Here is a 53,014-nt window from a genome sequence, read left to right on the forward strand (position 1 = left end):
ACACGGAGGTGGCCAGCACGGTCCGTACCCCGTCCGCGGTGCGGGCCCGGGACAGGCGCGGCCAGACGGTGGCGAGCGCGCCCAGCCGGTACGGCGCGGTCGGGCGGCCGCTGTCCAACGCGTCCAGCAGCTCGCGGGTGTTGGCGATCTCGAACCCGGACGCGAGCAGCCGTACGGCGACGGCCCCGGCCCGCGGCTGCCATCCGGCGAGCACCCTCAGCTGCCACACGAGGGCGTCCAGGACGGCCCGTTGGGCCTCCTCGGTCCCGGCCTGCGGGTCGAGTCCGCGCCGGTAGGGGGTGCCCGCGAGGGCCCGTACGGCCTCGGCCGGGGTCGGGGACCCGGCCAGGCTCCGCGCCGCGCCGGGTCCCAGGCGGGCAGCGGCCATGGCCCTGGCCCGGGTCACTCCGGCGACCCATCGCGCGCCCATGGCGTCTCCCTGTTCGGACCGGTCTGTGCGCTGTCTGCGAGCGTGTCGAGTTCCCGTGTCACCTGTGCCACCAGGCGGGCCGCCAGACCGGGGGTGCGGGCGCGTGCCCGGGCGCGCAGCTCCGCCACGGCGGCCTCGGCGCGGACGCCGGCGCGGGCGGCTTCGGCCTCGGCCTCGGCGCCGAGCCGTGCGGCGGTCTCGCGCCTGAGGCGCGGGGCCCGCTCCCGGGCCGTTCGTACAGTCTCCTCGGCCCGCTGGGCGGCGGCGCGGCGGCGCCGGTCGGCCTCCTGTGCGGCCGCGCGGCGGATCCGTTCCGCCTCGGCCGCCGTGTCGTCCAGGGCGGTGAGCGGGGGCTCCAGTTCGGCCGCGAGTGCGGCGGTGCGGTCGGCGGGTACGGCCCCGCCGACGGCCGGGCCGGGGGAACCGGCGGGCCGGAAGCGCGCCAGGAAATGGCGGAACCCAGGCATACGGACCTCCTGGACCGACCGCGTTGACCGGCGTCGATGTCCTGTGGTCTGACTCCACGCTAGGCGCCGGTCCACCGTCCCCCACAGGGCCGTTGCGTCCCACGGAAGGGGCCGGGCGGCCCTGTGCGCGTGGGCGCGTCGGCGCGATCGTGAGGGTGGAACGAAGTCCGCGCATTCCAGGGAGGCTGTCATGAACGACCGTGGGACTCGGGCAGCGTTGTCGTCGGGGACCGAGGCCCGCCGCGCGGTGCCGAGGCACTCCCCGGTGCCGACCGAGGGGTTCCGCCAGGACGCGATGATCCGTTACCTCCAGGCCATGGCCTCCCACGAGGCGCAGGAGGCGGCGGCCGACGCCGCCGAGGACGCGGACCGGCAGTCCGCCGCCCCGGGCACGGTCGTGCGGCCCGCCAAGGACACGGTGCTGCGGGTGCGGGACGTCATGAAGCGGTCCGCGGAGGGGATCTCCCCCGAGACCCCGTTCGAGGACATCGCGCGTGAGCTGGCCCGCCAGGAGACCGGGGCGGCCCCCGTGGTGGACGAGGAACAGCACGTCGTGGGTGTGGTCGCCGAGTCCGACCTGCTCGCCCGTGCCGCCGCGCTGGCCGACCCGGACGGCGCGCCCGGCGGGTTCGGGCTGCTGCACGGCCGCCGTCGGCGCATCGAGCGGGAGGGCACCACGGCGGGCGCGCTGATGACGGAGCCGGCGATCACCGTCCAGCCGTGGACCTCGGTGATCGACGCGGCGCGTACGGCCTCCCGGTCCAGGGTCCGGCAGATCTTCGTGACGGACCACCACAACCGGCTGCTGGGCGTGGTCAGCCGCAGTGAGCTGCTGGAGGCACTGGTGCGGGACGAGGACTAGCAAGTCCGTGCGGAGGGCGGCCCGATCGCGGGCCGCCCTCCGCACGTGTACGGATGTGTGCGTGCGTACAGACGTGTGCGCGACCGGGTCGGTCCGGCCGCGCACACGGGTGCGGCGTGGCGCACGACGGCGCTCAGGCGTGCCGCACCGGGATGGTCCGGCTGCCGGCCTTCTCCTCCGGCACCGGAACCGTGATCGTCAGGACACCGTCCTTGTAGTCCGCGGTGGCCTCGTCGCCCTTGGCGCCGGCGGGCAGCCGGACGGACCGGGCGAAGGTGCCGTAGCGGAACTCGGTGCGGTGCTTGTCCTTGGTCTCCTCGGTGCGCTCGGCGCGCAGCGTGAGCACGCCTTCCGTGACGGTGATCTCGACGTCCTTCGCCGGGTCGATGCCGGGAAGCTCGGCCCGCAGCACGTACGTGCCGTCCGTCAGGCGCTCCTCGATGCGGATGCCGTGCGCCCCGGCGACGGGGTGGGTCAGCGGGAATCCGCCCTCGACCCAGCCGAACAGGTCGGGGAACGCAGGCCAGCCGGGCAACCGCTCGATCATGCCGCTCATGTCACCCTCCTTTCGCTCTTCCCAACTCCAGCGTCCCGTCCGGGTACCTGACGGCGCCTGGGCCGAACGGGCAAGCGCGGGACCGGACGGTCCCTGTCACTCGCCGGTCCGGTCGCCCTTTGGTCCTGCGGCTCCCCGCTCAGCCTTTGGTCCTGCGGCTCCCCGCTCAGCCTTTGGTCCTGCGGCTCCACTGCGGACCCACCGCGGACCACTCGCGTTCCCAGTCCCGAAGCCGCCGCCGGTCCAGCCGTATCCGCACCAGCCGGGCGCCGCCCACGGCCGTGCCCGCGGCGAGCAGCCCGGCCGAGGCGCCCAGCAGCGCCGACTCGAACCGGGCCTGGGAGGGGGTGGGCGGCGCGGCGACCATCTCGCCCTTCCCGTTCGTCCAGACGGTGGCGGAGGAACCGGCGCGGCGGCCCGGCTGGGCCTTCGCCAGCCCCGTGCGGGTGTCGCCGTCGGACTCGGTCCAGCGGACCTTCGCCCACACCGAGCCGTCGGTGAGCCCTTCGGTGCCGGGCCGCTCGGGCGCGTCCTCGACGAGCACGGCGGCGACCGGTTCGGCCCGCGCGCGCCGTTCGGCGAGGCCGTCGGCCACGGCGTCCGCGGTCATCCGGGCGGCGCACAGGGCGCCGACGAGGGCGAGGACCCAGCCGATGACGATGATCCATGCCTCAAGGCGGTCGACGGGGCGGCGCAGGGGGTTGCGCCGCCAGCGCCACCACCACACCTTCCGCGGGCGGCGGGTTCTCCGCGTGGTCGACATGGTCGACACCCCCTTGCCGGACGGACTCACGGAGCCTGTCGGTCCCGCGCGGTCCGGTCGTCGGCGAGGTCGGGTTCCTGGGCCGGGCGATGGCGCGGGCCCAGCAGCCGGCAGTCCACCGCGACGACTCCCTCGACGGCGCGCGCCATCCGCACCGCGACGGGTACGAGTTCGGTGTTGCGCACCCGGCCGCTCAGCCGCACGACGCCCGACTCGACGTCCACCCGCACCTCCTCCGGTGTCTCGGGGAAGAGAAGCGCCACCACGTCGGTGCGCACCTCGCGGGCGATGGACGCGTCGTCCCGCAGGAACACCTTCAGCAGGTCGGAGCGGCTCACGATGCCCTGGAGCACCCCGTCCTCGTCGACCACGGGGAGCCGGTGCACGCCGTAGCGGGCCATGGTCCGGGCGGTCCGGGCCAGGGAGTCGCAGGGGTCCGCGGTGACGGCGGGTGCCGTCATCAGCTCACCGGCCGTGCGGGCCTCGGCCTTGGCCAGGCCGGCGGGGCGGGACCGGAGCGGGTCGCCGCCGTGGAACTCCTCCTTCAGCAGCAGGTCCCGCTCGGAGACGACGCCCAGGACCCGCTGCCGGTCGTCGACCACGGGCACGCCGCTGACGCGCCACCGGCGCATGGCTTTCACGATGTCCTTGAACGCGGCCCCGCGTCGCACGGCCACGACCTTGCGGGTCATCACGTCGCTGACGATGCTCGGGCTGCCGTCCATGGTGGCCTCCGGACTCAGCCCCGGCTTCCGCTGCCGTAGGGCGCGTAGAGGTCGAGGAGGCGGGTGCGGGCGGCCTGCAGCCGCCGGGTGGCGACCGATCCGGCCCACAGCGCCATCGCGTGTCCCATCGCCGGGTCCTCGGCGCACATCCGGCGCACCTCCTCGGCGTCGAACTCCAGGGCGCGCACCGGCCCGGCGGTCTGCGCGCCGAACCGCCGGCGGTACGGCGGGAACAGCCAGGACCAGCCGAGCAGGTCGCCGGCGCCGAGGGTGTCCGCCTCGACGGGCCGGTGGCCCGGTACGCGCATGTCGAGGCTCACGATGCCGGACTGGAGGATCCAGAAGCGGTCGGCGCGGCCGCCCTCGTGGAAGAGCCGGATGTCCGCGGGGAAGCGCACCTCGCGGGCCACGTCCAGGAGCCGGCCCCGGTACTCCGCGGCAAGTGTCTTGGTCGGCCGGGGTGTCGTCGCGGTAGTCATGGTGGGCCTCCTGGTGCTCCGCCGGGCCGACGGTGAGCCGGACATGCGTCTGCTGTCTTCAGGCTCGGTCATCGGCGCGGTGACGACATGAGCCGAGCGGCCCTAGTCGGGGGTCCCAAAGGGCACGCGTGGTTGTGCCGGCGCCCCGTCCCTGGGACCTTCGGCCTCTGCCGTGTCTCCCGCCGTTGCGGAAGAGTCGGGTGAGGACCCACAGGAGGATGCATGTCCACTGTCTCCGCTCCACGCCGCAACAGCCCGACGTCACGGGGCGATGCCGCCGCGTCCGTCTCGGGCCTGACGAAGACCTTCGGCCGGACCCGTGCCCTGGACGGGCTGGATCTGATCGTCGCCGAGGGCGAGGTGCACGGCTTCCTCGGTCCCAACGGGGCGGGGAAGACCACGACGATCCGGGTGCTGCTGGGCCTGCTGCGCGCGGACTTCGGTGAGGTACGGCTGCTGGGCGGCGACCCGTGGCGGGACGCCGTGGCGCTGCACCGCCGGCTGGCCTACGTACCGGGCGACGTGAGTCTGTGGCCCAAGCTGACGGGCGGCGAGATCATCGACGTCTACGCGCGGCTGCGCGGCGACCTCGACCCGGTGCGGCGCGACGCGTTGCTGGAACGGTTCGAGCTGGACCCGACGAAGAAGGCGCGCACCTACTCCAAGGGCAACCGGCAGAAGGTCGGCCTGGTCGCGGCGCTGACCTCGCGTGCGGAGCTGCTGCTCCTGGACGAACCGACCTCGGGGCTCGACCCGTTGATGGAGAGCGTCTTCCAGGAGTGCATCCGCGAGGTGAAGGCGGAGGGCCGCACCGTGCTGCTGTCCAGCCACATCCTGGCGGAGGTGGAGGCGCTGTGCGACCGGGTGAGCATCATCCGCGCGGGCCGCACCGTGGAGAGCGGCACGCTGACCGAACTGCGCCATCTGACGCGCACGTCGATCGATGTCGAGACGGTGCGTGCGCCCGAAGGGCTCGCCGCCCTGCCGGGCGTGCACGATCTGCGGGTGGACGACCACCGGGCCCGCTTCGACGTCGACTCCGACCGGCTCGACCACGTCGTACGGCTGCTGGCCGACTTCGGTATCCGTTCGCTGACCAGCCGCCCGCCGACGCTGGAGGAGTTGTTCCTGCGGCACTACGGCGACGAGACGGCCGCCCTGGAGGGGTCATGACCGAGTTGACCGGCACGGTCACGCTGACCCGGCTGGTCCTGCGCCGCGACCGCGTGCGGATCCTGCTGTGGCTGCTCGCCGTGCCCGTGCTGGTGTTGGTCACGGCGGCCAGCATCAAGGGCCTGTACCCCACCCAGCACGACCTGGACGTGGCGGCCGAGGCGAGCAGGGGCAACGCGGCCGCGATCGCCTTCAACGGGCCGCCGCTGGCGCTGGACACGATGGGCGGCGAGGTCGCCTTCCAGGTCGGCACTCTGGGTCTGGTGGTGGTCGCCCTGATGAGCGTCTTCATGACCGGGCGCAACACGCGCGGCGAGGAGGAGGCCGGCCGCGGCGACGCACTGCGCGCCCTGCCGGTCGGGCGGCACGCCAACGCCACGGCCACGCTCCTGGTCGTCACCGGCATGAACGTGGCCGTCGGCGCCGCCGTCGCCCTCGGTCTGATCGCCATGGACCTGCCCGCGCGGGGCTCGCTGGTCTTCGGTACGGCCTTCTGTCTGCTCGGCCTTCTCTTCGCCGGGTTCACCCTGGTCGCGGCCCAGATCTCGGAGAACACCCGGGTCGTGCACGGCGGCACCGGCGCCGTGCTGGGCGCGGCCTTCGTGCTGCGCGCCGTCGGTGACATCGGGGACGGCACGCTGTCGTGGTTCTCCCCGATCGGGCTCGTGCAGAAGTCCCGGCCGTTCGCGGGCGAACGCTGGTGGCCGCTGCTCCTCGCCGCCGTCGGCGCGGCCGCCGCCGTGGCCGTGGCCCACGCCCTCAGCGACCGGCGGGACGTCGGCGCGGGCCTGGTCGCGCCCCGTCCCGGCCCGCCGCGCGCGGCCCCCGGTCTGGGCAGGCCCCTGGGGCTCGCGGTGCGGTTGCAGCGCGGCAGTCTGATCGGCTGGGGCAGCGCGGTGTTCCTCACCGGGCTCGCCTACGGCTGGGTCGCCGCCGACGTGGAGGACTTCATCGGCGACAACGACACCATGGCGGACATCCTGGCCCGCTACGGCGCCACCGACCTCACCGACTCCTACCTCGCCCAGTCGCTGCTCCTGGTCGCCCTCATCGGCACCGGCTTCGCCGTCCAGTCCGCGCTGCGCCCGCTGGGTGAGGAGGGTGCGCTGCGCGCGGAGCCGCTGCTGGCCACGCCCGTGTCCCGGGCGCGCTGGATGGCGAGCCATCTGGCGGTGGCGCTCGCGGGCAGCGTCGTCGTGCTCGCCCTCGCCGGTCTGGGCGCCGGGATCGCCTACGGGTCCACCGGCGGCGGCTGGTCGCAGATCCCCCGGCTGACGGGCGCGGCGCTCGCCTACGCGCCGGCGCTGTGGCTGCTGGCGGGGCTGGCGACGGCGCTGTTCGGGCTGGTGCCGCGGGCCACGGCCGCCGCGTGGGCGGTGCTCGCCGCGTGTGCCGTCATCGGACTGCTCGGCGAGGTGCTGGGCCTGCCCTCCTGGGTGCGCGACCTGTCCCCCTTCGAGCACGTCCCGCACCTCCCGGCGGGTGATCCGACGGTGGCCGCTCCCCTGCTGCTCGCCCTGCTCGCGGCCCTGCTGACGGCGGCCGGTGTGGCCGGATTCCGGCGGCGGGACGTCGGCTGACCGCCGGGCGGTCCACGGGCGGCGCGCGCGCTGTTCGGCGAATCTGAGCACAAGGCTCCGCCTACCGAAGGGATCAGATGATGGTCCAGTCCCCGTCCCCCGTGTCCCCAGGATCGGCCGCGGGCACCGCGCCGGTGTCCTCGCGTGCCTGGCTGATGCTGGTCCTGGCCACCGTGGGGTTCGCCGTGAACTTCTGGGCGTGGGCCCTGCTCAGCCCGCTCGGCCCGCGCTTCCACGACGACCTGGACCTGACCTCGTTCGAGCAGTCGCTGCTGGTGGCGGTGCCGGTGGTGGTGGGGTCGCTGGGCCGGATCCCGGTGGGCGCGCTGACCGACCGCTACGGCGGACGGGTGATGTTCCCGCTGGTCTCCGCCGTCACCGTGATCCCGGTCCTGTACCTGGGGCTCGCCGGGCACGACTCGCTGGCCGCGCTGCTGGTCGGCGGGTTCTTCCTCGGCATCGGCGGAACGGCGTTCGCGATCGGGGTGCCGTTCGTCAGCGCCTGGTTCCCGCCCGAGCGGCGGGGCATGGCCATCGGCGTCTTCGGCATGGGCATGGGCGGCACCGCGATCAGCGCGCTGACCACGGTGAAGCTGGCGGACGCCTACGGCATCGTCAACCCGTTCCTGGACTGCGCCGTCGTCCTGGTGGTCTACGCGGTCGTGGCCGCCCTGGTCCTGCGGGACGCGCCCGGCCGCACGGCACCGTCCGAACCGCTGGCGCGGCGCCTGCTGGACACCCTGCGGCTGCCGCTGACCTGGCAGGCGTCCGCGCTGTACGCGGTGGCGTTCGGCGGTTACGTCGCCTTCTCCGTGTACCTGCCGACGTACTTGAAGACCGCCTACGACCTCACCCAGGCGGACGCGGCCAACCGGATGGCGGGCTTCGTGCTGCTGGCGGTGGCGATGCGTCCGGTCGGCGGCTGGCTGTCGGACCGGATCGGGCCGGTGCGGGTGCTCTCCGGGAGCCTGGGCGTGGTCGTCGTGGGCGCGCTGGTGCAGTCCGCCACCCCGTCCCTGGCTCCCCTGGGCACGATCGCCTTCCTGGCGATGGCCGGGGCCCTGGGCGCGGGCAGCGGCGCGACCTTCGCCTTCGTGGCCCTGCTCGCCCCGCCCGGCCAGACCGGCTCGGTGACCGGCGTGGTCGGCGCGGCAGGCGGCCTCGGCGGCTTCGTACCCCCGCTGGTGATGGGCACCCTCTACGGCGCCTACGACAGCTACGCCCTGGGCCTGATCCTTCTCGCGGTAGTGGCGCTGGCCGCGCTGATCTTCACGGAGACCGGGGTGCGCCGCGCGGTACGGCGCAAGACCGCGTCCGCCGAGGCGGGCTGACCCGCGGCACATGGGCCGTTCGGCCCCGCGGTGCGGCCGTGCCGACCCATGTGCGCGGCGGTGTCCGCGGCCGATCCTGGTGACGCGGGGGCCCGCGCACGGACGCGTGGGCGCCGCTCCGGGAGGTGCCCGTCATGCTTCGCCCCGTTGTCGTAGGACTGGACGGATCCCCTGAGAGCCTGGCCGCCACCGACTGGGCGGCCCGTGAGGCGCTCCGGCGCGGTCTGCCGTTGCGGCTGGTGCACGCCGGAGAGGGCCTCGCCGCGCCCACGGAGTCGGACCTGCCCGAGCTGGAGGCACCGCGTGACCGGGCGCGGCGCCTGCTGCGCCTGGGCATGGACCGGGTCAACGAGCGCTACCCGCAGGTGAGCCTGAGCGCCGAGCAGATCCCCCGGCCCGCGCCCGAGGCGATGGCCGCGCAGGGCGAGGAGGCCGAACTGCTCGTGCTCGGCAGCCGGGCGTTCACCGGCCTGGGCGGTCTGCTGGCCGGTTCCGTGGCCCAGTCCGCGGTGGCGCGGGTCGCACGGCCGGTCGTCCTGGTACGGGCCGAGCACACGTCGGCGGACGAACACGAGCCGGACGGGACGGGCGGGCTCTCCGCCCACACGCCGTACCGGCCGCTGGCCGTCGGCGTGGACCCGGCGCAGCGGTGCGACGACCTGCTCGCGTTCGCCTTCGAGAGCGCGCGGCTGCGGTCCGCGCCGCTGCGGGTGGTGTACGCGTGGCGGCTGCCGTACGTGCCGTCCGCGCTGGAGGCCAAGGCCCGCCGTGAGGTCGGGCAGAAGTCCGGGCAGGTGCTGGAGGCCGTGCTCGCGCCGTGGCGGGAGAAGTACCCCACGGTGGAGGTCGTGCCGCTGGCCGGGGAGGGACGTCCGGCGCACCGGCTGCTCGACGCCTCCCGGGACTGCGGGCTGCTGATCGTCGGCCGCAGGATCCGCCCGGCCGGGATCGGCCCGCACACCGGGCCGGTCGCGCACGCGGCGCTGCGTCATGTGCGCTGTCCGGTCGCCGTGGTGCCGCACGAGTGAAGGGCCGCACGAGACCTGTGCAGGAGCGGCACACAGGCTGCACACAGCCTGTCGAAAGGCTCGCTACGGTTCTGGCCGATCGATCAACCACGTCGGTCCCCCGTGCGAACGCCGAGTCAGGAAGACCCCCGGATGGACTACTGCTCCTCGTGCCGTCGGCACCTCAACGGTGCCCTGGTGTGCCCCGGATGCGGCGCCTACGCCCCGGACATCGCTCCCCCGATGGCGATGGCGGCGCCCCTGTCGGACCCGGTCCCGGACCGCGGCCCCTGGCACGACGCGGAACCCCCGGTGGCGGAGCCCGCCGACGCGCCTGCCGCGGACGCGCTGCCCGCCGAGACCGCGTCCGTCACGGGCCGCGCGGCACGGCGCCGGCAGCGGGCCCGCTGGAAGAAGAACCAGCGCAAGGCACTTGTGGCCACCGCGGTCGCCCTGGTCGGCGGTGGACTGACCGTCGCCTCCCTGGACGGGCGATCCGGGGACCGCGCCCAGGCGGCCACCGCACCGGACAACAGGGCGATGGGCTCCGCAGGGGAAACGCCCACCGAGGCAGGCGATCCCACGGAGCCGACGCCGTCCGCCTCCACGCCGTCACGGACACCGGACACGCGGCCCACCACGCCCACCACGCCCGCGTCCCGGCCGTCGTCCCCCACGAACGCCCCGCGCGAGCAGTCCATATCCGTGACGCCCCGCTCCACGCCGACCACGGCCGAACCGCGCACCCCGGACGCGCCCGCGTCCTCGGTGACCTCGGACGCCCAGTCGCAGCAGCTCCCACCCGGCAACGGCAACGGCAACGGCAACGGCAACGGCAACAACACCGTCCCGGAGCCGGCCGTCACACCCACGCCGCCGGCCACCGCCGCGCCGTCGCCCTCCGCGACCGAACCGTCGTCGCAGGTGTGTCTGCTGGTGCTGTGCCTGGGCTGACGCCCCGCTCAGCGCTCCCCGCTACTCCTCGGCGGGTACCGGAACCCGCCACACCAGCCGGCTCCCCCCACCCTCCGGGGTGCTCAACTCCAGCTCGCCGCCGAGCTGTTCGGCACGCTCGGCCATGTTGCGCAGTCCGCTGCGCCGCCCCTCGGCCGGGATACCGACGCCGTTGTCCGTCACGGTGAGGCGGACCTCGCTGCCGTCGGTCTCCAGCACCACGTCGGCGCGCTCGGCGCGGGCGTGCCGGGCGATGTTGGTGAGGGACTCGGAGAGCACGGCGATCACATGGTCGGCGACCTCGCGGGGCACGTCCGTGTCGACCAGGCCCTCCATCCGCACACTGGGCGCGAAGCCCAGCACCGGGGCCGCCTCCCCGGCCGCCCGCACGACGCGGGCGCGCAGCCCGGTCCCGGCGCCGTTCTCACGGGCCCGCAGGCCGAAGATGGTCGACCGGATGATCTTGATGGTCTCGTCCAGGTCGTCCACGGCCCGCGCCACGCGGTCCCCGGCCTCGGCGTGCTCGATGAAACGTCCCGCGCTCTGCAGGGTCATACCGGTCGCGAACAGCCGCTGGATGGCGAGGTCGTGCAGGTCGCGGGCGATCCGGTCGCGGTCCTTGAGCACCGCGATCTCCTCGGCGTCGCGGCGGCGTTCGGCCAGCTCCATGGCGATCGCGGCCTGCGCGGCGAAGCCCTGCAACGGCTCGGTCTCCTTGGCGGCGTACACCGGCCGCCCCTGCTCGCGGGCCAGCAGCACCACACCGCGCACGCCGTCGCCGGTGCCGATGGGCACGGCCACGGCGGGACCGAGTCCGGTGAACCGGTCGCCGGAGTCGGCGACGCGCTCGTCGCGGGAGATGTCCGAGCTGGTGACGGAGGACCCGGCGGAGAAGGCCCGCCCGATGAGGCTGTCGTCCACCGGCAGCACCAGACCCCGGTGCGCCTCGGCGCCCTTGCCCGTGGCCAGTTCCACCCGCAGTACGTCGGTGTCCTCCACCGGCATGGCGACCACGGCGAGGACGGCGCCGGAGATGTCCTTGGCGCGCCGGGCGATCAGTCCGAGCGCCTCACCGCGCTCGGCCCCGGACATCAGACTGTGGGTGATCTCGGCGTTGGCCCGCAGCCAGCGCTCGCGCAGCCGGGACTCCTCGTACAGGCGGGCGTTGTCGATGGCGACACCGGCCGCGACGGCGAGCGTGGACAGGACCGACTCGTCCTCCTCGTCGAACTGCGCCCCGCCGCCCTTCTCGGTCAGGTACAGATTGCCGAAGACCTGGTCGCGGACCCGGATCGGGACGCCGAGGAAGGTGTTCATCGGCGGGTGGTGGGGCGGGAAGCCGTAGGACGCCGGGTGCTCGGAGAGCTTCGCCAGGCGCAGCGGCTGGGGGTGGCGGATCAGTTCGCCGAGGATGCCGTGGCCCTCCGGGTAGGGGCCGATCTCGCGGATCTGCTCCTCGCTGACGCCGACGGTGTGGAAGGCGGACAGCCGCTTGCCGTCCGGCCCGATCACGCCGAGGGCGGCGTACTGCGCGTCCACCAGCGCGGCCGCCGCCTCGACGATGCTGTTCAGGGCCTGTTCCAGGTCGAGCTCCCGGCCGACCGAGAGCACCGCCTCCAGCAGGCTGTGCACCCGGTCGCGCGTGCCGCGCGCCGCGTCGAGGCGCGCCTGCAGTTCCTCCAGCAGCTCGTCAAGCTTAAGCTGCGGAAGCCGTACGCGGGCCTGACCGGCCTGCTCCTGGCTCTCCACCGGTTGTTCCTCCACGCCCCTCGGTCCGTCTCCGCCCATGGCGGTCCAGTGCCACCGTAACGGTCCGGGGCATGCGGCGACACGGCATCGGGGCAGGTCGCCCGGTGGAGGGGCCCGCAGGTCAGCCGCGCGGGAGGCGGGCGGCGACGTACTCGGTGAGGTCCAGCAGCCGGTTGGTGTACCCCCATTCGTTGTCGTACCAGCCGAAGACCTTGACCAGGTCGCCGTGGGCCTGGGTGAGCGGGGCGTCCAGGACGCAGGAGGCGGGGTCGCCGACGATGTCCCGGGAGACGATGGGGGCTTCGGAGACCCGCAGGACGCCCTTGAGCGGCCCGTCGGCGGCCTCCTTGAAGGCGGCGTTGACCTCCTCGGCGGTGACGGGGCGCTCCAGGACCACGCTGAGGTCGGTCAGGGAGCCGTCCTCCACGGGCACGCGGACGGCGATGCCGTCGAGGGTGCCGGAGAGCTGCGGCAGGACCAGTCCGACCGCGCGGGCGGCGCCGGTGGAGGTGGGGATGATGTTGACGGCGGCGCTGCGGCCGCGGCGCGGGTCCTTGTGCGGGCCGTCCAGCACGACCTGGTCGTTGGTGTAGCCGTGGATCGTGGTCATCAGTCCCTTGACGATGCCGAAGCGCTCGTCGAGGACCTTGACCATGGGGGCCACGCAGTTGGTGGTGCAGGAGGCGTTGGAGACGATGTGGTCGCGCTCCGGGTCGTAGGTGCCCTCGTTGACGCCCATCACGACCGTGGCGTCGACGTCCTTGCCCGGCACCGACAGCAGCACCTTGCGGGCGCCCGCCTCCAGGTGGGCGCCGGCCTGTGCGCGGGTCCGGAAGCGGCCGGTGGACTCGATGACGATGTCGATGCCCAGGTCGCCCCAGCCCAGGGCGGCCGGGTCGCGCTCGGCGGTGACGTCGATACGGTGCCCGTCGACGGTGAGGGAGGTGTCGTCGTGCCCGACGTCACGGCCGATCCGCCCGTAGGTCGAGTCGTAGGCCAGCAGATGGGCCAGCGCGGCGGGTGAGGTGATGTCGTTGACCGCGACGATCTCGACCGGGGTGCCGGCGGAAGTCTCGGCGCGTTCCAGCACACAGCGCAGGTAGTTGCGTCCGATGCGGCCGAAGCCGTTGATTGCCACGCGCACGCTCATGTCGGTGGTCCTCCCCAGGGTCGGTCCGGTGGTGTCCGGTGCGCTTCCAGCCTGCTGGCGGGACGGCGGACGCGGCAGGGGCCGGTCGGGGCCGAGAGGTGGGCCTAATGCCCCTCTTGGTGGCGCGCCCGGTCCTGGACCTGGGTGGCGATGACCGCGGCCTGGATACGGCGCTCCACACCGAGCTTGGCCAGCAGGCGGGAGATGTGGTTCTTGACGGTCTTCTCGGCGAGGTAGAGGCGCTGGCCGATCTGCCGGTTGGTCAGCCCCTCGCCGATGAGGTCGAGGATCTCCCGCTCGCGTGCGGTCAGTCCGGGCAGCGGGTCCGGTTCCTCCTCGTGCTCCTGGTCGTGCCGGAGCCGGGCCATCAGCCTGGTGGTGGCGCTGGGGTCGAGCAGGGACTGGCCGGAGGCGACGGTGCGCACGGCGGAGACCAGGTCGGAGCCCTGGATCTGCTTGAGCACATAGCCGGAGGCGCCGGCCATGATCGAGTCCAGCAGGGCCTCCTCGTCGTCGAACGAGGTGAGCATCAGACAGGCCAGTTCGGGCAGGCGGGAGCGCAGTTCGCGGCAGACGCTCACCCCGTCGCCGTCGGGCAGACGGACGTCGAGGACCGCGACCTGGGGGCGCAGCGCGGGTACCCGGGCCAGGGCCTGTTCGGCGGTGGCGGCCTCGCCGACGACGGTGATGTCGGGTTCGTCGTTGAGGAGGTCGTGCACTCCGCGCCGTACGACCTCGTGGTCGTCCAGCAGGAAGACCCGGATCGGGTCGCCGGGGCCCGGCCGCGCGCCGTCCGCCATCGGTTGCTCCTCGTCGTGTTCGCCGTGGTCCCCGGTGGCCGGTCCACGGGCCGTCGGTCACTCCCCCTGCTGGAATCCTCGTCCCGGAAGGGGCCCAAGGACAGGGCCGGTCGGCCCCTGATTCCGACATCCGACCTACGGGTACCCGGCAGGCGTGAGGAAACGCCCCCGTCCCGATCCTGAGGGGCCGCCCGGACACCCGGGCAGGGGCCGAACGGCCCTAGCTCGCCCCGTGTCACTCAGGTTCGAATGATCTGATCGAACTCGGACACAACGAGAGTTCACTCGTTCACGACCTGACGGAAGCCCGCCATGCCCCACACGAACGGCAGCCCCACCGCCACAGGACCACGCCGGAGCATCGAGCTCGACAGTGCCGAGGCGCTGCGGCTGCTGGGCAGTGTCTCCTTCGGCCGGATCGTCTTCACGCAGCACGCCCTGCCGACGATCCGCCCGGTGAACCACGTCCTGGACGGCGGAGACATCATCATCCGCACGCACGACGGCGCGGCACTCACCTCCCGGACCCGCCAGGCCGGATCACCGGGCGTGGTGGTTGCCTACGAGGCCGACTCCATCGACCCGGTCACCCACCTCGGCTGGAGCGTCGTCGTCACGGGCTACGCCCATCTGGTCACCGACCCCGACGAACTGGCCCGCTACGCGTCGATGCTGCACCCCTGGTCGCAGCAGACGATGGACTACGCGGTCCGCATCCGCCCCGACCTGGTCACCGGGATCAGGCTCGCGGCGACCTGACCCCGGTACGCCGCCGTCACCGCGTCGGCACCAGGACGACGGGGCAGTGCGAACGGTGCAGCAGGGTGTGCGCGACGGGTCCGGGACGGCGGCGCCGGGTACCGATCACCACCACGGCCGCGTCGGCCGTGGCGTCCAGCAGGGCGCGGGCCGGTCCGGTGCGCACCGTGCGGGTCTCCACGTCGATCGTGGGGAACCGCTCCTTGAGTCCGGCGAGGCTGAAGCGCGCCACGGCGCCCTCGGAGCGGCCGGTGACGGCCAGCTCCCGCTGCCCCGGGCTCGTCGCGGGGATCGGGGAGGGCAGCTCGGGGGTGATGTGGCGGTGGGTCCAGCAGTGCACCACGTCCAGTCCGACACCGCGCCGTCGGGCCTCCGCGAAGGCGTAGGCGGCGGCCTCGGCGTCCTCGTCGCTCTCCAGACCGAGCAGCACCCGGCGTTCCCCGTCGCAGGGATGGTCGCCGCGTACGACCAGCAGCGGCCCCGCCGCGTGCACCGCCAGGCCCAGGCTCACCGAGCGGGCGAGCAGTCCGGAGACCGGGCCCAGGCCCCGGGTGCCGACGACGGTGAGGGCGGCGCCCTCGCTCTCCCGGGCCAGCACGGCCACGGGGCCGCCGGTCACCGGTTTCGACGCCACGCGCAGCCGGGGGTGGCGTGCGTGGGCACGGGCGACCGCGGCACCGAGCACGGGCGCGGCCTCGTCCCGGTCCGGCACGGCGTACACGATCCGCAGGGCGGCTTCGCGCCGCGCCGCCTCGTCCGAGGCCCAGTCCAGGGCCCGTACGGCGTTCAGGGACCCGTCCGCTCCGACGACCACGTACTGGGGAGTCATGGCTCCTCCCTTCCTGTCCGATGCCCCCGATGCTTCTCGCGCTCGGGCGTCCGGGGCAGGGGCCGGGTGAACCCGGCCGCGCGCCGTACGGCCCAGCCGGCCGGGACCGTGCGGCTCAGGAGGACGGGGCTCAGGAGGACAGGCGCACGCCGTACAGCGTGCGTCCGCCGACCAGTTCGCGGCCGGTGACCAGTTCCGGCTCGATGCGCACGAAGACCTCCGACGGCGAGGGCACCCAGGAGCGGGGCCCGGTGTGCTCCAGGCGGGCGACCTCGGCGGGGTCGGTGATCACCGCCGCGGGGCCGGTGACGATGACGCTCCAGCCGGACTGGGTGGCCGCGTCGACCTGGTCGGCCTCGAAGGCGACCACAGTGCCGTCCACGGCCCGCACCAGCTCCGAGCCGGCGGCGGTGCGCAGCAGTACGGCGCCGTCGTCGGCCAGGGAGAAGTTCACGGGCAGGACGGCGGGCAGCGCGTGCCGGGTGTGCACGATGCGTCCGACCGGCACCTTGGCCAGCAGCCGCAGGCACTCCTGTCGGTCCAGTTCACGGAATCCGTCGCTGCGGTACATGGCCTGCCCTGTCTTTCCCCTGGTCGCTGTCGGTCGCCGCGTGTTCCTCCATGCTTGGTCACGGGCCGGTGCCCCGCGAAGGGCCAACGGTCCCGGTGCCGTACGCCAACGGCCCTGTCACACCGTGATCCGCCGTCCGCTGACGGAGCGCGGCTCGATCCGTATCCACAGCGGGCGCGTTCCGCCCGCCCACGGCTCGGAGTACGCGTGCTCGTCGAGGTCGTGTGCCTCGGCGGGGTCGTCGACGGCGTCGGCGGTTCCGCGGACCAGGACGCTCCAGCCGGTGCTGAACGCGTCGTCGATGCGGTCGACCTCCAGGGCCACCTGACGGCCCGCCGCGAGCGCGGGAATCGAACCCGGGGCGGTGCGGAAGGCGACGCCGCCGTCGACCACGGCGTAGTTGACGGGCACGACGACGGGACCGGTCGGGGTGGGTACCGCCAGGCGTCCCACTCCGTGGGTGGAGAGCAGGGCGTGGCACTCCTCGGCCGTCAGCTCGGTGAACTCGGCGTGCCGCGCGGCCCGTCCGGGTCCGGGCGGCCGTTCGACGTCACCGCCGGTCAGCTCGGCGACCGTGGTCTGCAGGGCGCCGGCCAGCCGCATCAGTGCTCCGATGCCCGGGGCCACGACCGGCTGCTCCTCCAGGTAGCGCAGATAGCTGGTGGCCATTCCGGCGCGAGCGGCGGTCTCCGCGCGGGAGAAACCGAGCTGCCTGCGCCGGAGCGCGATACGCCGCCCGAGGTCGCCCACGGGCAAGGGCTGGGTCGCCATCGACAAGGTCTGGTCGGCCATGGCCCGCCACCTCCTCCTGTCGGCCCCCGAGCGGATACTCCTCTGATTTCTCCAGCGTCCGGGGGCGCCCCCGGACGGCGCTTGGGCCGGTCGGCCCCGGTGGGGGCGCCGGTCGGCATCGAATGCGCCCACCGAGTCCGTACGGCCCCACCGCACGGGCGGGCCCGGGGCCGTACGGCCCTTCCGCCGCGCCGTCGGTTTCCGGTTGCCTTCGGAGGCATGTCCGAGAACCTCATCCGGTCGATGCCGCCGCTCCCGGATCACGCCGAGCCGCAGGCCGACGTCGTGGCCCTGCGGGGGGAACTGGACCTGCTGGCCGCGCCCTCGCTGACGGCCGGACTCGACGCCCTCACCGCCCGGCCGGTGCCCGACCTGGTCCTCGACCTGAGGGACGTGACCTTCATCGACTGCACCGGCCTCGGCGTCCTGTGCCGCGCCAGGGCCCGTGCCCTCGCCCGCCACGGGCGGCTCCGCCTGGTCTCGGACAGCCCCCGCCTCCTGCGTCTGCTGCGCGCCACGGGTCTGCTCGGCGTCTTCGAGCTGTACCCCCGCCTGTCCGACGCGCTCGCCCCGCGCCGCGCGGCTTCACCGACGACGGGCTGACCTCACCGCCGTCACCCCTCGATCACCTCCTCGACCGCCCGTCGCGGTGTGGCCGGTCCCTGGGGGCCGTGGCCGAGGCGGATCAGTATCTGGGCGTGGCCCGTGCGGGGGCTTGCCTCGTGCCTGAGGTCCGGCCATTCCAGGGGCTGGTGGAGGAGGGAGGAGCGCAGGCCGCGGGCGGTCGCGGTGAGCAGGACGCGTTCCAGGGCCTGGCCGGCGCGCAGCCAGTCGGTGCGGCGGTCGTGGGCGGTGGTCAGCAGGGCGATGAACGGCGACCGCTCGAAGGAGCGGGCGGGCAGGCGCTCGGCGTGGCGTTCGGCGGTGAAGTCCCGCAGGGGCAGATGCTCGCGGGCGTCCTGCGGGCCGAGGGTCGCCAGCGGCAGCCCCGTGCGCGGGTACGCGTACGGGTCCTCGCGCACCCAGCGGCGGCTCTCCGAGGCCCGGTCCGGGTCGGCCCGGTTGCGCCGTTCGCCCTCCGCGGTGAGCGCCAGCAGACGTGCAGTCTCCGCCGCGTCGGGGAAGAGCAGGTCCGCGCCCTCCACGGCCGCCGCGGTCGCGAGTTCCGCGCACAGCACCGGGGACAGCGGCTCGCCCGTGAACGGCAGCCGACTGCTGTGCCGGCGCCACAGGGCCTCGTACAGCTCGGCCTGCGAGGGATCCAGGGCCCCTGTCTCGGTGGGGCGGACCGTGGCCAGCAGCGCCGGGTCCGCGGGCGCCGGCAGCAGCCGGGTCCGGGGTGTCCAGCCGAAGTGGGCCATCGCGACCCGGAGATTGAGCACGCACGCCCCGACCGAGACATGGACCGCCCGGCCGTCCGGATCGGTGAAGCGCAGTCCCGGTGCGGGGGCCGCGCGGATGTGGAAGGTGACGGTCTCGGGGTCGAGGCGGAAGCGCCAGGGCTGGGAGTTGTAGAGCGAGGGGGCGACGACGGCCGCCGCGACACAGGTCTCCAGGGCCGTGGCGTCCAGGATCGTGCTGTGCATGATGCGCTCCTCCCGCCGAGCGGTGTTTTTCTTCGAGGGTGCGGACCGGCACCCCGCCGCCGTGAGAGGCCGATGGTCCCGACCCCGGGTCCGACGGTCCGTGCGTGCCCGGCGAGCCACCCTCGCCCGGTGAACAGCGCCCGTCGGGCCTCGGGTTGGACCGATCGGCCCATCCGTCCCGCCCGCTCGGCCCCTCCCGCCGCCGCCCCGCGCGTGCCACCGTCGGCAGGGAGGCACGAGGGGAGGTGCGGACCGATGGACGGCACGCGGTGCGCGAAGGTGCGGTTGTGGCGCTGGCGGGCCAACCCGCTGCGCCGCCGCGAGGACATCGTGGAGGGCTGGGTCGTGCTGGCCGTCTGGCTGCTCATGCTCGTCGGCGGCACCGTCCTCGGCCTGGTGACGGCCCGCAACGCCGTCGACGGCTTCGACGCGCAGCGCGCGGACCGCCACCCGACCCGGGCCGTGCTGCAGGCCGACGTTCCCGAGTCGGCGAAGTCGGTCGGTGCGGCGAGCGACCACGCCATGGGCAAGGTCCGCTGGACCACCGACGACGGCACCACGCACACCGACGAGACCCTGGTGGACCGGGGTCTGAAGGCCGGTACCGAGGTCGTGGTCTGGGTGGACGGCAGGGGCGAACTCGCCACCGAACCACCGGACCGTACCGAGGCCGCGGTGGAGGCCGCCGTCCTCGGCACCGGCGCCGCCCTGTTCCTCGCCGGCGCTGTGTACGGCACCGGAAAGGTGGTCCGCCAGCACCTGGAGCACCGCCGGGTGGCGCGCTGGGGTCAGGAGTGGGAGCTGGTCGAGCCCGAGTGGCGCCGCAAGACCGGCTAGTCCCCCCGGTACAGGGCCGTCAGCAGTTCCACCGCCGCCTGTGTGGCCGGATGCGGGTCGTCGCGCCACCAGGCGAGCCGTACGGCGATGGGTTCCGCGTCCCGGACCGGACGGTAGACCACTCCGGGGCGCGGGTACTGGTGCGCCGTCGCCTCCGCGGTCATGCCGACGCAGCGGCCCGTGGCGATCACCGTGAGCCAGTCGTCGACGTCGTGCGTCTCCTCGGTGGCGGGCCGGGTGTCCGGCGGCCACAGCTCGGGGGTGGTGGTGCCGGTACGGCGGTCGACGAGCAGGGTGCGCCCGGCGAGATCGGCGAGCCGTACCGAGCGGCGCCGGGCCAGCGGGTCGTCGTCGGCCAGCGCGCACAGCCGCCGCTCCAGCCCGACGAGCGCCGTGTCGAACCGCCGGTCCTCCAGGGGCCGCCGTACCACGGACAGGTCGCAGGCGCCCTCCGCGAGCCCCGCGGTGGGCGAGTTGACGCGCACCAGTTGGAGGTCGGTCCCGGCGTGGGCCTCGGTCCAGCGGCGCTGGAAGGCCTTGGTGTGCCTGCCGAGGGCGGCCCAGGCGTACCCGACGCGCAGCCGCTCATGACCGGAGGCGGCCTCCCGGACCAGGTCGTCCACCTCGCCGAGCACCCGGCGGGCGTGCGCCAGCACCCGCTGTCCGGTCCCAGTGGGGGTCACCTCCCGGGAAGTGCGCCGCAACAGCCGTACCCCCAAGGCGCGTTCGAGGGAGGCGAGGTTCCGGGACACCGCGGCCTGGGAGACGCCCAGGGCGATGGCCGCGTCGGTGAAGCCGCCCTCGTCGACGATCGCGACCAGGCAGCGCAGCTGACGGAGCTCCACATCCATAACCCAAGCGTATAGATCCCTCGCCGGGTGCATTTTGCGTATGGATGACGGCGGCTCACCATGCCTGCATGCGCGCCAGAACCGCATCCGCCTCCGTCCCCGAAGTCCTCGCCGCACCGCCCGAGTCCGGCCGGGTCCGCCTCGCCGGTGTGGCCACGATGCTCGGCAGCGGCCTCGCCAACCAGACCGGCGCCGCCGTGGGATCGCTCGCCTTCCCGGTGCTCGGCCCGGTCGGCGTGGTCGCGGTGCGCCAGTACGTGGCCGCCGTCGTCCTGCTCGCCGTCGGCAGGCCCCGGCTGCGCGCCTTCACCTGGCGGCAGTGGTGGCCCATCGTGCTGCTGGCGTTGGTCTTCGGCACCATGAACCTCTCGCTGTACACGGCGATCGACCGCATCGGCCTGGGCCTCGCGGTCACCCTGGAGTTCCTCGGCCCGCTCGCCATCGCCCTGGCGGGCTCCCGGCGCCGCGTGGACGCCCTGTACTCGCTGCTCGCCGCCGCGGGCGTCGTGGTCCTGATGCGCCCACAGCCCTCCGCCGACTATGTCGGCATGGCCCTGGGCCTGCTGGCCGCCGCCTGCTGGGCGTCGTACATCCTGCTGAACCGGACCGTCGGCCGCCGCGTCCCCGGCGCGCAGGGGTCGGGGGCGGCGGCGGCCCTGTCCGCCCTGCTGTTCCTGCCGGTCGGCATCGTGATCGCGCTGCGGCAGCCGCCGACGCCCGGGGCCGTGGCCTGCGCGGTCGCGGCTGGCGTCCTCTCCTCGGCGGTGCCCTATCTCGCCGATGTGTTCACCCTGCGGTACGTCCCGGCCCGCGCCTTCGGCCTGTTCATGAGCGTCAACCCCGTGCTCGCCGCCCTGGTCGGCCTCGTCGGACTCGGGCAGCGGCTGGGCGGCGCGGAGTGGGCCGGGATCGGGGCGATCGTCGCCGCGAACGTCCTGGCCCTGCGGGGGAGGGCGGGGAAGGCGGGATAGCCCGGTCGGCCCGTGCGCGCGGGTGCCGCAGGCCGGACGATGGAAGGAGGACGGGACGAAGGAGGTGCGTCGTGCACTGCTACGAATGCGCACTTCAGGACTCGGCCACCCCCGCGGTAGCGGCGTGTGTGCGCTGCGGATGCGGGGTGTGTCTGAAACACGCCAAGGTCGCCGAACAGCTCGTGCACCACGACGCCGGCCTGGGCCAGACCTACGGACCGCGCGCGGCCCGGCGCGTCACCTGCCAGACCTGCCACGACGCCGAGGCCTCCGGCCAGGTGAGGCACGCGGGCTGAACCGCTCCCCGCGCCCGGCCCTCAGATCGACCAGCCGGTCGCCTGCCGGGAGGCCGGGGCGGGCTCGGCGGCGCCCATGGCCTCGATGTCGTGCGCGGCGGCGGTCACCAGTTGCCCGGCGAGATGCTGGAGGGCACGGCCCGCGGCCAGTTCCGCGCCGATCTCCGGTACGTCCCGGTCCTCGGGGTTGCAGTGCGCGGTGCCGCGGCCGGTGAGCGAGGTGTCCCCGGTGTCCAGCACCACCCGCGCACTGGTAGTCCCCGCCTCCTCGGCGAGGTAGAGGTGTACCTGCCATTCCGCTGTATGGGACATCGCGGCCTCCTCGTCGAGCGGACGGACGAACGTCCGGTACCCCTTCCATCGTGGTACGCCGCCCCGCCCCGCGCAGCGCCTGTCACTCGTCGAAACTCGCGAAATACGCGGCCGCCATGTCCTCCTCGCCGTGCCCCTGGGCGGCGGCCCGCTCCAGCCGGGCGGCGCCCGCGGCGGCGACGTCGAGACGGACTCCGCCCCGCTCGCCCGCCTCGACGATCAGCCGGGCGTCCTTCGCGGCGGTGGACACCGCGAACTGGGGCGGCGAGAGCCGCTCCTCCAGGACCAGACCGGCCTTGGCACGCAGATAGCCCATGTCGAGCGGCCCACCCGCGATGAGGTCGAAGAACTGCTGCGGGTCCACGCCGAGGGCGCGGGAGAGCGCCAGCGTCTCCCCCGTGGCGGCCGTGGCCGCGATGACCCAGGAGTTGGCGACCAGCTTCAGCCGGGTGGCGGTGCCCTCCGCCCCGTCGTCGCCGGTCCACACCGTACGGGCGCCGACGGCGTCGAAGACGGGCGTGACCTTCTCCCGGCCCTCCACCGGACCGGCCGCCAGCACGGTCAGCCGGCCGGCCTCGGCGGGCTGCCGGGTGCCCAGCACGGGGGCGTCGTAAAGGACCAGTGCGTGCTCGCCGGCGAAGTCGGCGAGGCCGGGGAGGGCGTCGAGGCCCGCGGTGGTCGACTGCACCCAGGCCGTACCGGGCCGCAGCCCGCCCGCGGCCTGCCGCATGACGTCCAGGGCGGCCGGACCGTCGTGCAGGATCGTCAGCACGACATCGGCGTCCCGCACGGCCTCGGCGGGACCGTCCGCGACGAGCACACCGTCGGCGGTGAGCGGTTCGGCCTTGGCCCGGGTGCGGTTCCAAGCACGCACCCGGTGTCCGGCCCGGGCGAGATTGCGGGCCATCGCGGCCCCCATGATCCCGGTGCCGAGCACCGCGACGGTGAGCCTGTCGGTCATGACGTTCGCCTTCCGTTTCGTCGTCGGCGCCAGGCTGCCGGTCAGCCCGCCGCTCCGTTGCACCGCGTCGTCGCGCGGGGCCAGATCCAGCGGCTCCCGCCGTCAGGACCGCCCGTCCTCCAGGTGGGCGACCACCCGCTCGGAGATACGGGCCAGGGTGCGCAGCTCCTCCGGGGTGATGTGGTCGAGGAACAAGGCGCGCACTGTCTCCACGTGCCGGGGTGCGGCCGCCTCGATGGCGGCACGGCCCGCGTCCGTGATCACCACGAAGGCGCCGCGGCCGTCCTCCGGGCACTCCTCGCGGGCCACCATGCCCCGGGAGACCATCCGGGCGATGTGGTGGGACATCCGGCTCTTCTCCCATTCGAGCGCCCGGCTCAGGTCCTGGTAGCGCAGGCGCCCTTCCGGTACGTCCGTGAGGTGCACCAGGACGGCGAAGTCGGCCGACGACAGGTTGAAGTCGGCCTGCAGTGACCGGCCCAGCCGGGCACCGAGCTTCTCCTGCATACGGACGAAGTTCCGCCAGGCGTGCTGCTCCTCGTCGGTGAGCCACCGCACCGTCTGTGTCATACGGGAAGTGTAGGAGGAAGTTGACGCATCATCCAGGTTTGGAAGGACCGATGCCTAGTGCTCGTCCTTGGCGTCGAGCGGCTGCTCGGTCCAGATGGTCTTGCCGGTCTGCCCGTACCTGCACCCCCAGCGCGTGGTCAGCTGGGCCACCAGGAACAGCCCGCGCCCGCCCTCGTCGGTGGTACGGGCCCGGCGCAGCCTGGGCTGGGTGTTGCTGGGGTCGGTGACCTCGCAGACCAGGACGTCCTCCCGGATCAGGCGCAGGCTCACCGGGCCACCGGCGTAGCGGACGGCGTTGGTGACCAGTTCGCTGACCACCAGTTCGGTGGTGAAGGCGAGTTCGTCCAGCCCCCAGTCGGCGAGCTGCCCGGTGATCTTCTCGCGGGCCTCGCCCACCACGGTCAGGTCGGCCGGGAACTCCCAGTGGGCGATGTGGTCGCCGGGCACGGCGCGGGTCCGGGCCAGCAGCAGGGTGACGTCCTCGCGCCCGGGCTTGAGCCCGACGTCGCCGAGGACGGCGGCGCCCATCAAGTCCAGGGGAGTCTTCCGGCAGATGTGTGCCGAGAGACTGTCGGTGAGCAGGCTCAGCCCCTCGTCGGGATCGCGGCCGTCACCGGCGACCATCCCCTTGGTGTAGAGCGCGATGAGGCTGCCGGGCTCGACCTCGACCGTGCTGACCTCGAACGGCATGCCGCCCACCCCGAGCGGCGGGCCGGGCGCGATCCGGATCTCCTGTCGGGTGCCGTCGGGGCGCAGCACGACCGGGGCGGTCTGACCGGCGCTGGCGAAGGCGCACTGGCAGGTCACCGGGTCGTAGACGGCGTAGAGGCAGGTCGCGCTGACGGTGTCGCGGAGTTCGACGGGGGCCTCGTGCGCCAGGCGCTGGACGAGCGCGTCGACGCGGGTGAGCAGTTCGCCGGGGTCGGGTTCGAGGTCGGCGAGGGTGTGGATGGCGGCGCGCAGGCGTCCCATCGTGGCCGTGGCGTGCAGTCCGTGGCCGGCGACGTCGCCGACGACGAGGGCCAGCCGCGGCGAGGGCAGCGGAATGGCGTCGAACCAGTCGCCGCCGATCTCGGCGCCGCCGCCGGCCGGACGGTAGAGCCCGGCGGTCTCGGCGGCCGGGGTGTCGGTGGTGGCGCGGGGCAGCAGCCGCTGCTGGAGGGCGACGGCGGCACGGTGCTCGCGGGTGTAGCGGCGGGCGTTGTCGATGGCGAGGGCGCCCTGGGAGGCGATCTGGGTGACCAGGTCGATGTCCTCGCGGGTGAACGGCTCCGGGTCGGTGATCCGCCAGACCTGGAGGTTGCCGAGCACGAAGCCACGCGCGTACAGCGGTGCGATGACGACCGAGTACCACTCCTCGGGCGCCAGGATCTCGACCAGCTCCGGGTCGTCCAGTGCCGCCTCGAACTCCGCACGGGTCATGGCGAGGGTCTCGCCGCGCTGGAGGTTGCGCAGGTCGGCGTGGTCGGGGAAGGGCGGCAGGGGCTCGTCCGGCCGGATGCGGCCCGGGAACTCGCCGGTGGCCGAGGCGACGGTACGCAGATGCAGATCGCCGCCGCCGGACCAGTGCGGCGGCTCGTCGCCACTGAGCACGGCTTCCGCGAGATCGACGGCCCCCAGGTCGCCGAGCCCGGGGCAGACCGACTCCGCCAGGTCCTGCGCGGTGCGCCGGACGTCCAGCGAGCCCCCGACCTTGATCGCCGCCTCCCGCAGCAGGTCCAGATGGGATCGGGCCCGCCGCTGCCGGGTCGGGTACGTGAACACGGCGGCGGCCCCCGCCGGGCGCCCCTGCTCGTCCTCCAGCCGTACGGCGGACATCCGGAAGAACCGCTCCCGGTCCGGCGCCCACCGCGACCGGATCCGCAGCTCGTTCCCCACCAGCGGTTCCCCGGACTCCAGCACCTGCCGCAGCGACTCCTCGATGTCCTCGGCGTCCTCGGCCACCAGAATGTCCCGCAGCCTGCTCCCGGGCCGCACGGCGGGCGCGCCGAGCATCGCGGGGAACCCGTTCGCGCGCAGCAGCGACAGATCGAGGCCGTGGACGGAGGCACCGATGGCGTCCTGGGCGAAGAGAGCCCGCGCCATGGCGGCTCCCAGGGCCCTGTCGTCGAATCCCCGGACGGGTGCGGCCACGACCAGCACCTCGTCACAGTCCGCCAGCGGGAACACCCGGTAGTCGACCTCGATGCCGCCCCCGCCCCGCCGGTTCAGGCGCACCCGTCCGAAGAGCGCCCCGGGGTCTCCCCCGTCGCCGACGAAGTCCCGGATCGAGTGCCCGCACACCTCCCGGGCCTCGAACCCCACCAGCTCCGCCGCGGCCCGCGACCACCGCAGCACGGTGCCGTCCGCGTCGAGCACGGCGGTGACCAGCCCGTCGAGCACACCCGAGCCGGGGCCGACGTGGTCGTTGGAACCACTCATGGCACCCCTCGCTCGGCTCGACACCGCACTGTGCCCCGCCCGCAGACGGTTCCATTATCGGCGCCCACCGGCCCGGATGTGCGGTGGGCTGCGCCAGGCGCGTGACCTGGCCCGCCTCAGGGCAGATACTGCCGACAGTGGTCCGGCAGGTGTCGCCCAGCTCACCAGGAGGTACCCATGCGCATGCTCATCAACGTCCCGGAGACCGTGGTCGCCGACGCGCTGCGGGGCCTCGCGGCCGCTCATCCCGAGTTGGTCGTGGACGTGGAGAACCGGGTGATCGTGCGGCGGGACGCGCCGGTCGACGGGAAGGTCGCGCTGGTGTCCGGTGGCGGGTCGGGGCACGAGCCGTTGCACGGCGGGTTCGTGGGGCCCGGGATGCTGTCGGCCGCCTGTCCGGGGGAGGTGTTCACCTCGCCGGTGCCCGATCAGATGGTGCGGGCCGCGGCGGCCGTGGACAGCGGCGCCGGTGTGCTGTTCATCGTGAAGAACTACACCGGTGACGTGCTGAACTTCGACATGGCCGCCGAACTCGCCGAGGACGAGGGCATCCAGGTGGCGAAGGTACTCGTCAACGACGACGTCGCGGTCACCGACAGTCTGTACACGGCCGGGCGCCGGGGCACGGGCGCGACGCTGTTCGTGGAGAAGATCGCGGGTGCCGCCGCCGAGGAGGGGCAGCCGCTGGAGCGGGTGGAGGCCGTCGCCCGTCAGGTGAACGAGAGTTCGCGCAGCTTCGGGGTGGCGCTGAGTGCCTGTACGACGTACGCCAAGGGCAGTCCCACCTTTGATCTGCCCTCCGGGGAGCTGGAGTTGGGCATCGGCATTCATGGTGAGCCGGGCCGGGAGCGGCGGCCGATGATGACCTCCGGCGAGATCGCGGACTTCGCGGTGAACGCGGTCCTGGAGGACATGCCGCCGCGCAACCCGGTGCTGGTGCTGGTCAACGGCATGGGCGCGACCCCACTGCTGGAGCTGTACGGCTTCAACGCCGAGGTGCAGCGTGTGCTCGGCGAGCGAGGTGTCGCTGTCGCCCATACGCTCGTCGGGAACTACGTCACGTCCCTGGACATGGCCGGTGCCTCCGTCACCCTGTGCCAGGTGGACGAGGAGCTGCTGCGGTTGTGGAACGCGCCGGTGCGGACGGCCGGGCTGCGCTGGGGCATGTGAGCGGGCCGGGTCCCGGAGTCAACGTACCTACCACGCAAGGAGATTCCGTGCTCGACGCCGATTTCTTCCGCCGCTGGATGGCCGCGACAGCCGCGTCCGTGGAACGTGAGGCGGAACGGCTCACCGCCCTGGACTCGCCGATCGGCGACGCCGACCACGGCAGCAATCTGCTGCGCGGCTTCCGCGCCGTGAGCGCCGCCCTGGAGAAGGAGGACCCGCGGACCCCGGGGGCGATCCTGGTCCTTGCCGGGCGGCAGCTGATCTCGACCGTGGGCGGGGCGTCCGGGCCGCTGTACGGGACGCTGCTGCGGCGGACCGGCAAGGCGCTCGGGGATGCCGCGGAGGTGGACGAGGCGCAGTTGACGGCGGCGTTGCGCACGGGGGTCGAGGCGGTGATGGCGCTCGGGGGCGCGGCGCCCGGGGACAAGACCATGATCGACGCGTTGTCGCCCGCCGTGGACGCGCTGGACGCCGGGTTCGGGGCGGCGCGGGCCGCCGCCGAGGAGGGGGCGCTGGCCACGGTTCCGCTGCAGGCGCGCAAGGGGCGGGCGAGTTATCTCGGTGAGCGCAGCATCGGGCACCAGGACCCGGGGGCGACCTCGTCGGCCCTGCTGATCGCGGCGCTGGCGGAGGCGAACGGTGAGTGAGGACAAGCTCGTCGGGATCGTGCTGGTCTCGCACAGCGCGGAAGTGGCCGCCTCGGTCGCCGAGTTGGCGAAGGGGCTGGCGGGCGGCGCGGCCTCGGTGCCGGTCGCCCCGGCGGGCGGCACCGAGGGCGGCGGGCTGGGCACCAGTTCCGAGCTGATCGCCGCGGCGGCCGCGTCCGTGGACCGGGGCGCGGGCGTCGCCGTCCTCACCGACCTGGGCAGCGCGGTGCTCACCGTGAAGGCGCTGCTGGCCGAGGGCGACGAACTTCCCGAGGGCACCGAGCTGGTGGACGCCCCGTTCGTGGAGGGCGCGGTGGCGGCGGTCGTCACGGCGTCCACGGGCGCGGACCTCGCCGCCGTACGGGCGGCCGCCGAGGAGGCGTACACCTACCGCAAGGTGTAGCCGTCAGTCCGTGCTGAGGAACTTGCGTGCCAGGCGCTCCCCCACCATCTCGGCGCCCTCCTGGTCCTCGATGGGCTCCACCCGGCTGTCCTTGAAGACGATGTAGGTGACGCCGGACTTCGTTCCGCCGCCGTGCGGGTCGGGGTGGATGCCGAGTGCCTCGGCGGCGGCGTAGGAGGCCTCGCCGATGATGTCCTGCGGCCCCACGTCGCCGACGACGGCGTAGCGCACCCGGTCCTCGTGGACGAGGGCGACCACCGAGCCGCCGCGGATGCCGTGGTCCCGGTAGTCCCACACCCGGCTGGGGGCGGGGACGACGACGTACGGGAGGCGTTCGGCGTCCAGATAGCGGCCGTCGGACTGCTGGAAGGCGGTGGCGTCGTGGAAGTACGGGTCGGTCTCGCTGTTGCAGCGGTGTCCGGGCTGCCCGTCGCAGTCGATGTCGAGGTCGGCCTTCCAGAACACGGCGTCGCGCGTGCCGCAGATCGGGACGGTCGAGGGGCTTCCGTCATCCGTGCGGTACAGCCCGCGTGAGATCCGGGTGCAGTCGCGCACCTTGTCCATCAGCTCGGCGGCGCGGACCTCGCCCTGGGGCCGGACCGCCGGCCATGCCTCGGTGCCGGGCTCCGGGGAGGGCAGGGCGGTCGGGGCGAGCAGGGCGGCGCTGGCCGCGACCAGCGTGAGCGACTTGACACGCACGATAGGGCCTCTCCGGTGGGGCGCTGACGGACACTCCGCCCAATCTGGTGGCTGGTGGATCATGCGGCCACAATTCGGGGGCCAGACGGTGCACGAAGGCCGCCCGTGCGGCGGCACCGAGTACGGGTGAACGGCGGCGGCCGGGAGGCCGATCGGGTGTCGGCCCGGCCTCCCGGCCGCGCTCGGCCGGCGCGGGGACAGCGACGACAGCGGTCCGCGCCAACAGCCCTGACTCCCACACTCTCAAGGGGAGTTCGGCCGTGAGACGGCCAGCATACGTAACCCTCCCGAAAGGTCACCAACCCCGCCCTCTTGATGTGATCGCGTCAGCCGGGTCATATTGGTCCGGACCATTGCCGTGCGGGTGTCCCGGCCCGCGCGGCGCCGTCCCCCGGGAGGCCGAGTCGTGCGACCCGTTCCCGTTCCCGTCCCCGCCCGCCCGTACCGGCTCGCCGCGCTCTGCGGCGCGCTCCTCCTCGTCGCCTCCTGCGGCTGGCAGAGCAGGGCCGACGACGGTCCGCTGCCGGGCGCGCCGCGCGGTGTCACGGCCGAGGCGGGCAGCGCGACCAGCGTGCACGTCATGTGGAACGCGGTACCGGGCGAGGACATCGAGGGCTACGAGGTCTACCGCGGCTCCACAAAGGTCGAGGAAGTCCCGGCCGCCGAGCACATGGTGGATGTCGTCCGGCTCAAGCCCGCCACCACCTATGCCTTCACCGTGCGGGCCCGGGACACCGACGGCCGCCTCGGGCCGCCCAGCGCGCAGGTCCGTGCCACCACCCCCGCCACGGGCCCCGCGGACCGCGCGGCACCGACCGCGCCGGGCGGGCTGCGGGGGCGCGCGGTGGGCAGCCGGGCGGTGCAACTGTCCTGGTCGGCGGCGAAGGACGACCGGGGTGTGGTGTCGTACGACATCCATCAGGGCGGCACGAAGATCCACAGTGTGGGCGGGAACCAGACGGCGACCGTGGTCACCGGACTGCGGCCGGGGACGCGGTACTCCTTCACCGTGCGCGCCCGGGACGCCGCCGACAACGCCTCCCCCGCGAGCCCGGCGCTCCGGCTCACCACGCCCGGCCGGGACGACGGACGCGGCACCGCGCCGACCGGTTTCCGGGCCACGAGCCACCGCGACGCCTCGGACGGGGCGTACTACATCGACCTAAGCTGGGTGCCGCCGCGCACGGACGGTGTGGTCACGGAGTACGAGGTCCACCTCGACGGGCGGGCCGCCACCTCGGTGGTGTTCGGCGGGGACGCGCCGCGCGAGCGGGCCGAGTACAGCTTCTACGCGGGGACCGAGGCCGGGGTGCGGCACCGGGTGCGGGTACGGGCGCTGCTGCCGGACGGGACCTGGGGCGGGTTCTGCGAGGAGCGGACGGTGATGACCGGGGACTGAGCGGCACAGGCCGGTGGGCGGCGCCAGCCCTGGCCGTGCCTCGTGGGCCGGACGATGGAATACGTCACCTGCCCGGGGGCGGTCCGCGTGCGGGCGGAGCCGGGGGCACGTTGGCTGCCCCTGAGGCAGCACGGGCGTTTCCCCACCCTCGGCGGCGCTAGGGATGTTCCGCCAACCGTGCCGCCGGAGGGCAGTCCACATGCGCAACTCTTCGCCACTCCTCCGCTCGGGGCTGACCGTGGCCGCCGCCGCGCTGCCGCTCGCCCTGGCCGCCCCGACCGCCGCCGCGCAGTCCGGGATCTCGGTGAGCACCAGCGGCTCGACGGTCTCGGTCGTCACCACCGCGTGCAGCCAGACCAGCTCCAACGGCAGTTGGGGCACCGCCTCGCTGCTCACCAGCAGTCAGACGAACTTCTCCCAGGGACGCCAGGTCGCGCTGTCCGGCACGACCAGCCAGCAGTCCGCCGCCTGGACCGGGGTCAGCCCGGGCACGTACACCGTCATCGTGCAGTGCGCGTTCAACAACCAGACCGCGGGCACGCAGGCGGTCGTCGTCTCCGCGCCGGCCACGCCGAGCATCTCCGCCACGGCCTCGCCCTCACGCGGCGTCATGGGCGGTCTCGGTGGCGCCGCCAAGGACTACGGCACGGTCACCCTGGTCGGGGGCGGCGCCCTGGTGCTCGCCGGGGCCGGGGCCACGGTCTGGTTCCTGCGCCGCCGTTCGAAGCCGTACCGCCTCTGACCGCGGCCCACCTGCACGGCCTCCGGCCGTCCGGCGTGCCACCGGTCGCCGATTGGCCCTCGACCGCCCGGCGGCGGGCCGGGAAGACTGGCCCGGTCCGTGCCGTCCGTGCGAGGAGTCGTGATGCAGGTCGCCGTGGTCACCTTCGACGGGTTCAACGAGCTCGACAGCTTCATCGCCGCCGCGCTGGTCAACCGGTGCCGCAAGGACGGTCTGGAGGCGTTCATCACGACGCCGACGCCGGTGGTCACGTCGATGAACGGCGTCGAGGTGACCGGGCAGCGCCCGATGGAGTTCGTGCCCGAGGCCGACGCGGTGCTGATCGGCAGCGGGGTGCGGACCCGGGACGTGGTCGCCGACGACCGGTTGCTCGCCCGGCTGCCGCTCGACCCCGAGCGGCAGCTCGTCGGCGCGCAGTGCTCCGGGGCGCTGGTGCTGGCCCGGCTCGGGCTGCTCGGGTCCATGCCCGCCTGCACGGACAGCAAGTCGAGGCCGTACGTCGAGGCCGAGGGCGTCACCGTGCTCGACACCCCGTTCCACGCCGAGGGCAACATCGCCACGGCGGGCGGCTGTCTGGCCTCGCAGTACCTCGGCACCTGGGTGATCACCCGGTTCCTCGGTACGGAGGCGGCGCGCGGCGTGCTCGACTACGTGGCGCCGGTCGGGGAGAACGAGGAGACCGTGGAGCGTGCGCTGCGCGCGGTCATGCCCGCGGCAGTTCGCTGAACTCCTCCAGTGCGTGGGTGAGCCACTGGGTCCAGAAGGTCTCCAGGTCGATGCCCGCCCGCAGCACCAGATGGCGGAGGCGGTCCTCGGGGCCGTCCTTGCCGGGCGGGAAGTCGCGCTCCTCGATCCGCCGGTACTCGTCCAACTGCTCGCGGTGCAGGTCGAGATGGCGGCGCAGGTCGGCCTCGATGCCCTCGGTGCCGACCACGGCCGCCGCGCGCAGCCGCAGCAGCAGGCTGTCGCGGTGCGGTCTGGGGTCCTGGGAGGCGGCCGTCCAGCGGGCCAGTTCGGCGCGGCCCGCGGGCAGGACCTCGTAGCTCTTCTTCTGCCCGCGGGCGGGCTGCTCGGACGGGAGGGTGCGGATCAGTCCGTCGGCCTCCAGCTTTCCCAGCTCGCGATAGATCTGCTGGTGCGTCGCGGACCAGAAGTACCCGATCGATCTGTCGAAGCGGCGGGTCAGCTCCAGGCCCGACGACGGCTTTTCGAGCAGGGCGGTGAGGATCGCGTGCGGGAGTGACATGACGTCATCCTAGGGATCCCCACCGCCGTCGCTCAGAGCGCCGCCGCGACCTCCGTGCCCTGTTTGATGGCGCGCTTGGCGTCCAGTTCGGCGGCCACGTCGGCGCCGCCGATCAGGTGCGCGGCGCGGCCCGCGGCCACCAGCTCCTCGTACAGGTCGCGGCGCGGCTCCTGGCCGGTGCACAGCACGACGGTGTCGACCGGCAGGACGGTGCTCTCCTCGCCGACGGTGATGTGCAGCCCGGCGTCGTCGATACGGTCGTAGCGCACGCCGGGGACCATGGTGACGCCGCGGTGCTTGAGTTCGGTGCGGTGGATCCAGCCGGTGGTCTTGCCCAGGCCCGCGCCGACCTTGGTGGTCTTGCGCTGGAGCAGGTGGACGGTGCGCGGCGGCTTGGGCCGCTCGGGGGTGCCGAGTCCGCCGGGGCCCTCGTAGGAGGTGTCCACGCCCCAGTGACGGAAGTACGTCTCGGGGTCCTCGTTGGCCTTGTCGCCCGCGTCGGTGAGGTACTCGGCGACGTCGAAGCCGATGCCTCCGGCGCCGAGGATCGCGACCCGCTCCCCCACGTCCGCCTTGTCCCGCAGCACGTCGAGGTAGCCGACGACGCTGGGGTGGTCGACGCCGGGGATGTCCGGGGTGCGCGGGGTGACGCCGGTGGCGACGACGACCTCGTCGAAGTCGGCCAGGTCGGCGGCCTCGACGGGGGTGTTGAGCCGTACGTCCACGTCCTGCTCGTCGAGCTTGTGGCGGAAGTAGCGCAGGGTCTCGTCGAACTCCTGCTTGCCGGGGACCTGGCGGGCGACGTTGAGCTGGCCGCCGATCTCGGCGGCGGCGTCGAAGAGGGTGACGTCATGGCCGCGTTCGGCGGCGGTGACCGCGCAGGCGAGTCCGGCCGGACCTGCGCCGACGACGGCGACGCGCTTGCGCAGCCGGGTCGGGGAGAGCACCAGCTCGGTCTCGTGGCAGGCGCGCGGGTTGACCAGACAGGAGGTGATCCTGCCGCTGAAGGTGTGGTCGAGGCAGGCCTGGTTGCAGCCGATGCAGGTGTTGATGGCCTCGGGGCGGCCCTCGGCGGCCTTGTTGACGAAGTCGGGGTCGGCGAGCATCGGGCGGGCCATGGAGACCATGTCCGCGTAGCCGCCGGCGAGGAGTTCCTCGGCGACCTCGGGGGTGTTGATGCGGTTGGTGGTCACCAGCGGCACGGACACCTCGCCCATGAGCCGCTTGGTGACCCAGGTGTAGGCGCCGCGCGGCACGGAGGTGGCGATGGTGGGGATACGGGCCTCGTGCCAGCCGATGCCGGTGTTGATGATGGTCGCCCCGGCGGCCTCGACCGCCTTGGCGAGGGTGATGACCTCGTCGAGGGTGGAGCCGCCCGGGACCAGGTCCAGCATGGACAGCCGGTAGACGATGATGAAGTCCTCGCCGACGGCCTCGCGGACCCGGCGCACGATCTCCACCGGGAAGCGCATCCGGTTCTCGTACGAGCCGCCCCAGCGGTCGGTGCGCCGGTTGGTGCGGGCGGCGATGAACTCGTTGATGAGGTAGCCCTCGGAGCCCATGATCTCCACGCCGTCGTAACCGGCGTGCCGGGCAAGGCGGGCGGCGCGGGCGTAGTCCTCGATGGTCCGCTCGACGTCGGCGTCGCTGAGTTCGCGCGGCGGGAAGGGGCTGATCGGGGCCTGGAGCGGGCTCGGGGCGACCAGGTCCTGGTGGTAGGCGTACCGGCCGAAGTGCAGGATCTGCATCGCGATCCGGCCGCCCTCGGCGTGCACGGCGTCGGTGACGACGCGGTGCCGCTCGGCCTCCTCCTCGGTGGTGAGGCGGGCGCCGCCCGGGTAGGGGCGTCCCTCGTCGTTGGGGGCGATGCCGCCGGTGACGATGAGGCCGACGCCGCCGCGCGCGCGTTCGGCGTAGAAGGCGGCCATGCGCTCGAAGCCGTGCTCGGCCTCCTCCAGGCCCACGTGCATGGAACCCATCAGGACGCGGTTGGGCAGGGTGGTGAAGCCCAGGTCGAGCGGGTTCAGCAGGTTCGGGTAACGGCTCATGGGCCCCTCCGTGCGCGGGTGTCGTCCTCCTTGTTGTAGAGGACCGCGCACGGTTTATGCAACTAGTTGCACAACGGAGAGACCCAGGTCACCGGCTTTCCAGTCGTACGTGCAGCTCCCGCTCCTGATCGCCGGACATCGTGGCCAGGTCGTGCACCGTGAACAGGTCGTGCAGCGTCGTGCGGAAGCGGTCGATGGCCCAGTAGCCGCCCTGCACATCGGCCTCGACGGAGGCGGAGAGCCGTCCGGCCGGGCTTTCGGCCTTGTGCGGGTGGGAGACGTCGAAGGTGCCCAGCCACACCGTCGGCCGGGTCTCGTGCCAGTCCTCCGGTACGTCGTCGGCGCACCGGTCGGAGGTGAAGGACGCGCACAGGGCGTCGAAGACGATCCGGGCGTCCTCCTTGCTGCATCCGCTGATCTCCACGGAGACGGATTCCGGGTGCAGATGTTCCTTGTCCATCGTGATCGCTCCTCTCGGGGCCGCGCCGCGGCATCGCGACGGGTTCCCCCGCGACACCGTGTCGCACTCCCAGAAAACCACTACATTCCGGGATGTACAGCCCCGAGAGGGGCGCCGGGTCAGTCCCGGGCGGTGCGCCCGCTCAGCCCCGCACGAAGCGGTACGTCTTGCTGTCGGTCAGCACGCAGAAGCCGGGCGAGAGCACGATGACCCGCAGGGTCCCGGTACGGCGGTCGTAGTCGACGCCCTCGGCCTCGAAGTTGCCGGAACAGCCGCTGCGCAGGGGGAGCTGGCGCAGGGCGGTGACCCGCCCGTTGACGTCCGAGGAGCCGGGTTCGGCCGACAGGTCGATCTGGAGCAGCGGCTTGGTCATGCCGAACAGGGTTCCGGCGGGGTCGTCGGAGGAGCACAGCAGGGTGGTCGGGCCGGAGAAGTCGCAGCCCTGCACGTCCCGCACCGGCCGGTCGAGGTGGACGGTGGACGCCTGCGGCAGGTTCGCCGACGGGGAGGTGGCGGGGTTGACGCCGGGGGTGGGGAAGACCAGCAGGCGGTTCATGGTGCCCCACTCCCCCGCCAGCATCCACTGACCGTTCGGGGTAATGGCGACCCAGGAGTTGTTCAGCGCCTCGCCGCTGCTGAGCGTGTGCACGTACTCCGACCAGGCACCGCCCGGCGCCTGCACCCGGAACATCTTCGCGGTGCCGGAGTCGGCCTGGTACGGCTCGATGTAGTAGCCGTTGTACGAGGCGTCCGGGTCGCCGACGTGGTTCCAGCCCCGGGTCAGCAGCCCGAAGGGAATGGTGCCGATGCCGGTGTAGCGGTTGGGGCTGTTCGCCGGGACCTCGACCGAGGCCAGGCCCTGGCTCTCGGTGAGCGGGTCGGCGCGGTCGGAGCCGACCTCGTTCCAGGTGTCCGCGGCGGAGGCGGGCGGGGCGGCGGACAGGACGGCGGCGGCACTGGCGAGGGCGACGAGGCCGGACAGGACGGCACGACGGCGCCGCCGGGCGCGCAGGGGCATGAACCGACTCCTCTGACTGGGGGGTGGGTGCGCGTTTTCGGCGGACAGTTTGGCGTGCTCGCATAGTCATGTACAGACCAATGCCTGACCTGTAGGGAAACACCCCGGCCGGCTTCCCGGCGCTTCCCCGGACACCCGGCCCCGTGTTGAGGGATGGTGGAGGTGAGCGCCGCGAGAGGTCACGGAGGCGGTTGAACGCGGTAGAACAAGGGGAGTCGGCACGGGGGACGGCGTGCCGCGCTAGGAAAAGGGCGAAGGCGGTGCGTGGGATGGCATCAACCGGATCTCCCGTGGCCCGGGGCGACGGACCGCTGCCGGGAGACGGGCCGGTGCGCACGAACGCGCCGGGCGCGGAGCCGGTCCGCGGTGCCGTGCGGCCCAGCGGACTCCTCGACGTGCTGGGCGTGGCCTCGGTGGTACTCGACACCGAGGGCAAGATCATGCTGTGGAGCCCGCAGGCGGAGGAGCTCTTCGGCTACACCGCCAAGGAGGCGCTGGGCCGCTCCGCCGTCCGGCTGATGATCCACGAGGAGCACTTCGATCTGGTGGTGCAGCTCTTCGCCGATGTCATGGAGACCGGCGAAAGCTGGGCCGGGGCCTTCCCCATCCGGCACAAGGACGGCAGCACCCGCTTGGTGGAGTTCCGCAACCAGCGGCTGCTGGACGCCGAGGGGAACGTCTACGCGCTCGGCCTGGCCGCCGACCAGTCGACCGTGCGGCGCCTGGAGCGGGACGTGGCGCTGGCCACGCGGGTGGTCTCGCAGTCGCCCATCGGGCTCGCGGTCCTCGACACCGATCTGCGCTACGTCTCCGTCAATCCGACGATGGAGCGGATCAACGGCATCCCCGCCAAGGACCACCTGGACCACACCGTCGCCGAGGTCCTGCCGGGCCTGGACAGCGCCGCCCTGGAGTCCGCGATGCGGCGGGTGCTGGAGACCGGGGAACCCTTCGTCGACAAGTCGACCGTCGGGCGCACCCCGGCCGACCCGGACGCGGACCACGCCTGGTCGCTGTCGATGTACCGCCTGGAGGACGCCATCGGCACCGTGCTCGGGGTGGCCGTCTCGGTCGTGGACATCACCGAGCAGCACCGGGCCCATGTCGAGGCCGAGGCCGCGCGCCGGCGCCTGGCCGTGATCGCGGACGCCTCCGCGCGTATCGGCACCACCCTGGAGCTGGGCCGCACCGCGCACGAACTCGCCGACGTGGCCGTGCCCGAACTCGCCGACATCGCGGCCGTCGATCTGCTGGACGCGGTGGTGGAGGGGCGGCGCACCAGTCTCGGCCCCGCCGAGCACGCCGTGATCCGCGCGCTGGCGGTGCAGGCCGACGGGCCCTCGGAGGCGCTGGACGCCGCCGACCCGCCCGGCCAGATCGCCCGGTACGCGCCCGACCGGCTGGTCACGCGGTGCGTACGCACCGGCAGCCCGGTGATGGTGGCCGAGGTGCGGGCGCCGGACCTGCCCCTGATCGCCCGTTCCCCGGAGGCGGCGGAGCAACTGGGCCGGGCCGGGGTGCACTCCTATCTGGCGGTGCCACTCATCGCGCGCGGCGAGGTGCTGGGCGCCCTCGATCTGAAACGGATCACCAACCCGCTGCCCTTCGGCGCCGACGACCTGCTGCTCGCCCGGGAGCTGGCGGCGCGGGCCGCGGTGCAGATCGACAACGCCCGCTGGTACCAGAACGCCCGCGACACCGCACTGACCCTCCAGCGCAGTCTGCTGCCCAGTCATCCGTCGGTGACGGGCGGCCTGGAGGTCGCCTCCCGCTACCAGCCCGCGGGGGCCACGGCGGAGGTCGGCGGCGACTGGTTCGACGTGATCCCGCTGGAGGGCGGGAAGACGGCGCTCGTCGTCGGTGACGTGATGGGCAGCGGGGTGAACGCCGCCGCGACCATGGGCCGGCTGCGGACCGCCAGCAACACCCTGGCCTCCCTCGACCTCGCACCGGAGCGGCTGCTTGAGCACCTGGACCGCACCACCGAGGGCCTGGACCACCCCATCGCCACCTGCGTGTTCGCCGTCCACGACCCGCACGAGCGGGTGTGCCGGATCGCCAACGCCGGGCACCTGCCGCCGGTCCGGGTACGCGAGGGGCACCCGCCGGAGCTGCTTGACCTGCCCACCGGGGCGCCGCTCGGCGTGGGCGGGGTGGCCTTCTCCACCACGACCGTGACGCTGGAGCCCGGCGACCGGCTGGTGTTCTACACCGACGGCCTGGTCGAGACCCGCCAACACCCGCTGGACGAACGCCTCGACGCGCTCCTGGACCTGCTCGACGGCCCCGACCGGCCGCTGGAGGACGTCTGCGACCTGCTGCTGCGCACCCTGCACCAGCCCGACAACTCCGACGACGTCGCCCTGCTCATCGCACGGGCCGTACCACCGGGCGGGCCGATGCACAGCTGACCAGTTACGGGCCGATTCACAGCTGACGATTACGGGCCGCTTACCGCCCTCCTCGCACAATCACAGCAAGGCGCGGCACCGGACGGCCGGGCCGCTGTGGCCGAGGGAGCGAGCCATGACACACGATCCGGAGCAGGAACCCAGCACCGCGCCCGGCGAGGTCCTCGCGAACGGGCCGTCCGACGAGCGCCCGCGCGGCCTGTGGCGCCGGCGCTCCGCCCGTGCGCGTACCGTCACCGCGGCGACCGCCGTCGCCGTCCTCGCCCTGGGCGGCACCGTCGCCTACGCCGCCGCCTCGGACGGCGACGGCGCAGAGCCCTCCTCGACCCCCTCCGACCGCCCCGGCGAGCGGCACCGCCACGGCCCGTGGTTCGGCCTGCACGGCGGCGGGGTGCACGGCGAGGCCACCGTCAAGGACCCGGACAACGGCGACGAGTGGATCGTCCGTGTCTGGCAGCGCGGCACGGTCGAGGAGGTGGACAGCGAACAGGTCAGCGTCCGCAGCGAGGACGGCACCGAGTGGACCTGGACGGTCGACTCCGACACCGTCGTCCGCAAGCAGGGCGACTCCGGGGGCCTGAAGGACGGCGACGACGTGTACCTGTCCGGCACCCGCTCCGAGGACGGCGACCGGACGGCGGACCGGGTCTTCGCCGGGGACTGGGAGGAACGGGACACCGGTGAGCGGCGGCACGGGCTGCCGCGGCACGACGACGGTGACCGTGACCGTGACGGTGACAGGCCGGGGCGGATGATGCCGTGGCGAGGGGCGACCTGAGCAGCCTCCCCCGCCCGCTCCCGTCCGTTACGCCACCATCCCCACCACCACCTGCGCATACCGTTCCTCGCACACCACCGGACGCGGTGTCAGGCCACCCCGGCGGAACGCCTCCACCGCCGCCGGGGTCTGATGCTCGCTCGTCTCCACCACCAGGCAGCCGCCCGGGGCCAGCCAGTGAGCGGCCTCCGCAGTGACGCGGCGCAGGAGGGCGAGTCCGTCGGGGCCGCCGTCCAGCGCGCGGAGGGGTTCGTGGTCGCGGGCCTCGGCGGGGAGCAGCGGGACCTCTCCGCTGGGTACGTAGGGGACGTTGGCGGCGAGGATGTCGACGCGGCCCCGCAGTTCGGCGGGCAGGGCCTGGAAGAGGTCACCGGCGTGCACCCGGCCCCCGTACGGCGCGACATTGCGGCGGGCGCAGCGCACGGCGGCCGGGTCCATGTCGGCGGCGTGCAGTTCGACGCGGCCCAGCGCGGCGGCCAGGGCGGCGCCCACCGCGCCCGAGCCGCAGCACAGGTCGACCACCACGTGGGCGCCGGGGACCTGGGCGAGGGCCTGTTCGACGAGGAACTCGGTGCGTCGGCGGGGGACGAAGACACCGGGTTCGACGGTGATCCGCAGGCCCCTGAACTCGGCCCAACCGAGGACGAGTTCGAGGGGCTCACCGGCCGCGCGCCGGTCCACCATGGCGGCCAGTTCCGCCGGGCCGGAAGCCGTGGCCGTCAGCAGCCGGGCCTCCTCCTCGGCGAAGACACAGCCCGCGGCGCGCAGCGCGGCGACAACGCTCTCAGGGACCGACGGATCAGGAACAGAAGGTTCTGGAACAGAAGCGGAGGACAAAGGGAGCCTTTCGCGAGCCGAAGGGCACTCCCGCGGTCACCGGCAACCGGCGACCGCACCGATACGCGGGGAGAGCACCCGACCTGACACTGCGGTAATGGGTCTCACCCCCTCGGCTCACCACGTCCGGGACGCTCCACGGACGGGTCGCCAGGGTACCCCAGTGATCACGCCGCGCGCCGAGTTGTACGCTGCGCCCATGAGCGCGAGGGACGTTTCGGACACCGCTGTGGAGACCATCCAGCGCGAGATGACCGCCTTCGCCCGCCGTGCCCGCGCCTCGGCGGGCCGGATGCACCCGGAGCTGTCGCTGGTGTCGTACACGCTGCTCGGGCATCTGGAGGAGAGCGGGGGATGCCGGGCCACCGACCTCGCCGAGCACTACGCCCTGGACAAGTCCACGGTCAGCCGTCAGGTGGCGGCGCTGGAGCGGGACGGGCTGATCGGACGGGAACCGGACCCGCACGACCACCGGGTGCAGGTCCTGCGGCTCACGGACGCCGGGCGGCGACTGCTCGCCCGGGTCACCGAGCGGCGCCGGGAGGTCGTACGGCAGCGGCTCGCGGACTGGCCGGAGGAGGACCTGGAACGCTTCGCCGGATACCTGGTCCGCTACAACGCCCGCCGGCCCGCCCTCTAGGCCGCCGGCCCGCCCCCTAGGCCACCGGCTCCATCAGGTCGTCCGGCACCCGCGTGCCGAGGAAGAGGAGCTCGCGCCGGTGCCGGAAGCCGAGGGACTCGTAGAGCTTGATCGCGCCCGTGTTGTCGGCGCCGGTGTGCAGGAAGGGCCGCTCGCCGCGTTCCCGGATGCCGTGGGCGACGGCCAGCACGAGGCGCCGGGCGAGGCCCTGGCCGCGTACGGAGGGGTCGGTGCAGACCGCGCTGATCTCGCTCCAGCCCGGCGGTCGCACCCGCTCCCCCGCCATGGCGACGAGGGCGCCGCCCCGGCGGATGCCCAGGTAGATGCCGAGCTCCAGGGTGCGCGGCAGGAACGGTCCCGGGCGGGTCCGGGCGACCAGGTCGAGCATCTCGGGCACGTCGGCCGGACCGAGCCGTACGGCCTCCTCGTCCGGGGCGCCGGTCACGTCCGGGCCGACGAGCTGCACGCCGTCGACGCGGAAGACGGTCCCCCAGCCCTCGGGCGTCCGGCCCCGGAACCCCATCATCAGCGCCTCCTTGCCGGGACCGGCCAGGGCGGCGACATCCGCCCAGTCCGACGCGTCCGGCTCGTCGGGCAGAGCCACCCAGGGCGACACCTCCACCGGGTAGCGCAGCACCCGGCCGCGCCGCTCGGCGAAGTGGGCGTGCGGGCCGGTGAGCGCCGCCAGGGCCGGATTGTCGAGGACCCGGTCGTCCGCCTCGGACATGTGCTCCCTCTCTCGTAGCCGTCGCAGATGCCGTGCTGCCGTAGAGGATCAAGCAGGATCGGCCCGTGGCTATTCCCCGACGCCCGGGCCAGTACGGTTGAAGAGGCAACGTACTGAGAGCACGGCCGTCGCGCACGGCGGTCTGGAGGCACCACCGGCATGCATGTCACCCGAGGCTTCACCGGGCGCCCGCGCGTCCACAACCCCGGCCTGCCACCGGGCCAGTACGACGCGGGCGACGACTGGCCCGTCCTGTCCGCCGAGGTCACGCCGGATCTCGCGGCGGAGGAGTGGACGTTCCGTATCGACGGACTGGTCGCCGAGCCCCGCTCCTGGACCTGGGACGAGGCGCACGCGCTGCCCGCCTCGGTGTACGAGGGCGACATCCACTGCGTGACCAGCTGGTCGAAGTTCGGGGTGCGGTTCGGCGGTGTCTCGCTGGACGCCTTCTGGGACGCGGTCGGGCCGCTGGAGTCGGCCACCCATGTCGTGGCGTACTCGCACACCGGGTACACCACGAACCTCCCGCTCGCGGACCTGCGGGGCGGGCGGGCGTGGATCGCCTGGGAGTACGACGACCGGCCGCTCGCGCCGGAGCACGGCGGCCCCGCGCGGCTGCTGGTGCCGCACCTGTACTTCTGGAAGAGCGCGAAGTGGATCGCGGGCCTGCGCGTCCTCGACCACGACGAGCCGGGCTTCTGGGAGCGCAACGGCTATCACGACCGGGGCAACCCCTGGGAGGAGCAGCGGTACTCCGGTGACTGAGACCTTCACTCCCCCGACCCGCTTCGCCGTGCCCGGACGCATCGAGGTCAGCGCGCAGGCGGCGACCAGCTGGCAGACCGCCACCATCACCGAGATCCGGCCCGAGACCCCGCGCGCGGCCACCGTCCGGCTGGCGGTGCCCGTCTGGGCGGGCCATGTGCCGGGCCAGCACCTGATGCTGCGGCTGACCGCCGAGGACGGTTACGCGGCCCAGCGGCACTACTCGATCGCGTCCGCGCCCGACGACTCCGGGCACATCGAGCTGACCCTCGACCACGTGGCGGGCGGCGAGGTCTCCGGCTGGTTCCACACGGTGGCCCGGCCCGGCGACCGGGTGGAGGTGCGCGGCCCGCTGAGCGGCTTCTTCGCCTGGCCCGGTGACCGGCCCGCGCTGCTGATCGGCGCCGGGTCCGGTGTGGTCCCCCTGATGTCGATGGTGCGCCACCACCGGGCCCGCGGACTGGACGTGCCGCTGCGGCTGCTGGTCTCGGCGCGCAGCCCCGAGGAGCTGATCTACGCGCGGGAGTACGGCGCGGAGACGACCCCCGTGTTCACCCGCAGCGCCCCGACGGGGTTGCCGGTGGGCCGGATGTCGGCGGCCCATGTGGCCCCGCTGCTGGCCGAGCGGCCGCCCGGCGGCTGGGAGGCGTACGTGTGCGGCTCCAACGGCTTCGCCGAGCACGCCTCACGGCTGCTGGTCGCGGCCGGGCAGCCCGTGGACCGGATCCGGATCGAGCGGTTCGGCTGAGGCCGAGGGCCCCGGCATCACCACCGCGGGGTGGGACTCCCGCCGGGTGACCCGACCACTCGCACGGCGAAACGATCACGAAAGTTTCGCCGGGGAAGGTCGACCCGGCTGCTCTGACCAGCGGTTACTCGCCGAAGGGGAGCCGCAGGCACGGGCTCTGGACCTGGCGGGAGGTCCGATCACCGTCGTACGGTGTGTGATCATCCGTACCCCTCCCCCGCAAAGGCGGTCCTCCATGGCCCTGTTCGACCTGCCGCTCGACGAAATGCGCGAGTACGTCAGTGAGTCCGTCGCGCCGGAGGACTTCGACGCCTTCTGGTCGAAGACCCTTCAGGAGGCCCGCGAGCACGAGCTGGACGCCCGTTTCGAGCCGGTGGACACGGGGTTGACCACGGTGACGGTGTACGACGTGACGTTCGCCGGGTTCGGCGGGCACCCGGTGAAGGGGTGGCTGACGGTTCCGGCCGCGGCCGAGGAGCCGTTGCCGCTGATCGTGGAGTTCATCGGGTACGGCGGCGGGCGGGGGCTGCCGCACGAGCATCTGCTGTGGGCGTCCTCGGGGCGGGCGCACTTCGTGATGGACACGCGTGGGCAGGGCAGCGCCTGGGGCGCGGGCGGCGGTACGGCGGACCCGGTGGGCGGGGCGCCCGCGTACCCCGGGTTCATGACGCGCGGGATCGACGCGCCGGAGAACTACTACTACCGGCGGGTGTTCACGGACGCGGTACGGGCGGTGGAGGCGGCCCGGTCGCATCCGCTGACCGACGCCTCGCGCACCGCGGTGACGGGCGCCAGCCAGGGCGGCGGGATCACCATCGCGGTGGGCGGTCTGGTGCCGGACCTGGTGGCCGTCGCGCCGGACGTGCCGTTCCTGTGCGACTTCCCGCGCGCCACGACGCTGACGGACCGTCACCCGTACCGCGAGATAGGCGCGTACCTCAAGACGCACCGCGGCCGCACCCAGGACGTGCTGCGCACCCTCTCCTACTTCGACGGCGTCCACTTCGCGGCCCGCGGCCGGGCACCGGCCCTGTTCTCGGCCGCCCTGGAGGACCAGACCTGCCCGCCCTCGACGGTGTTCGCCGCCTTCAACTCCTGGGCCCATGACGAGAAGGCGATCGAGGTGTACGAGTTCAACGACCACGAGGGCGGCGGCCCGTTCCACGACGCGGCCAAGCTGCGCTGGCTGAAGTCGTACGCCTGAGTACCCGTTGCTCAGAGCCTCGGCGGCTCTCAGCATTCCGGGCATTTCGGCCCGGAAGGTCCGTCACATCACCAAAGCATGAGGGCTTCGGCTTGAGTACGGTCTCTCGTTTCCTGCTGCCGCTGGTGCGGCAGGGTTGCGCCACCTGCCTGCCCCGCATTCGTCTTGCGACGGGTGCGGGTGGCGCGGGTCTTACGGTCGGCTCCACGAGGCTTTGACGCCGCCGGGGCGGTGTCCTGGTCTCCGGCCACTCCGGTACCAGTGGTGCAGGCCGCCGCGAGCGCGGCGAGGTTGAGTGCGGCGTTGTCGTCCCGGTCGATGACCAGGCCGCAGGCGTCGCATTCGTAGGTCCGGACGTGCAGCGGCAGCTTGGCTTTCACCGCGCCGCACCCGGAGCAGGTCTTCGAGGAGGGGTACCAGCGGTTCGCGGCCACGAGGCGGGTGGCGTGGCGCCGGCGCGTCTTGTAGTCGAGCAGGCGGCGGATCTCGCCGAACCCGGCGTCGGCGATCCTGCGTGCGAGGCGCCGGTTCTTCAGCATGCCGGCGACGTTGAGGTCCTCGACCACGACCGTGCCGTACTTGGCGGCCACGCTGGTGGTGAGTTTGTGCAGGGCGTCCTCGCGGAGGTTCGCCACCCGGTGATGCACCTTGTTCCGCTGGGCGTTGGCCTTCTCCCACCGCTTCGACGGCTTGCGCCCGGTCCTGCGGTCGGGGCCTTGACGGCGGGACACGGTCCGGGACGCGCGGCGCAGCTGCTTGCACGCGGCGTCGTAGTGCCCGGGATTGGGCACGGTCCGGATCTCACCGGTCGAGTCGGCCATGACGGCGAGGGTCTTCACGCCGAGGTCGATACCGACCGCCGTGTCCGGGCGCGCCACGCGTTCGAGGTCGCGTTTGACCTCGGCCTGGAAGGAGACGGACCAGCGCCCGCGTTCGTGGCGGACGGTCGCGGACAGGACCCGCGCCGTCCCGGCCTGGACGTGGGCCAGGAGCTTGACCGTGGGCTCGTGGGTGCGGATCGTTCCGAGGCGGGGCAGGGTGACGTGCCGGCCGTCGGTGTCCACGCGGATCGTGCCCGTGGTGAACCGGCAGGCCGGACGCGTCTTCCGCTTCGGCTTGAACCGGGGCGTGCCCACCCGCTTGCCGCGCCGCTTGCCCTGTTTGGACTTCGCGTAGTTGTCGAACGCGGCCGACGCGTTCGCGAGGCCGGTGGAGTACGCCTCCTTGGAGTTCTCCTCCCACCAGGCGGAGAAACGCGGGTCGGTGTGCTTGGCCTCGTTGAACGCCTTCCGCAGCGACGGAAGTGACCATGGCCGCCACTCGGTCAGCGACTCCTCGGCGATCTTGTAGGTCTCCTCCGCGCGGCGCTGCCACCACGACGCCGTCACCCAGCCCACAGCCCAGTTGTACGCGGCCCGCGCGGCACCGCAGTGCGAACGCAGCGCGGCCTCCTGGGTGGCGTTCGGGTCCAGGGCGAACCGGAACGCCTGCACCACGAACCCGGGCTGCGGCTGGAACTTCTTCATTTGGCGTCCTCGCCGGTTGCCACGGCCACCGCGCGAGCGGCCCGGTTCTTCGCCGCCCGCCGCCCGTACAGGCGCACGCACATCGACGTGAGGACTTCGGTGATGTCCCCTACGAGGTCATCGGCGGTCTCGGTGGGGTCGAGGACGACCAGACGCCGCCCGGACGCCGACAGGACCGCTTCGAGGTGCTCGACACCGAACCGGGCAAGCCGGTCGCGGTGCTCGACCACGATCACCGCGGCCTGCGGGTCGGACAGCACCCGGTGCAGCTTGCGCCGCCGCCCGTTCAGCCCCGAGCCGACCTCGGTCACGACTTCAGCGACCGGCAGGCCAAGCCCGTTCGCCCCGTCCACCACCCGTGACGCCTGCCGGTCCAAGTCGGCTTTCTGGTCGGCTGACGAGACACGGCAGTACGCCACCACCCGCCCCGACACCGCAGAGGCATCCGCAGCGGGCTCGGCGACCAGCCACGTCCCCGACGGCGCTTGGGTGACGGGAACGGGCATCTTGCCGTCCTTCACCCATCGCCAGGCGGTCTGGTAACTCACGCCCTGCTGCCGCGCCCACGCCGAAAGCTTCACAAGATCAAGATATCCGGGACGTACGACTAGAAATGACTACGAATGACTAGAAAATCCGTAGCAGCTTTCACCCCTGCGTACGCCTGAGTTCGCCCGAGTACGCCCGGGCGGAGACTCTCGGCGGGCCGGTTTCAGCCGAACCCGCCCGACACCCTTCCCTGGTGGTTTAGACCAATGCTAGATGTGGTGGCGCAATGAGTCGACACGGCTACCGCACGTCACCAACAGGAGGGCGCGGCATGGCCCGCACCACCCCACACGAACACCCGCTCATCGAGGGGCAGCCCCTCTACTGGAGCGTCGCGACGCAACTGCTCGCGGAACTGCGCGACGGCACCATCCCGCCCGGTGAACGCCTGCCGGGCGAGCGGCACTTGGCCCGGCACTTCGGCGTGAGCCGGGAGACGGTGCGGCAGGCCCTTGAGGTGCTGCGGCACGACGGCCTGGTCGCCACCGACCGGCGCGGCAGCCACGCCACCCTGTCCGGCCGGCCGGTGGAGAACCCCGCCGCGCTGACCTTCCCGGTCGGCGCGCGGGCGGCGGACCCGCGCGCCGTGGACCGCGCGACGGTCACCTGGGAGGCGCCGCCGCCCGGCCACGCACAGGCCCTGGGCCTGGCCCCGCACCGTCCGACGCTGGTGCACCGCTACGAGTCCGAGGGCGCCGACGGACTGGGCCGCCGCACGGCCGTGACCTCGTTCTCGGCCGTGGCGCTCGCCGAGGTCGAGGAGCTCGGCCGCTACCGGGAGCGGGCCCGCTCGTCGACCGCGGCCCAACTGCGCCGCGCCTACGACTGGATGCGCAAGGCAGGCCTGACCCTGCACCACCGGGACGCCATCACGCCCCTCGCGGGCTCCTCCTCGGTCCGGGTCACCCGGCAGGTGCACGACCAGTACGCCCGCCCGCTGGAGATCACCGATCTGCTGGTGGACTCGCGACAGGACGCGCTGGTCTACGAGTTCACCCTCCCGGCGGCCGGCTGAGCCCCGGCCCGGCGGGCGAGCACCATCCGCACCCGCGGACTGCCGTCGCGGCGCTGCCCGAACTCGGGCAGCGCCGTCAACTCCACGGTCAGTCCGGCCCGTTCCAGCTCCCGGCGCACCTCGCCGAGCCGGAAGGCGCGGTAGTACATCACGAAGGGCGGGCGCCACAGGGCGTTGCGCACCCGCATCACCCAGTCGAAGCCCAGCAGCATCCAGTACGCCCGTGAGGTGGGCCGCGGTGGCGCGACGACCGGGAAGGCGAAGGTGCCGCCGGGCCTCAGGACCGAGTGCACCTGGGCGAACAGCGTGGGCAGTTCGCGCGGCAGGAAGTGTCCGAACGCGCCGAAGCTCACCACCAGGTCGAAGGCGGGCGCGAACGGCAGGGCGCGGGCGTCGGCGCGGACGTAGGACACCGGCGGGCCCGTCCTGCGGCGGCGTCCGCGCGCGACCGCGAGCATGCCCGCGCTGAAGTCGACACCGGTGACGCCCTGTTGGCACACCCGGGCGAGGACGTCGATCCCGGCGCCGGTGCCGCAGCACAGGTCGAGGCCGTGGTCGAAGGGTCCCCTGTCCGCCAGCGCGCGGGCCACGGCGTCGAGCACCGAGTCCGGGGTGCGGAAGGGGGTGTGGTCGAACTTCGGGGCGAGCAGGTCGTAACCGCGCTCGACGGACGACAGTGCCTGGACGGCGAGTTCGCGCAGGGAGGGGCCTTCGGGGCTGAACATCCGGGTCAGCTTAGAGCAGCGCGCTGGTCCACGACCGTGCGGACGCGGTCGCACCAGGCGAGGATCTCGCGCTCGTAGGCGAGCCCGGCCTGCAGGGTGAGGTACGGGCCGACGCGGTCGGTCTCGCGCAGGTACTCCTCCTCGGTCCGACCGGCCAGCAGCCGCTCCCGGACCCGTTCGTAACGCGCCAGTTTGGCCCGCGCCCAGGACATCCGCTCCTCGGCCAGGGCCCGGACCGCCGCTGGGTCCGCCTCGTCCATGGCCTGGATCTTGATCAGCAGTTCGTCGCGCATCGCGGCGGGCCGCCGTACCGGTTCGGCGGCGAAGGCGCCCAGCTCCGCGCGGCCGGTCTCGGTGAGCGTGAACATCCGTTTGTTGGGCCGGCGCTCCTGCTGGACGACCCGGGCGCTGACCAGGCCGTCCTGCGCCAGCCGCTCCAGCTCCCGGTAGAGCTGCTGCGGGGTGGCGGCCCAGAAGTTCGCGAGCGAGACGTCGAACAGCTTGGACAGCTCGTAGCCCGATGCCTCCCCCTCCAGGAGGGCGGCGAGGACGGCGTACTTCAGCGACATATGGACACGCTAGCAGGAGGTGATTAATCTCTTCTGCACCTACTCAACAAATTGACTATCGATTCTATCGATCCCTGGAGGGGCGATGCGGGCTTTCCGCGAGGCCATCGAAAAGTGGGACCTCGACGCCGCCGAGGCGTTGCTGGCCGAGGACGTCGTCTTCACCAGCCCGGTCGTGTTCAAGCCGTATCCCGGCAAAGCGATGACGGCGGCGATCCTGCGCGGGGTGGCGCGGGTCTTCGAGGACTTCCACTACGTCCGTGAGATCAGCGACACCGACGGCCGCGACCACGCCCTGGTCTTCAAGGCGCGGGTCGGCGACCGCGAGATCCAGGGCTGTGACTTCCTGCACGTCAACGACGAGGGACTCATCGACGAGTTCACCGTGATGGTCCGCCCGCTGTCGGCCGCCCAGGCGCTGGCCGAGGCCATGGGCGCGCAGTTCGACCGAATCGCGGCGGAGGCACAGCAACGCTCCGTGTGACAGGCGTCCGTTCGCGGTTTGATGGCTCCATGAGCACCGACGAGCAGGCACGGCTGATGCGGGCGAACCAGGCGAACTGGGACGCCCGCACCCCCGTCCACCTCGCCAGCCGCTTCTACGGCCTGGCCCAGGACCTCGATCCCGAGCGCTGGTTCGCCCCGTTCGAGTGGGCCGACCTCGGCGACCTGACCGGGCGGGACCTGCTCCATCTCCAGTGCCATCTCGGCACCGAGACCGTCGCGTTCGCGCGCCGCGGCGCCCGCGCGGTCGGCCTGGACTTCTCCGCCGCCTCCGTCGAGGCCGCCCGCGCGATCGCCGGGAAGGCGGGCGCCGAGGTCACGTACGTCGAGGCGAATGTGTACGACGCCGTGAGCGCCCTCGGCCCGGCCCGGTTCGACGTCGTGTACACCGGCAAGGGCGCCCTGTGCTACCTGCCGGACCTGCCGCGCTGGGCGGGAGTCGTGGCCGAACTCCTGCGCCCCGGCGGCCTGTTGTACATCGTGGAGTTCCATCCCCTGCTCAACTCCCTGGGCCCCAAGCCCGCGCCGGGCGAGGGGCCGGAACTGCTGCTGCTGCGCCACGACTACCTGGGCGGCGGCGGCCCCGTGCACCGGGACGCGACCCACACCTACACCGACGGCCCGGCCGTCGAGGGCGCCACCGACAGTTACGAGTGGATGCACGGAATAGGAGAGGTCGTCACCGCGTTGACGGACGCGGGACTGACCGTCCGACAGCTCCGTGAGAGCGACGAGCTGCCCTGGCAGCGCTGGCCGCACATGGTGCGCACGGACTCCGGCTGGTGGCGTCTCCCCGAGCCCCGGATCCCCCTGTTGTACGGACTCCTCGCCACACACTGATCCCCCGTGGTACCGTCTGGTTAGCACTTGTGTACGCCCGGTCCCGGGCGCCGGTGCCAGTTCACCTTCGGTTCAGCCGGTGCTTCCGGCTTTCCCATCACCTCGTGACCAGCGGTTTCGCCGTACCCCGAGGTGCTGTTCCCGCCGCCTTGAGGCGCGCTGAGTCCGCCTCGCTTCCCGCGGCCATCCCCTTCCCCACGCATGCCTCATGCCGTCCGTCCGCGAAAGGACCCACCCCATGACCACCACACTCGAACCCGCGGTCCGGAACTCCGCGCCCCCCACCGTCCTCGGCGTGCTCGACATCGACGCCGGCGGGAAGGGGCACCTGCGCGCCGCCGACAGCCTGCTGCCCACCTCCTCCGACCTCCAGGTCTCCCCCGCCCTGATCCGCCGCCACGGCCTGCGCAAGGGCGACCTCGTCGAGGGCGTGCGCGGCGACCGGCGGAGCCTGACCGAGGTCGCCCGCGTCAACAGCCGCGCCCCCGAACGCGACCGCCGCCGCTTCTCCGACCTCACCCCGCTGCACCCGAGCGAGCGGATCCGCCTCGAACACCCGGCCGCCGGGCCGACCGGGCGCGTCGCCGACCTGCTCACCCCCGTCGGCAAGGGCCAGCGCGGGCTGATCGTGGCCCCGCCCAAGACCGGCAAGACCGTGCTGCTCCAGCAGCTCGCCGCCGCCGTGGCCGGCAACCACCCCGAGTGCCGGCTGATGGTACTGCTGCTCGACGAACGCCCCGAGGAAGTCACCGAGATGCGGCGCTCGGTGCGCGGCGAGGTGTACGCCTCCACGTTCGACCGGGCGCCCAAGCAGCACATCGCGCTCGCCGAACTCGTCGTCGAACGGGCCAAGCGGCTCGTCGAGGCGGGCGAGGACGTGGTGATCCTGCTGGACTCGCTGACCCGGCTGTGCCGGGCCCACAACAACGCGGCCGCCGCCGGTGGCCGTACCCTCAGCGGCGGGGTGGACGCCTCCGCGCTGATCGGCCCGAAGCGGTTCTTCGGCGCCGCGCGGTCCGCCGAGGAGGGCGGCTCGCTCACCATCCTGGCCACGGCCCTGGTGGAGACCGGCTCCCGGGCCGACGACTTCTACTTCGAGGAGCTGAAGAGCACCGGCAACATGGAGCTGCGCCTGAGCCGCGAGTTGGCCGCACGCCGGGTCTTCCCGGCGATCGACGTCAATCCTTCCGGCACCCGTCGCGAGGAACTCCTGCTGACCGGACCGGAGTTGGCGGCAGTCCCCGGCCTGCGCCGCGCGCTCCAGAACAAGGACGGCCTGGAGACCCTGTTGGAACGTCTGCGCGAGACGCCGGACAACTCCTCCTTCCTGCGGCGGATCCGGCCGACGCTGCCGAAGGACGCCTGACCGCCGTACGGCATCCGGGTGCTCGCGGGCGACGCTCCGTCAGGGCAGCGCGGTGTGCGGCCTCGCTGTTCCTACGTTGATTCATATGAAGATCAGACTCTCTTCCCGGGTGACCGCGTCGTCCTGTGCGCTGTGTGTGGCGGGCCTGCTGGCGCTCGGGCCCGCCGCGGTGGCCGACGAGGGCGGAGCGGGGTCCGGCGGCGCGGACCGGGCGCGTACGGCGGCGGAGCAGCGGCCGTCGCTGCTGAACCGCTCCGGCACGCAGGTCAGGCCGCGGGCGGGGGCGCCCCGGGTACCGCGGGTCTCGGCGCTGTCCTGGGTGGTCGCCGACGCCGACACCGGCGAGGTGCTGGCCGCGAAGAACGCGCACCGCAAGCTCCCGCCCGCCAGCACCCTGAAAACCCTGTTCGCGCTGACGGTGCTGCCCATCCTGCCCGCGGGGATCCGGCACACGGTCGACGAGGAGGAGCTGGCGGGCATCGGCCCCGGCAGCAGCATGGTCGGCGTCGCCGAGGACCGCACCTACCGGATCTCGGACCTGTGGAACGGGGTGTTCCTGAACTCCGGGAACGACGCCGTGCACGTCCTGGCCCACCTCAGCGGCGGCTGGCGGGCCACGGCCGCGCGGATGCAGGCCAAGGCCCGGGCGCTCGGCGCCCACGACACGCGTGTGCTCTCCCCGGACGGGTACGACACGCCGGGCCAGGTCTCCTCGGCCTTCGACCTGGCGGTGTTCGGCCGGGCGGGGCTGCGCAACAAGGAGTTCGCGCGGTACTGCGGCACGGTCGAGGCGCGGTTCCCGGCCCGCGACGGCGGGTCGTACGCCATCCGCAACACCAACCGGCTGCTCACCGGCTCCGACGGAGTGGAGCCCTACCCCGGTCTGATCGGCATCAAGAACGGCTACACCAGCAAGGCCGGACACACCCTCGTCTCCGCCGCCCGCAAGGACGGACGCACCCTCGTCGTCACGGTCATGAACCCGCAGTACGGCGGTGGCTTCACCGTCTACGAGGAGGCGCGGGAGCTGCTCGACTGGGGCTTCGAGGCGGCCGACAGGGTCGACGCGGTGGGCTCCCTCGACGAACTGCGCACCAAGCCCCGCCCCGGCCCGGAACCGGCGCCCACCACCGCCCCGGTGGCGAAGCCGGTGCACAAGGGCCCGGGCTGGGCGGAGGCGGGGATGGTCGCGGGCGCCGGGATCGCGGGGGCCGGGGTCATGGCGGCGGCGACCCTACGGCCGAGGAGGGAGCGGGACGCGGAAGAGTGATCCGGCCGGGCGACACGGCCCACGTGAACCGAGAGCGGAACCGCCGGGCGGACGCCGGAGTCACGGCCGTGCCCCTGCGACCCGATCCGAGGAGTGCCCCGGCCCCGGCGCTCAGAGGAAGCGGGAGCTCGGTACCGGTCCCGAGGACTGCAGGCGGGATCGTTCGCCCTGGAGCCAGGTGTCCCGGACCGTTGTGACGAAGGCGCGCAGTGCTTCGTCCGGGTCCGCGGGGGCGTCGTCGTCGCCCTCGTCCGGGGTCGGGTCGGCGGCGACGATGTCCGCGGCGATCTCTTCCTCGGGGCGCTCGTCCGGGGCCGAGCGCTCGATGGAGCCGTCCTCCGTCTGGCGCAGTACGCCCGCCCAGGGCGCCGTGTTCGACTGGTGGAGCAGGGTGACGCTGTCGGCGCAGACGGCGGGCGCGTCGGTCCAGCAGCTCGCGTGCTCGTGCAGCACCTGCCCCGGGGTCCGCTCGAAGAGCTGCCCGAGGATCTCCGGCTCGACGTCGTTCAGGTCGTAGGCCACGACCACGGTGTCCGCCCGCTCGGGCGCGAAGGGCAGCGCGGGAAGCCCGAGTACCTCGGCCGCCGCCAGGCCCAGGACGCGGCTGGCGCGGTCGGGCAGCAGGGACACGGACGTGGGCCGCACCCCGGCCGACTCCAGTACGGTCCTCAGCCGCAGCAGTCCGCGCAGGCACTGGTCGTAGGAGTCCTGCAGCCAGGCGTACCGCCCGGTCATGCCCGCGCTGTAGCCGTGCGGGGACAGGGTGCCGAGGACGGTGCCGCCGAGCACGTACTGCCAGCCCCGCAGGTCCGTACGGTCCAATGCTCCCGCGCCCTGCGCGCTCGCCGCCCGCTCCAGCATGCGGTTCTGCCGCGCCCGCGCGAACTGCCACTGGTCGTCCTCCGGAGGGGCGAGCAGCGCGTGCT

The 53,014-nt window shown here is 73.3% G+C and carries 58 protein-coding genes (1 of these 58 cut by a window edge); 28 read left to right on the forward strand and 30 right to left on the reverse strand.

The window, feature by feature from the left end:
• Window positions 1–430: V-type ATPase subunit (locus tag GA0115233_RS07895; RefSeq protein ID WP_176711671.1), on the reverse strand; the 430-nt coding region annotated here is incomplete at its 3' end.
• Window positions 403–897 (reverse strand): hypothetical protein, encoded by a 495-nt coding sequence (locus tag GA0115233_RS07900; RefSeq protein ID WP_093719391.1) that lies wholly within the window; start codon window positions 895–897, stop codon window positions 403–405. The genes GA0115233_RS07900 and GA0115233_RS07895, both read right to left, overlap by 28 nt.
• A gap of 190 nt (window positions 898–1,087) precedes the next feature.
• On the opposite strand from GA0115233_RS07900, the gene GA0115233_RS07905 reads away from it, so the two are divergent.
• The gene (locus tag GA0115233_RS07905; RefSeq protein WP_093719392.1) at window positions 1,088–1,759 is read left to right on the forward strand and encodes a CBS domain-containing protein; all 672 of its coding nucleotides are present in this window, start codon (window positions 1,088–1,090) and stop codon (window positions 1,757–1,759) included.
• A gap of 133 nt (window positions 1,760–1,892) precedes the next feature.
• Here GA0115233_RS07905 and GA0115233_RS07910 read toward each other — a convergent pair whose 3' ends face one another.
• From GA0115233_RS07910 to GA0115233_RS07925, 4 genes are all read right to left on the reverse strand, one after another.
• The gene (locus tag GA0115233_RS07910) at window positions 1,893–2,315 is read right to left on the reverse strand and encodes an Hsp20/alpha crystallin family protein (RefSeq protein ID WP_093719393.1); all 423 of its coding nucleotides are present in this window, start codon (window positions 2,313–2,315) and stop codon (window positions 1,893–1,895) included.
• Between the two features lie 166 nt (window positions 2,316–2,481).
• Entirely contained in the window at window positions 2,482–3,078 is a 597-nt protein-coding gene (locus GA0115233_RS07915) for an Rv1733c family protein (RefSeq protein WP_093719492.1), read from the reverse strand.
• Between the two features lie 26 nt (window positions 3,079–3,104).
• The gene (locus GA0115233_RS07920; RefSeq protein ID WP_093719394.1) at window positions 3,105–3,803 is read right to left on the reverse strand and encodes a CBS domain-containing protein; all 699 of its coding nucleotides are present in this window, start codon (window positions 3,801–3,803) and stop codon (window positions 3,105–3,107) included.
• Window positions 3,804–3,817: 14 nt separating this feature from the next.
• A complete protein-coding gene (locus tag GA0115233_RS07925) occupies window positions 3,818–4,282 on the reverse strand; it encodes a cyclic nucleotide-binding domain-containing protein (protein WP_093719395.1) in 465 nt (154 codons plus the stop codon).
• Between the two features lie 222 nt (window positions 4,283–4,504).
• Between GA0115233_RS07925 and GA0115233_RS07930 the strand changes: the two genes are divergently transcribed.
• The 5 genes from GA0115233_RS07930 to GA0115233_RS07950 all read left to right on the forward strand — a co-directional run bounded on the left by GA0115233_RS07930 (window position 4,505) and on the right by GA0115233_RS07950 (window position 10,327).
• Window positions 4,505–5,455: an ABC transporter ATP-binding protein gene (locus GA0115233_RS07930; RefSeq protein WP_093719396.1), complete on the forward strand. Its 951-nt coding sequence runs from the start codon at window positions 4,505–4,507 to the stop codon at window positions 5,453–5,455.
• Window positions 5,452–7,035 (forward strand): ABC transporter permease, encoded by a 1,584-nt coding sequence (locus tag GA0115233_RS07935; RefSeq protein WP_093719397.1) that lies wholly within the window; start codon window positions 5,452–5,454, stop codon window positions 7,033–7,035. Before GA0115233_RS07930 ends, GA0115233_RS07935 begins: the two co-directional genes overlap by 4 nt.
• 155 nt (window positions 7,036–7,190) lie before the next feature.
• Complete coding sequence (locus GA0115233_RS07940; protein ID WP_255310093.1) at window positions 7,191–8,366, forward strand: MFS transporter; 1,176 nt, start codon at window positions 7,191–7,193, stop codon at window positions 8,364–8,366.
• 134 nt (window positions 8,367–8,500) lie between these two features.
• Complete coding sequence (locus tag GA0115233_RS07945; RefSeq protein ID WP_093719398.1) at window positions 8,501–9,394, forward strand: universal stress protein; 894 nt, start codon at window positions 8,501–8,503, stop codon at window positions 9,392–9,394.
• A 132-nt stretch (window positions 9,395–9,526) separates the two neighbouring features.
• Window positions 9,527–10,327, forward strand: a complete 801-nt coding sequence (locus GA0115233_RS07950) for an SCO2400 family protein (RefSeq protein ID WP_093719399.1) — start codon at window positions 9,527–9,529, stop codon at window positions 10,325–10,327.
• A 21-nt stretch (window positions 10,328–10,348) separates the two neighbouring features.
• Here the strand turns inward: GA0115233_RS07950 and GA0115233_RS07955 are convergent, their stop codons facing one another.
• The 3 genes from GA0115233_RS07955 to GA0115233_RS07965 all read right to left on the reverse strand — a co-directional run bounded on the left by GA0115233_RS07955 (window position 10,349) and on the right by GA0115233_RS07965 (window position 14,026).
• Window positions 10,349–12,076, reverse strand: coding sequence for a sensor histidine kinase (locus GA0115233_RS07955; RefSeq protein WP_093719494.1), 1,728 nt, complete (start codon window positions 12,074–12,076; stop codon window positions 10,349–10,351).
• A gap of 121 nt (window positions 12,077–12,197) precedes the next feature.
• Entirely contained in the window at window positions 12,198–13,226 is a 1,029-nt protein-coding gene (gene gap, locus GA0115233_RS07960; protein WP_093719400.1) for a type I glyceraldehyde-3-phosphate dehydrogenase, read from the reverse strand.
• A 104-nt stretch (window positions 13,227–13,330) separates the two neighbouring features.
• Window positions 13,331–14,026, reverse strand: coding sequence for a response regulator (locus GA0115233_RS07965; protein ID WP_093719401.1), 696 nt, complete (start codon window positions 14,024–14,026; stop codon window positions 13,331–13,333).
• Window positions 14,027–14,338: 312 nt separating this feature from the next.
• Between GA0115233_RS07965 and GA0115233_RS07970 the strand changes: the two genes are divergently transcribed.
• Entirely contained in the window at window positions 14,339–14,785 is a 447-nt protein-coding gene (locus tag GA0115233_RS07970; protein WP_093719402.1) for a pyridoxamine 5'-phosphate oxidase family protein, read from the forward strand.
• Window positions 14,786–14,801: 16 nt separating this feature from the next.
• Here the strand turns inward: GA0115233_RS07970 and GA0115233_RS07975 are convergent, their stop codons facing one another.
• From GA0115233_RS07975 to GA0115233_RS07985, 3 genes are all read right to left on the reverse strand, one after another.
• Window positions 14,802–15,614 (reverse strand): universal stress protein, encoded by an 813-nt coding sequence (locus GA0115233_RS07975; protein ID WP_176711672.1) that lies wholly within the window; start codon window positions 15,612–15,614, stop codon window positions 14,802–14,804.
• Window positions 15,615–15,744: 130 nt separating this feature from the next.
• Complete coding sequence (locus GA0115233_RS07980) at window positions 15,745–16,185, reverse strand: pyridoxamine 5'-phosphate oxidase family protein (protein WP_093719403.1); 441 nt, start codon at window positions 16,183–16,185, stop codon at window positions 15,745–15,747.
• Window positions 16,186–16,302: 117 nt separating this feature from the next.
• Window positions 16,303–16,977 carry a helix-turn-helix domain-containing protein gene (locus GA0115233_RS07985; RefSeq protein ID WP_093719404.1) on the reverse strand — a complete coding sequence of 225 codons (675 nt, stop codon included), beginning with the start codon at window positions 16,975–16,977 and terminating at the stop codon, window positions 16,303–16,305.
• 219 nt (window positions 16,978–17,196) lie between these two features.
• Here GA0115233_RS07985 and GA0115233_RS07990 point away from each other — a divergent pair, with 219 nt between their 5' ends.
• Complete coding sequence (locus tag GA0115233_RS07990) at window positions 17,197–17,580, forward strand: STAS domain-containing protein (RefSeq protein WP_093719405.1); 384 nt, start codon at window positions 17,197–17,199, stop codon at window positions 17,578–17,580.
• Between the two features lie 11 nt (window positions 17,581–17,591).
• Here the strand turns inward: GA0115233_RS07990 and GA0115233_RS07995 are convergent, their stop codons facing one another.
• Window positions 17,592–18,563: an Acg family FMN-binding oxidoreductase gene (locus tag GA0115233_RS07995; RefSeq protein ID WP_093719406.1), complete on the reverse strand. Its 972-nt coding sequence runs from the start codon at window positions 18,561–18,563 to the stop codon at window positions 17,592–17,594.
• A 255-nt stretch (window positions 18,564–18,818) separates the two neighbouring features.
• Between GA0115233_RS07995 and GA0115233_RS08000 the strand changes: the two genes are divergently transcribed.
• Complete coding sequence (locus GA0115233_RS08000) at window positions 18,819–19,400, forward strand: Rv1733c family protein (RefSeq protein ID WP_093719407.1); 582 nt, start codon at window positions 18,819–18,821, stop codon at window positions 19,398–19,400.
• Here the strand turns inward: GA0115233_RS08000 and GA0115233_RS08005 are convergent.
• On the reverse strand, window positions 19,397–20,251 hold the full coding sequence (locus tag GA0115233_RS08005) for a LysR family transcriptional regulator (protein ID WP_093719408.1): 855 nt from the start codon (window positions 20,249–20,251) through the stop codon (window positions 19,397–19,399). The genes GA0115233_RS08000 and GA0115233_RS08005 overlap by 4 nt on opposite strands.
• Before the next feature lie 158 nt (window positions 20,252–20,409).
• On the opposite strand from GA0115233_RS08005, the gene GA0115233_RS08010 reads away from it, so the two are divergent.
• Together GA0115233_RS08010 and GA0115233_RS40925 are read left to right on the forward strand one after the other, a co-directional pair.
• Window positions 20,410–21,222 (forward strand): EamA family transporter, encoded by an 813-nt coding sequence (locus GA0115233_RS08010; protein WP_255310094.1) that lies wholly within the window; start codon window positions 20,410–20,412, stop codon window positions 21,220–21,222.
• Window positions 21,223–21,293: 71 nt separating this feature from the next.
• On the forward strand, window positions 21,294–21,518 hold the full coding sequence (locus GA0115233_RS40925; protein ID WP_176711673.1) for a DUF2180 family protein: 225 nt from the start codon (window positions 21,294–21,296) through the stop codon (window positions 21,516–21,518).
• Window positions 21,519–21,539: 21 nt separating this feature from the next.
• Here GA0115233_RS40925 and GA0115233_RS08020 read toward each other — a convergent pair whose 3' ends face one another.
• The 4 genes from GA0115233_RS08020 to GA0115233_RS08035 form a co-directional block, all read right to left on the reverse strand.
• Window positions 21,540–21,830: a DUF1876 domain-containing protein gene (locus GA0115233_RS08020; protein WP_093719410.1), complete on the reverse strand. Its 291-nt coding sequence runs from the start codon at window positions 21,828–21,830 to the stop codon at window positions 21,540–21,542.
• An 82-nt stretch (window positions 21,831–21,912) separates the two neighbouring features.
• Complete coding sequence (locus GA0115233_RS08025; RefSeq protein ID WP_093719497.1) at window positions 21,913–22,791, reverse strand: NAD(P)-dependent oxidoreductase; 879 nt, start codon at window positions 22,789–22,791, stop codon at window positions 21,913–21,915.
• A 102-nt stretch (window positions 22,792–22,893) separates the two neighbouring features.
• On the reverse strand, window positions 22,894–23,361 hold the full coding sequence (locus GA0115233_RS08030; protein ID WP_093719411.1) for a MarR family winged helix-turn-helix transcriptional regulator: 468 nt from the start codon (window positions 23,359–23,361) through the stop codon (window positions 22,894–22,896).
• Window positions 23,362–23,415: 54 nt separating this feature from the next.
• Window positions 23,416–25,782 carry an ATP-binding SpoIIE family protein phosphatase gene (locus tag GA0115233_RS08035; RefSeq protein WP_093719412.1) on the reverse strand — a complete coding sequence of 789 codons (2,367 nt, stop codon included), beginning with the start codon at window positions 25,780–25,782 and terminating at the stop codon, window positions 23,416–23,418.
• Window positions 25,783–25,959: 177 nt separating this feature from the next.
• Between GA0115233_RS08035 and dhaK the strand changes: the two genes are divergently transcribed.
• The 3 genes from dhaK to GA0115233_RS08050 are packed head-to-tail and all read left to right on the forward strand — an operon-like array spanning window position 25,960 to window position 28,002.
• Window positions 25,960–26,952 carry a dihydroxyacetone kinase subunit DhaK gene (gene dhaK, locus GA0115233_RS08040; protein ID WP_093719413.1) on the forward strand — a complete coding sequence of 331 codons (993 nt, stop codon included), beginning with the start codon at window positions 25,960–25,962 and terminating at the stop codon, window positions 26,950–26,952.
• 47 nt (window positions 26,953–26,999) lie between these two features.
• Entirely contained in the window at window positions 27,000–27,599 is a 600-nt protein-coding gene (gene dhaL / locus GA0115233_RS08045; RefSeq protein ID WP_093719414.1) for a dihydroxyacetone kinase subunit DhaL, read from the forward strand.
• A complete protein-coding gene (locus tag GA0115233_RS08050; RefSeq protein ID WP_093719415.1) occupies window positions 27,592–28,002 on the forward strand; it encodes a PTS-dependent dihydroxyacetone kinase phosphotransferase subunit DhaM in 411 nt (136 codons plus the stop codon). The genes dhaL and GA0115233_RS08050 overlap by 8 nt, the downstream gene beginning before the upstream one ends.
• A gap of 3 nt (window positions 28,003–28,005) precedes the next feature.
• On the opposite strand, the gene GA0115233_RS08055 is transcribed toward GA0115233_RS08050, so the two are convergent.
• Window positions 28,006–28,701 (reverse strand): glycoside hydrolase family 75 protein, encoded by a 696-nt coding sequence (locus tag GA0115233_RS08055; protein ID WP_093719416.1) that lies wholly within the window; start codon window positions 28,699–28,701, stop codon window positions 28,006–28,008.
• 406 nt (window positions 28,702–29,107) lie between these two features.
• On the opposite strand from GA0115233_RS08055, the gene GA0115233_RS08060 reads away from it, so the two are divergent.
• The 3 genes from GA0115233_RS08060 (at window position 29,108) to GA0115233_RS08070 (ending at window position 31,568) form a co-directional block, all read left to right on the forward strand.
• Complete coding sequence (locus tag GA0115233_RS08060; RefSeq protein ID WP_093719417.1) at window positions 29,108–30,100, forward strand: fibronectin type III domain-containing protein; 993 nt, start codon at window positions 29,108–29,110, stop codon at window positions 30,098–30,100.
• A gap of 199 nt (window positions 30,101–30,299) precedes the next feature.
• Window positions 30,300–30,842, forward strand: a complete 543-nt coding sequence (locus GA0115233_RS08065) for a hypothetical protein (protein ID WP_093719418.1) — start codon at window positions 30,300–30,302, stop codon at window positions 30,840–30,842.
• 123 nt (window positions 30,843–30,965) lie between these two features.
• On the forward strand, window positions 30,966–31,568 hold the full coding sequence (locus tag GA0115233_RS08070) for a DJ-1/PfpI family protein (protein ID WP_093719419.1): 603 nt from the start codon (window positions 30,966–30,968) through the stop codon (window positions 31,566–31,568).
• On the opposite strand, the gene GA0115233_RS08075 is transcribed toward GA0115233_RS08070, so the two are convergent.
• The 4 genes from GA0115233_RS08075 to GA0115233_RS08090 form a co-directional block, all read right to left on the reverse strand.
• A complete protein-coding gene (locus tag GA0115233_RS08075; protein WP_093719420.1) occupies window positions 31,546–32,088 on the reverse strand; it encodes a PadR family transcriptional regulator in 543 nt (180 codons plus the stop codon). The genes GA0115233_RS08070 and GA0115233_RS08075 overlap by 23 nt on opposite strands.
• Before the next feature lie 32 nt (window positions 32,089–32,120).
• Window positions 32,121–34,136 carry an NADPH-dependent 2,4-dienoyl-CoA reductase gene (locus tag GA0115233_RS08080; RefSeq protein ID WP_093719421.1) on the reverse strand — a complete coding sequence of 672 codons (2,016 nt, stop codon included), beginning with the start codon at window positions 34,134–34,136 and terminating at the stop codon, window positions 32,121–32,123.
• A gap of 88 nt (window positions 34,137–34,224) precedes the next feature.
• Complete coding sequence (locus GA0115233_RS08085) at window positions 34,225–34,596, reverse strand: hypothetical protein (RefSeq protein ID WP_093719422.1); 372 nt, start codon at window positions 34,594–34,596, stop codon at window positions 34,225–34,227.
• A 142-nt stretch (window positions 34,597–34,738) separates the two neighbouring features.
• On the reverse strand, window positions 34,739–35,614 hold the full coding sequence (locus GA0115233_RS08090; RefSeq protein ID WP_093719423.1) for a hypothetical protein: 876 nt from the start codon (window positions 35,612–35,614) through the stop codon (window positions 34,739–34,741).
• A gap of 269 nt (window positions 35,615–35,883) precedes the next feature.
• Here GA0115233_RS08090 and GA0115233_RS08095 point away from each other — a divergent pair, with 269 nt between their 5' ends.
• Window positions 35,884–38,025, forward strand: a complete 2,142-nt coding sequence (locus GA0115233_RS08095; RefSeq protein WP_093719424.1) for a SpoIIE family protein phosphatase — start codon at window positions 35,884–35,886, stop codon at window positions 38,023–38,025.
• Window positions 38,026–38,140: 115 nt separating this feature from the next.
• On the forward strand, window positions 38,141–38,803 hold the full coding sequence (locus GA0115233_RS08100) for a DUF5666 domain-containing protein (protein WP_093719425.1): 663 nt from the start codon (window positions 38,141–38,143) through the stop codon (window positions 38,801–38,803).
• Between the two features lie 27 nt (window positions 38,804–38,830).
• On the opposite strand, the gene GA0115233_RS08105 is transcribed toward GA0115233_RS08100, so the two are convergent.
• Entirely contained in the window at window positions 38,831–39,640 is an 810-nt protein-coding gene (locus tag GA0115233_RS08105) for a putative protein N(5)-glutamine methyltransferase (protein ID WP_093719426.1), read from the reverse strand.
• Window positions 39,641–39,839: 199 nt separating this feature from the next.
• Between GA0115233_RS08105 and GA0115233_RS08110 the strand changes: the two genes are divergently transcribed.
• The gene (locus tag GA0115233_RS08110) at window positions 39,840–40,280 is read left to right on the forward strand and encodes a MarR family winged helix-turn-helix transcriptional regulator (protein ID WP_093719498.1); all 441 of its coding nucleotides are present in this window, start codon (window positions 39,840–39,842) and stop codon (window positions 40,278–40,280) included.
• A gap of 16 nt (window positions 40,281–40,296) precedes the next feature.
• Here the strand turns inward: GA0115233_RS08110 and GA0115233_RS08115 are convergent, their stop codons facing one another.
• On the reverse strand, window positions 40,297–41,007 hold the full coding sequence (locus tag GA0115233_RS08115; protein ID WP_093719427.1) for a GNAT family N-acetyltransferase: 711 nt from the start codon (window positions 41,005–41,007) through the stop codon (window positions 40,297–40,299).
• 159 nt (window positions 41,008–41,166) lie between these two features.
• Between GA0115233_RS08115 and GA0115233_RS08120 the strand changes: the two genes are divergently transcribed.
• The 3 genes from GA0115233_RS08120 to GA0115233_RS08130 all read left to right on the forward strand — a co-directional run bounded on the left by GA0115233_RS08120 (window position 41,167) and on the right by GA0115233_RS08130 (window position 43,724).
• A complete protein-coding gene (locus GA0115233_RS08120; protein ID WP_093719428.1) occupies window positions 41,167–41,772 on the forward strand; it encodes a sulfite oxidase-like oxidoreductase in 606 nt (201 codons plus the stop codon).
• Window positions 41,765–42,520 (forward strand): ferredoxin reductase, encoded by a 756-nt coding sequence (locus GA0115233_RS08125; protein WP_093719429.1) that lies wholly within the window; start codon window positions 41,765–41,767, stop codon window positions 42,518–42,520. The genes GA0115233_RS08120 and GA0115233_RS08125 overlap by 8 nt, the downstream gene beginning before the upstream one ends.
• Before the next feature lie 235 nt (window positions 42,521–42,755).
• Window positions 42,756–43,724 (forward strand): acetylxylan esterase, encoded by a 969-nt coding sequence (locus GA0115233_RS08130; protein ID WP_093719430.1) that lies wholly within the window; start codon window positions 42,756–42,758, stop codon window positions 43,722–43,724.
• Window positions 43,725–43,792: 68 nt separating this feature from the next.
• On the opposite strand, the gene tnpB is transcribed toward GA0115233_RS08130, so the two are convergent.
• Together tnpB and GA0115233_RS08140 are read right to left on the reverse strand one after the other, a co-directional pair.
• Complete coding sequence (gene tnpB, locus GA0115233_RS08135; protein ID WP_093719431.1) at window positions 43,793–45,250, reverse strand: IS607 family element RNA-guided endonuclease TnpB; 1,458 nt, start codon at window positions 45,248–45,250, stop codon at window positions 43,793–43,795.
• Window positions 45,247–45,831 (reverse strand): IS607 family transposase, encoded by a 585-nt coding sequence (locus GA0115233_RS08140; protein WP_093719432.1) that lies wholly within the window; start codon window positions 45,829–45,831, stop codon window positions 45,247–45,249. The genes tnpB and GA0115233_RS08140 overlap by 4 nt, the downstream gene beginning before the upstream one ends.
• A gap of 239 nt (window positions 45,832–46,070) precedes the next feature.
• Between GA0115233_RS08140 and GA0115233_RS08145 the strand changes: the two genes are divergently transcribed.
• Window positions 46,071–46,814 (forward strand): GntR family transcriptional regulator, encoded by a 744-nt coding sequence (locus GA0115233_RS08145; protein ID WP_093719433.1) that lies wholly within the window; start codon window positions 46,071–46,073, stop codon window positions 46,812–46,814.
• On the opposite strand, the gene GA0115233_RS08150 is transcribed toward GA0115233_RS08145, so the two are convergent.
• Together GA0115233_RS08150 and GA0115233_RS08155 are read right to left on the reverse strand one after the other, a co-directional pair.
• Window positions 46,784–47,539, reverse strand: a complete 756-nt coding sequence (locus GA0115233_RS08150; RefSeq protein ID WP_093719434.1) for a class I SAM-dependent methyltransferase — start codon at window positions 47,537–47,539, stop codon at window positions 46,784–46,786. The genes GA0115233_RS08145 and GA0115233_RS08150 overlap by 31 nt on opposite strands.
• A 5-nt stretch (window positions 47,540–47,544) precedes the next feature.
• On the reverse strand, window positions 47,545–48,108 hold the full coding sequence (locus GA0115233_RS08155; protein WP_093719435.1) for a PadR family transcriptional regulator: 564 nt from the start codon (window positions 48,106–48,108) through the stop codon (window positions 47,545–47,547).
• An 85-nt stretch (window positions 48,109–48,193) separates the two neighbouring features.
• On the opposite strand from GA0115233_RS08155, the gene GA0115233_RS08160 reads away from it, so the two are divergent.
• The 4 genes from GA0115233_RS08160 (at window position 48,194) to GA0115233_RS08175 (ending at window position 52,088) form a co-directional block, all read left to right on the forward strand.
• The gene (locus GA0115233_RS08160; RefSeq protein WP_093719436.1) at window positions 48,194–48,592 is read left to right on the forward strand and encodes a nuclear transport factor 2 family protein; all 399 of its coding nucleotides are present in this window, start codon (window positions 48,194–48,196) and stop codon (window positions 48,590–48,592) included.
• Window positions 48,593–48,621: 29 nt separating this feature from the next.
• Complete coding sequence (locus GA0115233_RS08165; RefSeq protein ID WP_093719437.1) at window positions 48,622–49,452, forward strand: class I SAM-dependent methyltransferase; 831 nt, start codon at window positions 48,622–48,624, stop codon at window positions 49,450–49,452.
• 238 nt (window positions 49,453–49,690) lie between these two features.
• Window positions 49,691–50,818: a transcription termination factor Rho gene (gene rho / locus GA0115233_RS08170; RefSeq protein WP_093719438.1), complete on the forward strand. Its 1,128-nt coding sequence runs from the start codon at window positions 49,691–49,693 to the stop codon at window positions 50,816–50,818.
• A gap of 85 nt (window positions 50,819–50,903) precedes the next feature.
• Complete coding sequence (locus GA0115233_RS08175) at window positions 50,904–52,088, forward strand: D-alanyl-D-alanine carboxypeptidase family protein (protein ID WP_093719439.1); 1,185 nt, start codon at window positions 50,904–50,906, stop codon at window positions 52,086–52,088.
• A gap of 111 nt (window positions 52,089–52,199) precedes the next feature.
• Here the strand turns inward: GA0115233_RS08175 and GA0115233_RS08180 are convergent, their stop codons facing one another.
• Window positions 52,200–53,014 carry the 3' portion of a hypothetical protein gene (locus GA0115233_RS08180; RefSeq protein ID WP_093719499.1) on the reverse strand. The gene runs 490 nt beyond the window's last position, so only the last 815 of its 1,305 coding nucleotides appear in the window; its start codon lies off the right edge, out of view; its stop codon occupies window positions 52,200–52,202.

Source organism: Streptomyces sp. DI166, assembly GCF_900091315.1.
Classification (GTDB): Bacteria; Actinomycetota; Actinomycetes; order Streptomycetales; family Streptomycetaceae; genus Streptomyces; species Streptomyces fuscus.

Excerpts from the sequence above, each read along its gene's own strand:
- GA0115233_RS07985 (WP_093719404.1), bottom strand. The coding sequence starts at position 16,977 with ATGGCCGACCAGACCTTGTCGATGGCGACCCAGCCCTTGCCCGTGGGC.
- GA0115233_RS07990 (WP_093719405.1), top strand. The coding sequence starts at position 17,197 with ATGTCCGAGAACCTCATCCGGTCGATGCCGCCGCTCCCGGATCACGCC.
- rho (WP_093719438.1), top strand. The coding sequence starts at position 49,691 with ATGACCACCACACTCGAACCCGCGGTCCGGAACTCCGCGCCCCCCACC.
- GA0115233_RS08085 (WP_093719422.1), bottom strand. The coding sequence starts at position 34,596 with ATGGACAAGGAACATCTGCACCCGGAATCCGTCTCCGTGGAGATCAGC.
- GA0115233_RS08155 (WP_093719435.1), bottom strand. The coding sequence starts at position 48,108 with ATGTCGCTGAAGTACGCCGTCCTCGCCGCCCTCCTGGAGGGGGAGGCA.
- GA0115233_RS08005 (WP_093719408.1), bottom strand. The coding sequence starts at position 20,251 with ATGGATGTGGAGCTCCGTCAGCTGCGCTGCCTGGTCGCGATCGTCGAC.
- GA0115233_RS07950 (WP_093719399.1), top strand. The coding sequence starts at position 9,527 with ATGGACTACTGCTCCTCGTGCCGTCGGCACCTCAACGGTGCCCTGGTG.
- tnpB (WP_093719431.1), bottom strand. The coding sequence starts at position 45,250 with ATGAAGAAGTTCCAGCCGCAGCCCGGGTTCGTGGTGCAGGCGTTCCGG.
- GA0115233_RS08130 (WP_093719430.1), top strand. The coding sequence starts at position 42,756 with ATGGCCCTGTTCGACCTGCCGCTCGACGAAATGCGCGAGTACGTCAGT.
- GA0115233_RS07905 (WP_093719392.1), top strand. The coding sequence starts at position 1,088 with ATGAACGACCGTGGGACTCGGGCAGCGTTGTCGTCGGGGACCGAGGCC.
- GA0115233_RS07940 (WP_255310093.1), top strand. The coding sequence starts at position 7,191 with ATGCTGGTCCTGGCCACCGTGGGGTTCGCCGTGAACTTCTGGGCGTGG.
- GA0115233_RS08025 (WP_093719497.1), bottom strand. The coding sequence starts at position 22,791 with ATGACCGACAGGCTCACCGTCGCGGTGCTCGGCACCGGGATCATGGGG.
- GA0115233_RS08095 (WP_093719424.1), top strand. The coding sequence starts at position 35,884 with ATGGCATCAACCGGATCTCCCGTGGCCCGGGGCGACGGACCGCTGCCG.
- GA0115233_RS08100 (WP_093719425.1), top strand. The coding sequence starts at position 38,141 with ATGACACACGATCCGGAGCAGGAACCCAGCACCGCGCCCGGCGAGGTC.
- GA0115233_RS08030 (WP_093719411.1), bottom strand. The coding sequence starts at position 23,361 with ATGACACAGACGGTGCGGTGGCTCACCGACGAGGAGCAGCACGCCTGG.
- GA0115233_RS07930 (WP_093719396.1), top strand. The coding sequence starts at position 4,505 with ATGTCCACTGTCTCCGCTCCACGCCGCAACAGCCCGACGTCACGGGGC.
- GA0115233_RS07925 (WP_093719395.1), bottom strand. The coding sequence starts at position 4,282 with ATGACTACCGCGACGACACCCCGGCCGACCAAGACACTTGCCGCGGAG.
- GA0115233_RS08145 (WP_093719433.1), top strand. The coding sequence starts at position 46,071 with ATGGCCCGCACCACCCCACACGAACACCCGCTCATCGAGGGGCAGCCC.
- GA0115233_RS08165 (WP_093719437.1), top strand. The coding sequence starts at position 48,622 with ATGAGCACCGACGAGCAGGCACGGCTGATGCGGGCGAACCAGGCGAAC.
- gap (WP_093719400.1), bottom strand. The coding sequence starts at position 13,226 with ATGAGCGTGCGCGTGGCAATCAACGGCTTCGGCCGCATCGGACGCAAC.
- GA0115233_RS07910 (WP_093719393.1), bottom strand. The coding sequence starts at position 2,315 with ATGAGCGGCATGATCGAGCGGTTGCCCGGCTGGCCTGCGTTCCCCGAC.
- GA0115233_RS07900 (WP_093719391.1), bottom strand. The coding sequence starts at position 897 with ATGCCTGGGTTCCGCCATTTCCTGGCGCGCTTCCGGCCCGCCGGTTCC.
- dhaK (WP_093719413.1), top strand. The coding sequence starts at position 25,960 with ATGCGCATGCTCATCAACGTCCCGGAGACCGTGGTCGCCGACGCGCTG.
- GA0115233_RS07935 (WP_093719397.1), top strand. The coding sequence starts at position 5,452 with ATGACCGAGTTGACCGGCACGGTCACGCTGACCCGGCTGGTCCTGCGC.
- GA0115233_RS08175 (WP_093719439.1), top strand. The coding sequence starts at position 50,904 with ATGAAGATCAGACTCTCTTCCCGGGTGACCGCGTCGTCCTGTGCGCTG.
- GA0115233_RS08080 (WP_093719421.1), bottom strand. The coding sequence starts at position 34,136 with ATGAGCCGTTACCCGAACCTGCTGAACCCGCTCGACCTGGGCTTCACC.
- GA0115233_RS07965 (WP_093719401.1), bottom strand. The coding sequence starts at position 14,026 with ATGGCGGACGGCGCGCGGCCGGGCCCCGGCGACCCGATCCGGGTCTTC.
- GA0115233_RS08070 (WP_093719419.1), top strand. The coding sequence starts at position 30,966 with ATGCAGGTCGCCGTGGTCACCTTCGACGGGTTCAACGAGCTCGACAGC.
- GA0115233_RS07945 (WP_093719398.1), top strand. The coding sequence starts at position 8,501 with ATGCTTCGCCCCGTTGTCGTAGGACTGGACGGATCCCCTGAGAGCCTG.
- GA0115233_RS08010 (WP_255310094.1), top strand. The coding sequence starts at position 20,410 with ATGCTCGGCAGCGGCCTCGCCAACCAGACCGGCGCCGCCGTGGGATCG.
- GA0115233_RS08120 (WP_093719428.1), top strand. The coding sequence starts at position 41,167 with ATGCATGTCACCCGAGGCTTCACCGGGCGCCCGCGCGTCCACAACCCC.
- GA0115233_RS07915 (WP_093719492.1), bottom strand. The coding sequence starts at position 3,078 with ATGTCGACCACGCGGAGAACCCGCCGCCCGCGGAAGGTGTGGTGGTGG.
- GA0115233_RS07995 (WP_093719406.1), bottom strand. The coding sequence starts at position 18,563 with ATGCACAGCACGATCCTGGACGCCACGGCCCTGGAGACCTGTGTCGCG.
- GA0115233_RS08035 (WP_093719412.1), bottom strand. The coding sequence starts at position 25,782 with ATGAGTGGTTCCAACGACCACGTCGGCCCCGGCTCGGGTGTGCTCGAC.
- GA0115233_RS07975 (WP_176711672.1), bottom strand. The coding sequence starts at position 15,614 with ATGACTCCCCAGTACGTGGTCGTCGGAGCGGACGGGTCCCTGAACGCC.
- GA0115233_RS08065 (WP_093719418.1), top strand. The coding sequence starts at position 30,300 with ATGCGCAACTCTTCGCCACTCCTCCGCTCGGGGCTGACCGTGGCCGCC.
- GA0115233_RS08075 (WP_093719420.1), bottom strand. The coding sequence starts at position 32,088 with ATGTCACTCCCGCACGCGATCCTCACCGCCCTGCTCGAAAAGCCGTCG.
- GA0115233_RS08115 (WP_093719427.1), bottom strand. The coding sequence starts at position 41,007 with ATGTCCGAGGCGGACGACCGGGTCCTCGACAATCCGGCCCTGGCGGCG.
- GA0115233_RS07980 (WP_093719403.1), bottom strand. The coding sequence starts at position 16,185 with ATGTACCGCAGCGACGGATTCCGTGAACTGGACCGACAGGAGTGCCTG.
- GA0115233_RS08110 (WP_093719498.1), top strand. The coding sequence starts at position 39,840 with ATGAGCGCGAGGGACGTTTCGGACACCGCTGTGGAGACCATCCAGCGC.
- GA0115233_RS08000 (WP_093719407.1), top strand. The coding sequence starts at position 18,819 with ATGGACGGCACGCGGTGCGCGAAGGTGCGGTTGTGGCGCTGGCGGGCC.
- GA0115233_RS08160 (WP_093719436.1), top strand. The coding sequence starts at position 48,194 with ATGCGGGCTTTCCGCGAGGCCATCGAAAAGTGGGACCTCGACGCCGCC.
- GA0115233_RS08090 (WP_093719423.1), bottom strand. The coding sequence starts at position 35,614 with ATGCCCCTGCGCGCCCGGCGGCGCCGTCGTGCCGTCCTGTCCGGCCTC.
- GA0115233_RS08020 (WP_093719410.1), bottom strand. The coding sequence starts at position 21,830 with ATGTCCCATACAGCGGAATGGCAGGTACACCTCTACCTCGCCGAGGAG.
- GA0115233_RS08150 (WP_093719434.1), bottom strand. The coding sequence starts at position 47,539 with ATGTTCAGCCCCGAAGGCCCCTCCCTGCGCGAACTCGCCGTCCAGGCA.
- GA0115233_RS07970 (WP_093719402.1), top strand. The coding sequence starts at position 14,339 with ATGCCCCACACGAACGGCAGCCCCACCGCCACAGGACCACGCCGGAGC.
- GA0115233_RS07920 (WP_093719394.1), bottom strand. The coding sequence starts at position 3,803 with ATGGACGGCAGCCCGAGCATCGTCAGCGACGTGATGACCCGCAAGGTC.